Annotated in this window: 48 protein-coding genes, 1 tRNA gene and 2 riboswitches; of the genes, 13 read left to right on the forward strand and 36 right to left on the reverse strand. The window is 36.6% G+C overall.

The window, feature by feature from the left end:
• Positions 1 to 286 precede the first annotated feature (286 nt).
• Positions 287 to 1,543, reverse strand: coding sequence for an MDR family MFS transporter (locus NiCM35_RS25375; RefSeq protein WP_095332998.1), 1,257 nt, complete (start codon positions 1,541 to 1,543; stop codon positions 287 to 289).
• Positions 1,544 to 1,640: 97 nt separating this feature from the next.
• Between NiCM35_RS25375 and NiCM35_RS25380 the strand changes: the two genes are divergently transcribed.
• The 3 genes from NiCM35_RS25380 (at position 1,641) to uvsE (NiCM35_RS25390) (ending at position 5,387) form a co-directional block, all read left to right on the forward strand.
• The gene (locus NiCM35_RS25380) at positions 1,641 to 3,287 is read left to right on the forward strand and encodes an ABC transporter substrate-binding protein (protein ID WP_371472720.1); all 1,647 of its coding nucleotides are present in this window, start codon (positions 1,641 to 1,643) and stop codon (positions 3,285 to 3,287) included.
• Positions 3,288 to 3,426: 139 nt separating this feature from the next.
• Positions 3,427 to 4,380 (forward strand): UV DNA damage repair endonuclease UvsE, encoded by a 954-nt coding sequence (uvsE, locus tag NiCM35_RS25385; RefSeq protein ID WP_095332994.1) that lies wholly within the window; start codon positions 3,427 to 3,429, stop codon positions 4,378 to 4,380.
• Between the two features lie 41 nt (positions 4,381 to 4,421).
• A complete protein-coding gene (gene uvsE, locus NiCM35_RS25390) occupies positions 4,422 to 5,387 on the forward strand; it encodes a UV DNA damage repair endonuclease UvsE (protein ID WP_123258821.1) in 966 nt (321 codons plus the stop codon).
• Positions 5,388 to 5,413: 26 nt separating this feature from the next.
• On the opposite strand, the gene NiCM35_RS25395 is transcribed toward uvsE (NiCM35_RS25390), so the two are convergent.
• Together NiCM35_RS25395 and NiCM35_RS25400 are read right to left on the reverse strand one after the other, a co-directional pair.
• Positions 5,414 to 5,842 (reverse strand): pyridoxamine 5'-phosphate oxidase family protein, encoded by a 429-nt coding sequence (locus tag NiCM35_RS25395; RefSeq protein WP_123258820.1) that lies wholly within the window; start codon positions 5,840 to 5,842, stop codon positions 5,414 to 5,416.
• A 45-nt stretch (positions 5,843 to 5,887) separates the two neighbouring features.
• Positions 5,888 to 6,253: a carboxymuconolactone decarboxylase family protein gene (locus NiCM35_RS25400; RefSeq protein ID WP_275068564.1), complete on the reverse strand. Its 366-nt coding sequence runs from the start codon at positions 6,251 to 6,253 to the stop codon at positions 5,888 to 5,890.
• A 160-nt stretch (positions 6,254 to 6,413) separates the two neighbouring features.
• Here NiCM35_RS25400 and NiCM35_RS25405 point away from each other — a divergent pair, with 160 nt between their 5' ends.
• Both NiCM35_RS25405 and splB read left to right on the forward strand, forming a co-directional pair.
• The gene (locus NiCM35_RS25405) at positions 6,414 to 6,677 is read left to right on the forward strand and encodes a transcriptional regulator SplA domain-containing protein (RefSeq protein ID WP_123258819.1); all 264 of its coding nucleotides are present in this window, start codon (positions 6,414 to 6,416) and stop codon (positions 6,675 to 6,677) included.
• Entirely contained in the window at positions 6,674 to 7,702 is a 1,029-nt protein-coding gene (gene splB, locus NiCM35_RS25410; RefSeq protein ID WP_123258818.1) for a spore photoproduct lyase, read from the forward strand. The genes NiCM35_RS25405 and splB overlap by 4 nt, the downstream gene beginning before the upstream one ends.
• Positions 7,703 to 7,752: 50 nt before the next feature.
• Here the strand turns inward: splB and NiCM35_RS25415 are convergent, their stop codons facing one another.
• The 15 genes from NiCM35_RS25415 to NiCM35_RS25485 form a co-directional block, all read right to left on the reverse strand.
• Positions 7,753 to 8,577 carry a PHP domain-containing protein gene (locus tag NiCM35_RS25415; RefSeq protein WP_123260034.1) on the reverse strand — a complete coding sequence of 275 codons (825 nt, stop codon included), beginning with the start codon at positions 8,575 to 8,577 and terminating at the stop codon, positions 7,753 to 7,755.
• A 16-nt stretch (positions 8,578 to 8,593) separates the two neighbouring features.
• Positions 8,594 to 9,670, reverse strand: a complete 1,077-nt coding sequence (locus tag NiCM35_RS25420) for an ABC transporter ATP-binding protein (protein WP_123258816.1) — start codon at positions 9,668 to 9,670, stop codon at positions 8,594 to 8,596.
• Positions 9,663 to 11,387 carry an ABC transporter permease gene (locus NiCM35_RS25425; protein ID WP_123258815.1) on the reverse strand — a complete coding sequence of 575 codons (1,725 nt, stop codon included), beginning with the start codon at positions 11,385 to 11,387 and terminating at the stop codon, positions 9,663 to 9,665. Before NiCM35_RS25425 ends, NiCM35_RS25420 begins: the two co-directional genes overlap by 8 nt.
• 27 nt (positions 11,388 to 11,414) lie before the next feature.
• Positions 11,415 to 12,455 (reverse strand): ABC transporter substrate-binding protein, encoded by a 1,041-nt coding sequence (locus NiCM35_RS25430; RefSeq protein WP_095332975.1) that lies wholly within the window; start codon positions 12,453 to 12,455, stop codon positions 11,415 to 11,417.
• Positions 12,448 to 13,257 carry a 5'/3'-nucleotidase SurE gene (gene surE, locus NiCM35_RS25435; protein WP_095332973.1) on the reverse strand — a complete coding sequence of 270 codons (810 nt, stop codon included), beginning with the start codon at positions 13,255 to 13,257 and terminating at the stop codon, positions 12,448 to 12,450. Before surE ends, NiCM35_RS25430 begins: the two co-directional genes overlap by 8 nt.
• Positions 13,254 to 14,036, reverse strand: a complete 783-nt coding sequence (locus NiCM35_RS25440) for a sugar phosphate isomerase/epimerase family protein (RefSeq protein WP_123258814.1) — start codon at positions 14,034 to 14,036, stop codon at positions 13,254 to 13,256. The genes surE and NiCM35_RS25440 overlap by 4 nt, the downstream gene beginning before the upstream one ends.
• 841 nt (positions 14,037 to 14,877) lie before the next feature.
• Positions 14,878 to 16,581 carry an NAD-dependent malic enzyme gene (locus NiCM35_RS25445; RefSeq protein ID WP_123258813.1) on the reverse strand — a complete coding sequence of 568 codons (1,704 nt, stop codon included), beginning with the start codon at positions 16,579 to 16,581 and terminating at the stop codon, positions 14,878 to 14,880.
• Positions 16,582 to 16,728: 147 nt separating this feature from the next.
• Positions 16,729 to 17,697 (reverse strand): 2-keto-3-deoxygluconate permease, encoded by a 969-nt coding sequence (locus tag NiCM35_RS25450; RefSeq protein WP_433780869.1) that lies wholly within the window; start codon positions 17,695 to 17,697, stop codon positions 16,729 to 16,731.
• Between the two features lie 193 nt (positions 17,698 to 17,890).
• Positions 17,891 to 18,598, reverse strand: a complete 708-nt coding sequence (locus tag NiCM35_RS25455) for a response regulator (RefSeq protein ID WP_095332964.1) — start codon at positions 18,596 to 18,598, stop codon at positions 17,891 to 17,893.
• A 1-nt stretch (position 18,599) separates the two neighbouring features.
• On the reverse strand, positions 18,600 to 20,195 hold the full coding sequence (gene dcuS / locus NiCM35_RS25460; protein WP_095332962.1) for a DcuS/MalK family sensor histidine kinase: 1,596 nt from the start codon (positions 20,193 to 20,195) through the stop codon (positions 18,600 to 18,602).
• A gap of 292 nt (positions 20,196 to 20,487) precedes the next feature.
• A complete protein-coding gene (locus NiCM35_RS25465) occupies positions 20,488 to 22,137 on the reverse strand; it encodes a pyridoxal phosphate-dependent decarboxylase family protein (RefSeq protein WP_433780870.1) in 1,650 nt (549 codons plus the stop codon).
• A 41-nt stretch (positions 22,138 to 22,178) separates the two neighbouring features.
• Positions 22,179 to 23,546 carry a sodium-dependent transporter gene (locus tag NiCM35_RS25470; protein WP_433780871.1) on the reverse strand — a complete coding sequence of 456 codons (1,368 nt, stop codon included), beginning with the start codon at positions 23,544 to 23,546 and terminating at the stop codon, positions 22,179 to 22,181.
• A 126-nt stretch (positions 23,547 to 23,672) separates the two neighbouring features.
• Positions 23,673 to 23,758, reverse strand: a riboswitch (cyclic di-GMP riboswitch).
• Positions 23,759 to 23,851: 93 nt separating this feature from the next.
• Positions 23,852 to 25,039, reverse strand: coding sequence for a methyl-accepting chemotaxis protein (locus tag NiCM35_RS25475; RefSeq protein WP_095332956.1), 1,188 nt, complete (start codon positions 25,037 to 25,039; stop codon positions 23,852 to 23,854).
• 47 nt (positions 25,040 to 25,086) lie between these two features.
• A complete protein-coding gene (locus NiCM35_RS25480; RefSeq protein WP_235850340.1) occupies positions 25,087 to 25,797 on the reverse strand; it encodes a hypothetical protein in 711 nt (236 codons plus the stop codon).
• A 56-nt stretch (positions 25,798 to 25,853) separates the two neighbouring features.
• The gene (locus NiCM35_RS25485) at positions 25,854 to 26,222 is read right to left on the reverse strand and encodes a hypothetical protein (protein WP_047943348.1); all 369 of its coding nucleotides are present in this window, start codon (positions 26,220 to 26,222) and stop codon (positions 25,854 to 25,856) included.
• 130 nt (positions 26,223 to 26,352) lie between these two features.
• A riboswitch (cyclic di-GMP riboswitch) is annotated at positions 26,353 to 26,439 on the reverse strand.
• Between the two features lie 215 nt (positions 26,440 to 26,654).
• On the opposite strand from NiCM35_RS25485, the gene NiCM35_RS25490 reads away from it, so the two are divergent.
• Positions 26,655 to 27,926, forward strand: coding sequence for an FAD-binding protein (locus tag NiCM35_RS25490; protein ID WP_163187744.1), 1,272 nt, complete (start codon positions 26,655 to 26,657; stop codon positions 27,924 to 27,926).
• Between the two features lie 104 nt (positions 27,927 to 28,030).
• Here NiCM35_RS25490 and NiCM35_RS25495 read toward each other — a convergent pair whose 3' ends face one another.
• From NiCM35_RS25495 to NiCM35_RS25530, 8 genes are all read right to left on the reverse strand, one after another.
• On the reverse strand, positions 28,031 to 29,704 hold the full coding sequence (locus tag NiCM35_RS25495; protein ID WP_095332952.1) for a ribonuclease J: 1,674 nt from the start codon (positions 29,702 to 29,704) through the stop codon (positions 28,031 to 28,033).
• A gap of 159 nt (positions 29,705 to 29,863) precedes the next feature.
• On the reverse strand, positions 29,864 to 30,880 hold the full coding sequence (locus NiCM35_RS25500; protein ID WP_095332950.1) for an oxidoreductase: 1,017 nt from the start codon (positions 30,878 to 30,880) through the stop codon (positions 29,864 to 29,866).
• Positions 30,881 to 31,003: 123 nt separating this feature from the next.
• Positions 31,004 to 31,915 (reverse strand): PTS system mannose/fructose/sorbose family transporter subunit IID, encoded by a 912-nt coding sequence (locus NiCM35_RS25505; RefSeq protein WP_047943344.1) that lies wholly within the window; start codon positions 31,913 to 31,915, stop codon positions 31,004 to 31,006.
• Between the two features lie 17 nt (positions 31,916 to 31,932).
• Positions 31,933 to 32,739, reverse strand: a complete 807-nt coding sequence (locus tag NiCM35_RS25510) for a PTS mannose/fructose/sorbose transporter subunit IIC (RefSeq protein WP_047943343.1) — start codon at positions 32,737 to 32,739, stop codon at positions 31,933 to 31,935.
• A gap of 34 nt (positions 32,740 to 32,773) precedes the next feature.
• The gene (locus NiCM35_RS25515) at positions 32,774 to 33,745 is read right to left on the reverse strand and encodes a mannose/fructose/sorbose PTS transporter subunit IIA (RefSeq protein WP_095332948.1); all 972 of its coding nucleotides are present in this window, start codon (positions 33,743 to 33,745) and stop codon (positions 32,774 to 32,776) included.
• Between the two features lie 451 nt (positions 33,746 to 34,196).
• Positions 34,197 to 34,568, reverse strand: coding sequence for a DUF956 family protein (locus NiCM35_RS25520; RefSeq protein ID WP_095332946.1), 372 nt, complete (start codon positions 34,566 to 34,568; stop codon positions 34,197 to 34,199).
• A 252-nt stretch (positions 34,569 to 34,820) separates the two neighbouring features.
• Complete coding sequence (locus NiCM35_RS25525; RefSeq protein WP_433780874.1) at positions 34,821 to 36,281, reverse strand: glycoside hydrolase family 32 protein; 1,461 nt, start codon at positions 36,279 to 36,281, stop codon at positions 34,821 to 34,823.
• A gap of 21 nt (positions 36,282 to 36,302) precedes the next feature.
• Positions 36,303 to 37,541, reverse strand: a complete 1,239-nt coding sequence (locus tag NiCM35_RS25530) for an MFS transporter (RefSeq protein ID WP_433780872.1) — start codon at positions 37,539 to 37,541, stop codon at positions 36,303 to 36,305.
• Between the two features lie 376 nt (positions 37,542 to 37,917).
• Between NiCM35_RS25530 and NiCM35_RS25535 the strand changes: the two genes are divergently transcribed.
• The 4 genes from NiCM35_RS25535 (at position 37,918) to NiCM35_RS25550 (ending at position 40,838) form a co-directional block, all read left to right on the forward strand.
• Positions 37,918 to 38,514: a winged helix-turn-helix domain-containing protein gene (locus NiCM35_RS25535; RefSeq protein WP_123260039.1), complete on the forward strand. Its 597-nt coding sequence runs from the start codon at positions 37,918 to 37,920 to the stop codon at positions 38,512 to 38,514.
• Between the two features lies 1 nt (position 38,515).
• Positions 38,516 to 39,802: an MFS transporter gene (locus tag NiCM35_RS25540; RefSeq protein WP_433780873.1), complete on the forward strand. Its 1,287-nt coding sequence runs from the start codon at positions 38,516 to 38,518 to the stop codon at positions 39,800 to 39,802.
• 186 nt (positions 39,803 to 39,988) lie between these two features.
• Complete coding sequence (locus tag NiCM35_RS25545) at positions 39,989 to 40,333, forward strand: hypothetical protein (RefSeq protein WP_095332942.1); 345 nt, start codon at positions 39,989 to 39,991, stop codon at positions 40,331 to 40,333.
• Positions 40,334 to 40,697: 364 nt separating this feature from the next.
• On the forward strand, positions 40,698 to 40,838 hold the full coding sequence (locus NiCM35_RS25550; protein WP_156485486.1) for a hypothetical protein: 141 nt from the start codon (positions 40,698 to 40,700) through the stop codon (positions 40,836 to 40,838).
• Positions 40,839 to 41,377: 539 nt separating this feature from the next.
• On the opposite strand, the gene NiCM35_RS25555 is transcribed toward NiCM35_RS25550, so the two are convergent.
• The 3 genes from NiCM35_RS25555 to groES form a co-directional block, all read right to left on the reverse strand.
• Positions 41,378 to 41,773, reverse strand: a complete 396-nt coding sequence (locus tag NiCM35_RS25555; RefSeq protein WP_171509249.1) for a VOC family protein — start codon at positions 41,771 to 41,773, stop codon at positions 41,378 to 41,380.
• A gap of 586 nt (positions 41,774 to 42,359) precedes the next feature.
• Positions 42,360 to 43,994 carry a chaperonin GroEL gene (groL, locus tag NiCM35_RS25560; protein WP_047943331.1) on the reverse strand — a complete coding sequence of 545 codons (1,635 nt, stop codon included), beginning with the start codon at positions 43,992 to 43,994 and terminating at the stop codon, positions 42,360 to 42,362.
• 72 nt (positions 43,995 to 44,066) lie between these two features.
• Complete coding sequence (groES, locus tag NiCM35_RS25565; protein ID WP_047943330.1) at positions 44,067 to 44,351, reverse strand: co-chaperone GroES; 285 nt, start codon at positions 44,349 to 44,351, stop codon at positions 44,067 to 44,069.
• 353 nt (positions 44,352 to 44,704) lie between these two features.
• On the opposite strand from groES, the gene NiCM35_RS25570 reads away from it, so the two are divergent.
• Positions 44,705 to 45,439 (forward strand): CPBP family intramembrane glutamic endopeptidase, encoded by a 735-nt coding sequence (locus NiCM35_RS25570; protein WP_095332938.1) that lies wholly within the window; start codon positions 44,705 to 44,707, stop codon positions 45,437 to 45,439.
• 1 nt (position 45,440) lies between these two features.
• The gene (locus tag NiCM35_RS25575; protein ID WP_095332936.1) at positions 45,441 to 45,662 is read left to right on the forward strand and encodes a YdiK family protein; all 222 of its coding nucleotides are present in this window, start codon (positions 45,441 to 45,443) and stop codon (positions 45,660 to 45,662) included.
• A gap of 168 nt (positions 45,663 to 45,830) precedes the next feature.
• Here the strand turns inward: NiCM35_RS25575 and NiCM35_RS25580 are convergent, their stop codons facing one another.
• Positions 45,831 to 46,511: a redox-sensing transcriptional repressor Rex gene (locus tag NiCM35_RS25580; RefSeq protein ID WP_123260057.1), complete on the reverse strand. Its 681-nt coding sequence runs from the start codon at positions 46,509 to 46,511 to the stop codon at positions 45,831 to 45,833.
• 39 nt (positions 46,512 to 46,550) lie between these two features.
• Positions 46,551 to 47,036, reverse strand: coding sequence for a cyclic pyranopterin monophosphate synthase MoaC (moaC, locus tag NiCM35_RS25585; RefSeq protein WP_095332932.1), 486 nt, complete (start codon positions 47,034 to 47,036; stop codon positions 46,551 to 46,553).
• A 139-nt stretch (positions 47,037 to 47,175) separates the two neighbouring features.
• Here moaC and NiCM35_RS25590 point away from each other — a divergent pair, with 139 nt between their 5' ends.
• Positions 47,176 to 49,104: an ABC-F family ATP-binding cassette domain-containing protein gene (locus tag NiCM35_RS25590; RefSeq protein ID WP_095332930.1), complete on the forward strand. Its 1,929-nt coding sequence runs from the start codon at positions 47,176 to 47,178 to the stop codon at positions 49,102 to 49,104.
• Between the two features lie 206 nt (positions 49,105 to 49,310).
• On the opposite strand, the gene tsaD is transcribed toward NiCM35_RS25590, so the two are convergent.
• From tsaD to NiCM35_RS25615, 5 genes are all read right to left on the reverse strand, one after another.
• Positions 49,311 to 50,339, reverse strand: coding sequence for a tRNA (adenosine(37)-N6)-threonylcarbamoyltransferase complex transferase subunit TsaD (gene tsaD, locus NiCM35_RS25595; protein ID WP_095332928.1), 1,029 nt, complete (start codon positions 50,337 to 50,339; stop codon positions 49,311 to 49,313).
• Positions 50,336 to 50,782: a ribosomal protein S18-alanine N-acetyltransferase gene (gene rimI / locus NiCM35_RS25600; RefSeq protein WP_095332926.1), complete on the reverse strand. Its 447-nt coding sequence runs from the start codon at positions 50,780 to 50,782 to the stop codon at positions 50,336 to 50,338. Before rimI ends, tsaD begins: the two co-directional genes overlap by 4 nt.
• Positions 50,782 to 51,498: a tRNA (adenosine(37)-N6)-threonylcarbamoyltransferase complex dimerization subunit type 1 TsaB gene (gene tsaB / locus NiCM35_RS25605; RefSeq protein WP_047943322.1), complete on the reverse strand. Its 717-nt coding sequence runs from the start codon at positions 51,496 to 51,498 to the stop codon at positions 50,782 to 50,784. The genes rimI and tsaB overlap by 1 nt, the downstream gene beginning before the upstream one ends.
• The gene (tsaE, locus tag NiCM35_RS25610) at positions 51,495 to 51,950 is read right to left on the reverse strand and encodes a tRNA (adenosine(37)-N6)-threonylcarbamoyltransferase complex ATPase subunit type 1 TsaE (RefSeq protein ID WP_095332924.1); all 456 of its coding nucleotides are present in this window, start codon (positions 51,948 to 51,950) and stop codon (positions 51,495 to 51,497) included. Before tsaE ends, tsaB begins: the two co-directional genes overlap by 4 nt.
• 214 nt (positions 51,951 to 52,164) lie before the next feature.
• Positions 52,165 to 52,238, reverse strand: a tRNA-Met gene (locus tag NiCM35_RS25615).
• Between the last annotated feature and the right edge of the window lie 18 nt (positions 52,239 to 52,256).

Here is a 52,256-nt window from a genome sequence, read left to right on the forward strand (position 1 = left end):
TTGTTTGGGTTTTTTATTTATTTTAAGAACGAAGGTTTGTGGTAATCACCCGCAGCCTGAATACACTTCGCTTTCCATGGGGCGAGCGCCAAGCCTCCTCGTTCCTGCGGGGTCTTGGACTTTCTCGCAGCTCCCATAGGAGTCTACGTGTATTCAGTCTGCTCCATTTAGTTTCTTTTGAAAAAAAACTGGAACGAATTGGATTCACCACTAAATTAGAGATTGTTCGTCTTTATCCATTATTTATTTTGTTTTGTCCCACCCTCGATAAATCTAACTTACTGCTCTAGTCGCCGCTAACGCCTTTATTGACTAAGTTGTTTACTTTTATGGTTTTCGCGAATAATCCTGTATAAATAAGAATAGTCCCCACCATTACAATGAAGCCAATGTAGACAGACATCATTGTTGGAATTAAGAATGCCCCGATAATAATACTAGCTCTTGCAATTAAATCTGCTCCACTAAATGATAGGTTGGAAAAAGCAGAGTATGATCCACGTTTATCGCTTGGAATCATATTTGCCTGCTCTGCATTTCGAATCGGTGAATAAATTAATTCGCCCATCGTTGCTATCAAATTAAATAAAACGAGCATATACCACGTATTCGCCGAAGTAACAGTCACATATCCAATTCCATATATAATAAGACCTGTTATTAAAGCATTCTTTTTATTCATCTTATCTGTGAACCGATTAATAATGAAAGTAAAGCAGACTACGAGCAGCATATTTTCTATATTTAATATACTTAGCATTCGTACCCCAACAATTTCAAAACTCCCAATCCTAACTGCTTCAAAAGTTTCAGCAAGGCGAATCCCAATATAACTATTTAATGAAAATTCAGCTGCAAAAATAAAGGTGGAGCCTGTAACCACTTTTACAAAGGCTGTATCTTTAAATGCCACTTTATAATTGCTGATTAAGTCAACCAAGACATTCTTGTGCTTTTTCTGTAACTGATCTGTGAACTTGTCCTGCAGCCAAACCCCGTAAGCAATTGGAATCAATGTAGATGTGCAAGTCAGCATGATGAATAATTCTTTCTGATGATTCAAATATAAAAGTCCTCCAAGTGCTGCCCCAATAGCCATCGATAAATTAACAAGCCAGTAATCGAGTGCATAAATAGCTTTTCGATTTTCTGGTGTTGTGGAATCAATAATAATCGCATGCATTGCTGGTCGCCCTAGACTGCTTGTGATAATAAATCCAACGTATGCCAAAGCAAACAAAACAATTATTTTATTGGTCGGAAATAGACTGATCGTCATGATTAAAAAGAAGAGTGCATTCAGCCAGGATGTTATCATTAAAACCTTTTTTCTGGGAAAGCGGTCAGAAATATATCCTCCCACTAAATTGATCAGAAATCCAATAACCACTGTACTGATCAAAAATAAGCCTGCCCAAATTTTGTTTAATTCCTGTGCAAAGAACAAAGCCATAAATGGCATAACTGCTGATGATACCGCCCGATTAAAGAAAGAGGTAATCATCCTAACTTTGATATTTCTCGGTAATTCCTTCCATTTCATGTTGTCTCCCCCTTGTTATTACTGTATATTAAACTAGACGAATAATTCTAAAAATAGACAATTAATAAAACAATGTCCCCTTTTAGGAGGAAAAAGAATGGATAACAAATTACTTACACTTTGGAGATATTATCCTTCTGGCAGTATTCGAATGGAGGAAATTTCTGAAACCTTGCAATTGAGCTCGAAACAAACAACACGTTATTTAAAAAAATGGATGGAAGAAGGCTGGCTATCGTTTACACCCGGACGAGGACGCGGAAACATCTCAACTTTGTTATGGAAAAAAGAGGTAGAAACTTCTTACGAGGAAGAAGTTTTAAAGCGAATTGATCTTGAACCAGTAGAACAAACAAGCAAATACTTAATGTATGATTGGTCCACAAACAGTAAAATGAGATTAATGAATAAATTTCACACAAAACTTGGCTTTGTCCAAGAGTCAAATGATAAATTAATCGTACCAAAAAGATATCCTTTCCATTCCGTCCATCCGCTTGAGGCTGGAGATGTCTTCAGTGCGCATTTAGTGGCAAATGTGTTTAATCGGCTTGTCACTCATACAGAAGATGGAAAAGTATTACCTGAAATTGCCCATAGTTGGGACAGCACTCCTACTACATTAAGACTCTATTTAAAAAAAGACATTAAATTTCATGACGGTTCTGTTTTGACAGCAAAAGATGTGGCCGAATGCCTTGAAAAACTTCGGACACATGCTTATTACAAAGATTTATGGACACCTGTTGAAAGAATTGAAGTAAAGTCTCCACTTATTCTCGATATTATTCATCCCAATGGATGCAGCTATATCCTTCCTATGCTTAGTATGATGTGTGCAAGCATCTATAGAGAGACGAATGAAAAAATATTGGGTACTGGTTACTTCATCCTGCAACAAAACAGCGATAAGAAGACAACTTTAACTGCTTTTCAAGATCATTTTCGAGAAAGGCCATTAATTGATGTAGTAGAATTCATTCAAGTTCCTGAGGATTTTAAAGGAATCTATCATTCTCCTATGGAAAAGAATACATCTTCCTCCTTCGAAGTAGAAAGTGACTCGGGTTTTGGTATTATCGTAATGAACTCCTGTAGAAATTCTGCTATCAGGCAAAAGGAAGTAAGAGATTACCTTCATTGGATTATCGTTAAAAATCGTCATACTATTGGTGACCTAAGTCCAAGACTAATACCGAATGATAAGAGTATAATAGTCGGCCAAAATCAACAGCTGACTATTTCTGAAGTAGAAAGGCCAATATTTTCTAAACCAATTGTGATAAGAGGTGCCAGACATACTGCTAATACTACACAATGGCTTGCAGAAGTATTTGCAAAAGAAAATATCCCTATAGATATCCAATGGTTTTCCTTTGCTGATATATTAACAAAGCATCCTGAGACATTAGACGCAGATCTTTTTATACATGGAGAAGTTTTTGAATTCAATCAAGATTTTTCCTTTTACCACTTTTTAATGAATGGGTTTTCCCCACTTTCTCAAATGATAGCAAATAATGAAACACTTACAAACTTAATGGATAAATATAAGGAAATACCATTTGAACAATGGACAGCTTTAAATCTAGAAATCGAAAAAGAATTGATTAATCAATCGATTATGATTCCCCTTTATTATCAAAAGCGGTATATTCCATTTTCAACCGATATAAGCAATATTAAAATTAGCCATTTTGGCTATGTGGATTTTTCAAAAGTGTGGGTTCGGCCGAAGGAATGAGTGGTATAGGAAAGAGACATTCTCAGGATTTTTTAATACTTCTCTTTATTAACTAAGTAAAAACAACACATAGAGTTCCAAAAGATAAGGCAATATAAAAAGACGAAACTGCTGGACTCTATGGAAAGGAACTAAACAGATGAAGATTCGCTTTGGCTATGTGGCAAATGCACTAGGATTATGGGATGCAAGTCCTTCAAAGGCTTTAACCTTCTCTCGATATTCAGCACTCCCTAAACAGGAAGCCACAGAAAAGCTACTAGCTGTTACAGCTCAAAATTTAAAAAATACAAAAAGAATTCTCTACTATAATGCTGCCAATGAAATTCCATTGTACCGCTTATCCAGTTCGTTAGTGCCCTTAGCAACGCATCCAGATGTAGACTGGGATTTCATAACTCCTTTTCAAGAACAGTGGAGAGAACTTGGCCAATTAGTTAAACAATTTAAGCTGCGGGTTAGCTTTCACCCCAACCAATTTACGCTTTTTACTAGCCCTAGGGAAGAAGTAACCATAAATGCAATAAAAGATATGACCTTCCATTATAAAATGCTAGAAGCTATGGACGCCCTTGATACCAGTCTTATTAATATTCATATTGGCGGAGCCTATGGTGATAAAGATACTTCTTTGCAGAGATTCCAGCAAAACATCCAGCAACTTCCTATGGTAATTAAGAACCAGATGACCCTTGAAAATGATGATAAAACATATAATGTGAGAGAAACACTGATAACCTGTGAGCAGGAAAACATTCCCATGATTCTTGATTATCATCACCATATGGCCAATAAAGAAGATATTGACTTAGCTCTTTATTTGGAGCGCATTTTTAAAACGTGGAAAAATCATAGAATGGTTCCTAAAGTCCATATTTCCTCCCCGAAATCCACTCTGGCCTTCCGTTCTCATGCTGACTTTGTCTCATTTGATTTTGTACTTCCCTTTTTAAAAATGGCTAAAAATCTTAATCAAGATTTCGACGTTATGATAGAAGCAAAACAAAAAAATCTGGCTATGTTTAAGCTTATCGAGGACATTGCCTCTATTAGAGGAGTAAAGAGGGTTTCTGGTGGAACAATAGAATGGTAAGTGTTTCTCTACATTTTAATACAAACGAGGAGGTGTAATGGATGACGATTGTTCGACTTGGATATGTCGCAATGAGCATGATAGTAAAAAATGCATCTCCTTCAAAGACGATGACATTTAAACAGTTTCAAAAAATAGATGACCGGGATGCAGGTCTTCGTAAGCTGGAACGGATCGCCTTGCAAAATCTCCATAATACGCTTCGGCTACTAAAACATACTGCTGCTTCCGATATCCATTTTTACCGCCTTACCTCCAGGCTAATTCCATTAGCCAATCACGAAGAGCTGCTTGATTGGGATTATATGAAACCTTTAAATGAGCCTTTAAAAGAAATAGGTGAATTTGCCAGAAAGCATCAAATTAGGCTTGATTTTCATCCTGATCACTTCGTTCTCCTTAATTCCAATCAAAAACATATATGGAAAAACTCAATTAAAACTTTAAGATTACACTATTTATTATTAAAAGGAATGGGGATTGATACAACTCATCGTTGTGTTATGCATGTGGGAGGGAATTATAAGGATACCGAAAAATCATTAGAAAGATTTATTGATAATTGGATGCTAGTCCCAAACTCTATTCAAGACATGATCATGCTTGAAAATGATGATACCTCTTTCACATTGGAAGATACTCTTTACTTATGCGAGAAACTAGGGATTCCACTTGTGTTTGATTATCATCACCATCTCTCCCATCATCATAATCCCAATTGGGAGGATAACTGGAGTCGTATTCTTCAAACATGGAGTACATCTCCATTACCAATTAAAATGCATATTTCCAGTCCCAAGGATGAAAAGCACTTCCGTCATCATGCCGATTATATTGATATAGATATGTTTTTCTATTTCCTAAACCGAATAAAAGGAAGCATTCCTGTTATCGATTGCATGATAGAAGCTAAAAAGAAGGATGAGGCCCTTTTTAAGTTAATAGAAGAAGTGAGCATTAGAAACGATGTAGAAATGATTGATGGCTCTTCTTTCCGTCTTAAGTAAAGGAAAGAAGAGCCTAAAACAATTCATTAATTACCTAGTGTTAACTCTTGTACAGGTTCGCCATTCCTATTTAAAATTCGAATAACGTCAGGCTGCACTTGAAGGAACACATAATTTGGATCCATTGGTCCTTCAAACCATTGTTGAAACGACTCGTTCCAAAACTGCTTTTTTAATGTTTCAGAATTATTAATAGAGCAAGTTCCAGCTATTTCCACATAAGAATCGCTTTGTCCCTTTTCTTCATAGCCTAACAATACAGAAACATGAGGATTTTTTTCTATCTCATCTATCTTTTCTGTATCCATTTGAGTGGGCGAGTACAAAGTTAAATTTTCATGATAAAATGTCATATACCGTGAATGAGGTTTATTATTTTCCACAGATGAAAGTACTCCTGTTCGATGACCTGAAATAATGTTAATAACTTGATTCTTTAAATTTTGATTAGTCATATTCTGTTTTACTCCTCTAATTACGGCTATTTTATTTATGTGCTCTTACTGTTCTAAACGATTCAATTCCTGAATGCATTCTTGCACCAGGGTAACTCCTTGGCTCATGGTCGCTCCCCCGCCAAATGCAGCAGTTACGCCTACTGCTTCTAAAATTTCCTGTTCGGAACATCCTTGATCCAAGCATCCCTTTGTATGATAGATGATACAATACTCATCTTGAGCATGAAGACTAATCCCTAAAGCTATTAATTGCTTTTGTTTTTGTGTTAAGGCACCTTCCTCAAAGCAGGCTTCTGTAAAAGCATTATATCTACTTGCAAACTCAGGCATTTTTTGTGTAAAATCCCCTATCCCCTTTTTAAACGATAACAGGGTAGATTCTATTGAATTGCTAGTTTCCATTTCCAAACACTCCTTTTAATTAAGCTGTACAACAAATTTATTATAAGTAAACTTCAATCGAATTAATTATCCCTTATTCATTTCCCATAACTTCCATAAAAAGTGATACATAACTGGTGATTAGGAAGGGAAAAATGGCATTATATTCAATGTAGAAGGTGAGTGAATGGAACTGTATAATGAAAATCATGCCTATCAAGCTGGGGACATCGTTTATGTTTTTTACCGGAACCCGCATACCCAAGATGTAGCGAATATCCAAGCAGCTGCTGTTGTAAAAAATCCAGACAATTCCAATGAATTATCTTTATTTCTATACGAAAATTACTACCCTCTCTCAAATGAAGTTGCTGTATATACTACAGAAGCAGAAGCTCAAGAAGCCTACTATTATTATTATGGAGATGTTTCGGAAGGGAGATTGGAATGATTAAACCCTTCACTCCAAAGCTTGTCTATTTTGAACCGGAAGCATTAGAGTATCCCTTAGGGAAAGAACTGCTGGAGAAATTCAAAAAGATGGATGTAGAGATTCGCTATACCACTTCCCATAATCAAGTTAGAAATCTTCCTGGCGACAATGATTTTCAACGTTACCGAGTGGCAAAGTCAACGCTTGTTGTCGGCATTCGCAAAACACTCAAGTTTGATACATCTAAGCCCTCTGCCGAATATGCCATTCCTTTTGCTACCGGCTGTATGGGACATTGTCATTATTGCTATTTGCAAACAACGATGGGAAGCAAGCCATACATCCGCACCTATGTAAATGTCGAGGAAATTTTAGAAGCCGCCGATAACTATATGAAAGAACGCGCTCCAGAATTTACACGTTTCGAAGCATCCTGTACATCTGATATCGTTGGAATCGATCATTTAACCCACACGCTTAAACATGCAATTGAACACTTCGGGGAATCGGAGTACGGCAAACTGCGATTTGTCACAAAATTCCATCATGTTGACCACTTGCTTGATGCGAAGCACAATGGAAAAACCCGCTTTCGTTTTAGTGTAAATGCAGATTACGTCATCAAAAACTTCGAGCCTGGGACATCTCCTTTGGAAAAGAGAATAGAGGCTGCTGGAAAAGTCGCCAGAGCCGGCTATCCACTAGGATTTATCGTGGCACCCATTTACCTCCATGAAGGATGGGAAGAAGGCTATCTGCATATGTTTGAACGCCTAGAAGCTGAGCTGCCTCCAGAAGCAAAGAAGGATTTAACATTTGAGTTTATCCAGCACCGCTTTACAAAACCTGCTAAAAGGGTAATCCAAAAAAATTATCCAATGACTAAATTAGAGCTGGATGAAGAAAAGCGCAGATATAAATGGGGAAAATACGGAATAGGAAAATATATTTATCAAAAAGAAGAAGAAGCAGACATAAAAGATCACCTACATTCTTATATGAAAAAATTTTTCCCTGATGCTAAACTAGAGTATTTTACGTAAACAAAAAGAAAAAGGTCTTTAATTGTATGAGGCCTTTTTCTCCATTGATATTATTTTTTCGTAAAGACTTTAGCATCGCTAATCCATGTTATTCTTTCAGTATGTGGTAGCTCTACACTCCCAATCGGAAAAGGATTCCGCGATTCTGGACCATGAAAGTCACTACCTCCAGAAACAAGGAGATTAAATGCTTCTGCCATTCTCCCCCAGTAGTTTTGCTCCTTATCGGAATGTTTGGAGTGATATACTTCGATACCATCTAACCCCGAATCAATTAACTGTTGAAGCTGAAATTCATGTTTATAAATGCCTGGATGAGCTAGAAATGCAAGACCGCCAGCTTCGTGGATTAGTTTAATAGCATCCTCTGCGGAAAAACTGCCTCTTTCTTCAAAAGCAGGCTTTCCTTTTTTTAAAAGCTGTTCATATGCATCCTTACTGTTTTGAAAATATCCTGCTGATACTAGTTCATCTGCAATATGGGTTCGAACAAGTACGCCCTTTCCAACACGCGCAAGGCAATTGTTAAAGGAAATGTCGTAGCCAAGATTTCTTAATTTCTCCACTATTCCTTTTCCCCATTGAATTCTGTCCTCCACTCTCCAAGAGACATGATCTTTTAATTTAGGATGATGCGGGTCAAATTGATAGCCTAATATATGCAATTCACCTTGAGGACCATCTGTATTAAGTTCAATCCCAGGGATAACCTTTAATGCATCCTTGCTATAGGATAAAGCTTCTTCATACCCAGTTAATACATCATGATCCGTTATTGCAATAATTTCCAACCCTTTTTTGATACTATCCTCTACAATTTCTTGTGGTGTCCAAAAACCATCAGAGTAGATGGAATGTATATGCAAATCCATCATGCTTTTCCCTCCTAGTCTACCTGCTCCCTGTCAGCACAGCTCTTTCCTCTACTCCACTAAATATCCTCAAGGAAACAGCGTCTCCTGGCAGAAATCGTTTTTCAAAAACAGATCCATACACATTAATTGTCTCTTCCCCCACTTGAACGCTATAATGAATTTCATTCCCTTGAAACTGGGCAAACTGGATAATTCCTGTCATCTCTTCTTGCTCTGCCTCGCCAAGCTTCCATTGCTCAGGACGAACAGGGTAAAGATTTTGGGATTTGATCTCCTTTGAAATTCCGATGTCTTTCCAAGAAACATTAGGAAACTCCGCGGGAATAAACCGATCCTCTCCAATCCACTCTCCTTTGATCAGATTGCTCTTTCCAACAAATGTGGCAACAAATACCGACTGGGGATTATTATAGATACTTTCCGGAGTACCAATCTGCTCGATTCTTCCATTATTCATTACAACAATTCTATCAGCCATCGCCAAAGCTTCCCCTTGATCATGGGTAACATAAATTATGGTAGTTCCCAGCTTCTGGTGAATCCTACTAATCTCTCTTCTCATCTCCATACGAAGCTCCGCATCAAGTGCACTTAATGGTTCATCCATCAAAAGAAGAGATGGCTTTGGAACGATAGCACGAGCAAGTGCAACTCGCTGTTTTTGACCTCCAGAAAGTTCAGCCGGATAGCGTGTTTTCAAATGGGTAAGGCCCACCATTCCTAATGCTTCTCCAATTCTAATCTCCTGCTCCTCTTTGCCATTTGTTCTGCCAAACCGATGATGCTTAAGAGGAAAGCGAATATGGTCTTCTACTGTCATATGCGGCCATAATGCAAAGGATTGAAAGACCATACTTATATTCCTTTTCTCAGGTGGAACGAGTTTACTAGAGCTTGCTGCTAACTCATTATCTATCGTAATCGTTCCTTCTGTCGGTTTCATAAACCCTGCCAAAAGCCTTAATAACGTCGTCTTTCCACATCCAGAAGGACCTAGAATAGCGATAAATTCACCATTTAGCAATTCTAAGTTAATATTATTTAAGGCTGTAAAGCTTCCATAGTTCTTTTTTAACCCATCAATACTAATCACTCTTCATCACCTTCTTCTTCCAGATTTTTTCTAATAAAACAAATAGAATGCCCATGATCAATACAGATCCCACAATTAAAGTGGAAAATGCCGTTGAGTAAGTAGTGTATCCAGCTTGCTCAAAACTAAAGATAACAACACCTATCGTTTCAGAACCGCTAGACCATAATAAACTGGACACAGTCAGCTCTGTAAGAGCAGTCAGAAACACAAGAGCAGCTCCGCTTAATATACCAGGCATTAGCAAGGGAAAAAGGATGCTTCTCCATTTAGCTAATGCTTTTGCCCCTGAAATTCTTGCTGCTTCCTCCACAGAAGAATCAATTTGCGAAAAAGCAGTCAGGCTTCCTCTCATCTGTAGTACCGTAAAGCGAGTGATATAAGCAATAAGCAAAATCCATATCGTGCCGTAAATTCCTGGCTGAAAGCCTGGCACTGGCTGCAGCCACATCAATATAATTGCTAATGCAAATACCGTTCCTGGCAAAGCATAAGGAATGGTTACAATAATTTCTGAGACCTTCACTAAAACAGATGGCTTTTTAAAACGAAGATAAGCAATAACGGTTCCAATTACCATACAAATCAGCATGGTCACCAAGGCAAGCGTTACGCTGTTTCCTATCGCAGCGCCTGTTTTACCATCCTCAAATAATAGATACGAATAGTTTTTTAAAGAAAGATTTTCCCAAGCAAGAGATAATCCATATGCCTTGATAAAGGATGTAGAAGCCATAACGACTAATGGCAAAAGTGTCGTGAGCAACAGGAACATCCAGAGCACTATTTCCACTGCATTTCGCAAGCCCCTTGGGAGAAAATACCTTGGCTCTATATCTCGTGCTGCTGTTTCACTTACATTGCTTTTTCTTATAATTGCCCATTGGAGGACTGTCCCAATTAAAGCAATTACACCAAGAATAACGGAAAGAACAGCAGCTCTTGCAAAGGCAGATGGTCCATATCCAATAATCTGTTCGTAAATATACGTACTCAAAACACGGATATTTGCTGGTATACCAAGAAAAGCCGGAATGCCGAAATTATCAATATTAGATAAGAACGCAAGAATACCACCACTCGCAATTCCCGGAAGCGCCATTGGAAAAATTACTTTTCGAAAGACAACTCCCCCAGATGCCCCAGAAGTATTGGCGGCATATTTCAGTTCCCTTGGTATCCTGCGAAATACTTCCACACTCATCAAATAAACAAGGGGATAATGGGAAAGCCCAAGAACAAAAATGATTCCTCCCATACTGTACAAATTAACTGATTGATGGAAAAGAAATTGGATAGGTCCATTTCCTCCAAAGAACTGTACCCACGCAAGGGTTGAGATATACGATGGTATCAAAAAGGGTAAAAAGATAAGTAATTGCAGCCACTTTTTTGCCCTAATATTCAAATATGCCATAGTAAATGCAAGCCCTACTCCTAAAACAAGGGAAAGCAATGTACTTGAGACCGTAATGATAACAGTATTTTGAATCGTCTTCCACGTAGCCCTTTCTACCAATACTTCCTGATAAAGCTCCAGACTAATTCCTTCTCCAGAGGATATGCTCAGCCAGACAAGACGCCAAACAGGAAGTAAAAAAACAAAGATAAGCAGCAAAAATCCAAGAATCCCCCACCACTTACGGGAAAGATAAGAAAAGGAGAGCGGAAATAATGCTTCCGTCTTCCTTTCAGCGCTCTGAATAGATGAGTTCATTATGTCCACTCCTTCATAAATAGTGTTCTATTCACTGATTACCGTTTCAAATTCCTTCTTATCACCGTCTCTGGCACGATATAATTCTTGCACATCAGTAGAAAGGACTTTCATTTCATCTATCGTTTTAAGTCCCTCAGGAGCTTCAACCCCTTTGCGAATTGGTGTATATCCAAGCTCGGCAGCAAGCTTTTGTCCTTCCTCGGATAGAACGAAATCAACAAAGGCTTGTGCTGCATCTACATTGTCTGCGTCCTTCATAATTCCTATTGGTTCAGTGATAACAGGCACCCCTTCTTCAGGATAAATTAGCTCCACTGGAGATCCTTCTGCTTTCGCGCGTGTAACTAGATAATCTACAACCATCCCATAGTCTTTTTCTCCACCAGCAACACCTTTAAGTACATCGCCATTCCCTTTTGTAACCGTTACATCATTTGCAGCAATATTTTTGTAAAAGTCCCATCCTAATTTATCTTGGCGAGTAAACACTCCTAAATTATAGGCAGCAGCACCGGAATATAATGGACTTGGCATAATAATTTTCCCTTTTGCTTCTTTAGAAGTAAGGACATTCCAGCTTGTTGGCAATTTTTTTACTTTTTGCGTGTTTACAACTAATCCAGTTGCCATGACCTTCGTTCCATAGTAAGTATGATCTGGATCAACAAGCTCAGCAGGAATTTCAGCAGCTTCTTTTGATTCATATGCTTTGAGCATATCCTCTTCTTTTAAACTTTCAAATGTTACTGCATCTGCTACCAATAGAACATCTGCTTGAATCTTGCCAGCCATTTTTTCCGCTTTAATTTTTGAAATGACTTCCTCTGTTCCTGAACGGAATGTTTCTACCTTTACATCAGGATATTTAGCTTGAAATCCTTCTACTAATTTAGCAGCATCTGCATCGGGCTGTGAGGTATAAAAATGAAGGGATCCCTCTAGCTTCGATTCTGATGAACCTGTATCTTTAGAGGCATTACTGGGCTCACTGCTTTCCTTACTGCCACAGCCTGCTGTAAAAACCATCAGTATTCCAAACATTAATACAAGCATCCACTTACGCATAATCTATTTCCTCCTCATCTGTACTAGCAATATTTAAATGAGCAAACCAACGTTCAATTTGTTCTTTTTTTCTTCTATGAAATGTTCTAAACTCGATTGGCGATATGGTCACATAGCCTGTTCTCAACAAAGTGTAATCACTATCTGCTTTAAGGTCCTTCATATTATGAAGCTGATCCTTCAGCCAGTAGTACACTTGTCCATGTGGATCATTCAGTCCAACATATGAATACCTGGCAACATCCATATCTAGAGGAACAATACGAACTCCCTTATAAACTTCCCTCGAGAGGTATGGTAAGTTCACATTCAGAAAGACTCCCTTTGGAATCTTGTTTTGCAGAAGTACTTCCACAATAGGATAAAGCAGCTTTTTCACTTTTTCATAATTGATATCTATATCAGAAAAAGCGTTTAACGATACTGCTACAGCTGGAATGCCATAAAGCAGCCCTTCCACCGCTCCAGCCATGGTGCCTGAGTAATAAAGATCACGCCCTAAATTTGGCCCAAGATTTATCCCTGAAATAACAAAGTCTGGCGGCTCTTTCATCAGCACTTCTATTCCAAGCTTGACGCAATCTGCCGGAGTTCCATTAACAGCCCAGCAGCCTTTTACACCAGGAAAAAGCGGGAGTGGTTTTGCTTTTAAAGGAACTCTTAATGTTATCGAATGACTGACAGCACTTCTTTCCTGATCTGGGCAGGACACATAAACATCTGCAAAATGCTGAAGCACTTCAACTAGTGCCTGGAGACCTGGAGCAAAAATACCATCATCGTTTGTTACGAGCACTTTCATTGTGGTACCTCCTTCATCATTGCCAGGCTTTTTAAATAATGAAGATTATGATTCCACCAGTTCAAGCTTTCTGATGCATCAAAGCCCTCTACTACAACTGGAAGATCATTGATCGATATAAATTCTTTCAGCATATTTCTATCAAGAATACCCGTACCAAGAGGAACATGCAGCTGCCCCCGAGAATTGTCACTAATATGAATTTTGTCCACATTTATTAACTGAGCAAAGGCTTGCTGTGGAGTTCCTTCTGAAATATGAGCAACGTCAAAGGTTGTTTTCAGTTCCGGCAAGAAGCCCGCGATCAGTCGATTCATTGTTTCTGGAGTTGTCACGAATTCCTTTGCCTTTACCTCCATCAATTCTATGCTTAAGGTTTTCTTGTACCGCTTTGCTGTTTCGATTAATGTCAAAATAGATTCCATCATGAAAGATTCATATATTTCCTGTTTTATCTGCGGAAGTGTCAACCTCCCCGGATGAAACGTTATCGAGTCTGCCCCTATCTCATCTGCTAACTTAATAGAATTCTGGATCTGCTTTACAGAGCCTTCTCTTATTTCTTTTTCTAGAGAACTAATATTTAAGTCCCAACTCGCCGCATGCATGGTTAGGTTGATAGACTGATTCCGATTCGCTTCACGAATTTTGTTTGGATCTGTACCATGAAACCATACATGTTCTGCCCAAATTTCTAATCCTGATAACCCGCTCTGCTTAGCAAGCTGGACCACTTGATCTACCGGATAAGCCCAAGCTAGTGTGGACGCAAAATGCATAAAAGTACCTCACTCCTTTTGATTACTTTAATTTCTCTATTAATTTAAATTTTAGAAAATAAATATAAAGCTACATTAGGGAGTAGTGTAAAGAAATCATTAAATAAAATTCTGATTATTTAAGCTGAAGGGATTGATTTTACAGGAAAAAAGCGAGCTTTTGTAAAAGAAGCGTAAATTATTTACATTTGATTAAAATACATGGCGATTTAAAAAGGAGAAAGTTAAGTTAGTTTGAAAAGACCTTGGAAGATTGCTAACAGCTAAGTAAAAGCAAATTATACTAAAGACAAAATGCCTCTCCGAATAGGAGTTGCTCCAGTTTGTTTGTTTTTCTCTATTCCCTTTTTCCTCTGCTTCTCTTCCTTTTGGGCACAGAGGATGACTCTCCATTTCCTTTGCCTTTATTTCTGTTATCTTCCATATTAAAAAGAAATAAAATCAGGGAGTGTGCTTTGTAAATGTGGATTTTGTTCGAGGTTAACAAAACTTATTGATTTCATTATTCGTATAGGAAAGTAAAAATAGCGAATGGTATTGATAACGATGTTTAAATCTGAATTAGTAAATTTAGTTTTGAAATTTGTTTGTTATGTTCTATTTATGCTTTTTATTCTCTTTAGTTTTGTTGATTATTGGTTGAAAATTGCTTTTGTTGTTCTTATTATCCCTCTATGGGTAATTACGGATGTTATACAATATAGGAAAAAGAAAGAAACCCATGAATTTTAAAACGACAAACGGCTTATAATTTGTAAAATAAAAATGCCTACCACCACTGGCTAATCGAACAATCCGATTCTACCAGGAGTAGAGGCATTTTTTCTAATTTATAATTTCATTAAACATTGGCCCACATTCCAACACTTTTAATTTTCTTATATTCAGGCTGCCAAACTGCATCGATCACAGCCTTTGTTACATCCGTAATCTCGGCTCTTGCAATTCCTTCCTCTATAGCCGCTTTTGCGACTTCCACTGCCACATAGATAGAGACATCATGTAATTTCTCAATCGAAGGAAGTAACGATGCCCCTGGTTGGTTCGTTTCACACATTTCGGCGACCGCATTAGCGGCTGCAGCAAACATTCCTTTGGAAATAATTTGCGCTTTTGCAACAATAGCACCAAGTCCCAAACCTGGGAAGACAAATGCATTATTCGACTGCCCAATTTCATAGGAAACACCATTATATTCTACATCAGCAAACGGACTTCCTGTTGCAATTAATGCTTTTCCATCCGTCCATTTAATCAAGTTTTCCGGCATAGCCTCAGCCAGATTAGTAGGATTGGACATCGGCATAATAATAGGACGTTCAACATGCTTTGCCATTTCTTTCACGATTTCTTCCGTAAAAGCACCCGCTTGGCCAGAAGTACCAATTAAGATGGTTGGCTTCACCCTTTTAACTACTTCCATTAAGGAAATGATTCCATCTTCATTTCGATTCCAATGCTTAACTTCTTCTGCTTTTCTTACATAAGGCATTTGAAATTTCAAAACACCTGGTGTTTCATCTGTCAGTAATCCTCGATAGTCAATTGCAAAGAAACGGTCATAGGCTTCTTCTTTAGTAAGTCCCTCTAGAGCCATTGTATCAACCATTTGGTCCGCATTACCGATTCCAGCAGCACCCGGACCAAAGACAACAATGCGCTGATCCTTCAATGCTCCACCTGTGACTTTTAATGCAGACATAATCGCTGCAAGCGTTACAGCACCTGTTCCTTGAATGTCATCATTAAAGGTAAGAATTTTGTCCCCATATTTATCCAAAATATTGCGGGCGTTCACATTGCCAAGATCCTCCCAATGAAGAAGCACTTCTGGGAAAAACCTTCTTGCAGTATCAATGAATAAATCAATGAATTGATCATAACGATCCCCACGAACACGGGCAAACTTGTTACCAATATAAATAGGGTCGTCAATTAAAGACTGATTATTTGTACCAACATCTAGTACAACCGGCAGAACTCGGCTAGGATCAATACCAGCAGCTGCTGTATATACCGCTAGTTTTCCTATTGCAATATTAATACCACCTACTCCTTGATCTCCAATTCCAAGGATACTTTCCGAATCAGTGACAACAATTAAATCTATATCATTTTTGGCTTTTCCTAGATTACGAAACGCCTTTTCCACCCCTTCCAAATGATCAATGGAAAGATATAATCCTTCTGGACGATGATAGCTATGAGAGTAAGACTGGATAGCATCACCGACAGTCGGGGTATAAACGATTGGCAGCATTTCTGCAAGATGTTCTTTTAAAAGTCGGTAATATAGAACGACATTGCGATTATATAAATCATTCAGTAAGCCGTTTTTGAAAAGATTAGTGGTCCTCATCAAATATTGCTCATAGACTCTGTTTACTTGTTCATCAAGCGTAAGTACTTGGGGCGGTAACAGACCGTCTAGACCAAGGTCTTCTCTTTCCTCTTTCGTAAAAGCTACTCCTTTATTTAAAAAGGGATTAGAGAGAATTTCTTTTCCTTTTAACGTTGTGATAATTACATTATCTGACACAGTCATTGTGGGTAATCCTTCTTTCTATTTAAAATATGATTAAAAGATCGCTTTTTTTATTCCTATGTTATTACTGTTTGTACTTTCTCACTAGGTTATTTAACTTAAATTCATTATTTTGTAACTAAATAATGCAGTACTCGTTTTTATCTGTCATGCTGCACTCGCCATCGACTTATTGGTCTTCTTTCTTTGCGACCTTTTAAATACATAGCTAACAATAATCGGACAGATAATGGCAGATACAACACATGCTGCTGCAACTTGAGCAGTAGCTGCTGGGGCTATTGAAGATAAGGTCGGATCTGCGGCTGCAACCACAGCTGGTGTAGCGACAGCATTCCCAGCAGTAGAGCCTGTTGCTAAGCCAACAATTGGATTTTCTTTAAATAATTTCAAAAGAAGATAAGCTCCAATTCCTGTAAACGCAGCTATTAATCCTAGTAATAACCCTGGCCCTCCTGCTTCTACAATGGTTCTAAGATCCATTCCTGCTCCTAATGGGAAAGAAAAGAATGGAATTAATAATAATTTACTGCTACCAAGAAACTTTCTCATGTCTGGATCAATATTTCCCAAGATCATTCCAATCAAAATTGGGATTAAGACACCTACAAGTGCCTGAAAAGGAATGGCTGCAAGACCGGATGCTCCTAGTGCAACTAGCGTGAAAAATGGTCCGTCTTTTAAAGAAAATAATGCATATGCTCCTACATCTGTTTCATCACCATAAGAAGAAGCAAGCGATGCATATAATCCTCCATTCGCATTTAATAAGGCTGCAAGAATTGCCAATGGCGATAACCCTAATATTCCAGCAGGTCCAAATAGCATGGCGACTGCAATCCCTATCCCCGCACCTACTATAAATTTACCTGTTAGTAAGATGGCACCCTTTTTGATTGCCTTTGGGGCAAGTTTGAAATTAATTTGTGAACCAATCAGAAACATAAATAATGCAAGAATGGTGGATGATGCTTCCTTGCTGAATAAAGCTGTTGTAAAATGACCAATTTCTAAAAATTGCGGGAAAAATGTGTTCGTTAATACCCCTAAAAATAACGGTACAACCATCATACCACCTGGAATTTTATCAAGCGTCTTCTTAATTGGAATATGCATTTTAATCCTCCTAACAAAGTTTTTACTCCCTATTGACTTCATTCGAGCCTCTATCAATACGTTTGAGATTGTTAAGCCCAAAACGTTTTGTTTTTTACAAGTTCATCTTACTCTCCAGTTAAACGCTTTCATAGTTTATGAAAGTTTAATAATTCTTTTTGTAAATAAAAAAAGTAAGCAGCTTTCATGCTGCTTACAAAAAGTTTTTTATTCTGTGTTCTTTTAAGCGATTATATTCATGTTGATAAACAGGTCTTCCAATCGTGCCATAGATTACCTTAACTTCCAGTATTCCTAAATCTTTTAAGAAATTTAAATACTTTCTAGCAGATACTCTTGATATACCTACTAAGTTCGCAGCATCATCGGTCGAGAAAGGTTCCTCTTTTAATTTTTGAACTGCTTCCCATACTTGTTTTAACGTATCCTTTGTTAATCCCTTCGGCAATTCTTCCACTGTCACAGATTCTTCCCTATGTAAAAGAAGCGTATCTAACTCTTGTTGACTAATGGAAGCTTGCTTATTGGTAATCCTAGCTTGCTCTAGATAAGTTGTCAGCGCTGTGTTAAATCTTTCAAACTCAAACGGCTTTATTAAATAATCGACTACACCATGTCTTAAAGCTTTCTTAATGCGCTCAAGATCGGAAGCAGCCGAAATCACGATAACATCAATAGCAAGATCATTTTTTCGAAGATAAGCTAATAGCTCCAGCCCAATCTTTCCAGGCATAAAAATATCTAAAAGGATAAGCTCTATTTTTTCTTTTTTTAATAAAGTAATCGCATCATCTACTGAATTGGCGGTTGCAGTTAAATGAAACCCATTGATTTGAGAAAGATATCGTTTATTAATTTCTGCTACCATTGGATCATCTTCTACAATCATCACATTAATCATTTTATTCATCCTCTGCTTTATATGGTATATATACGGCAAAAGTGGTGCCCTTCCCAGGCTTGGACGAAATAATAAGCTCCCCCTCCAACCTTTCAATCGCCATTACTAATAAGTACAATCCAAATCCTCGATTATTTCCTTTAGTAGAGAAGCCTTTATCTAACACTTTATTTTGAAGTGCATTTGTCATTCCTATTCCAGTATCTTTCACTTCGATCGTTAAAATTTCTTCTGCATAATCCAAGGTGAGATCTATCTTTTTGTTTATGCTGTCTACCATTGCCTCTATTGCATTATCAAAGATATTTCCGATAATCGTAATTAGTTCATTTGTAATCTCCGGGTCTGCTGGTTTTGGAAGGATATTTTCACAATCAAAGGAAAGGGAAACGCCTGATTCTCTAGCAAAGCTTAGCTTACCAATCAAAAATCCAGCAAGTACAGGATCTTGAACCTTCTTCGTAACAAAGCCTACCTCTGTTTCCCGATGATTAACCGTTTCACTTACATAATTAGCAAGGGTTTCATATTGTTCCGTACGAACTAAACCAAGGATAACATGGAGTTTATTCATAAACTCATGCGCCTGAGCACGGAGCGCATCTGCATAATTGCGCACCCCTGTCAGCTGCTCAGCTAATTGTTGAACCTCTGTTTTATCACGGAATGTGGCAATAGCCCCAACTACTTGATTTTCTACCACTACAGGAACTCTATTTACCAAAATGGTTACCCCATGCAAGTTCTGCTCTTGATCCAAATCCATTTCACCAGATTTTATGATGCGTGTTAACCGAGTTTCTGGTAAATAATCTTCAATGTTCCTTCCAATAGCATCCTCCCCAATGCCTGCTTTTTGAAAAAGCTTACTAGCTGCTTTGTTCACAAGCGTGATTTTTCCCTCCTGATCAATGGCTATAATTCCTTCACGTACAGACTGCAGCATCGAGCTACGCTCTTCCAAAAGCTTAGCAATAGCAAAGGGTTCAAGCCCTAACAGAATTTTCTTGAAATACCTCGCCAGCACGACAGCCCCTATTATGCCGATGAGAATTCCTATTAAAGTCCCTATTCCAATTCCCATCCGTCCTTTGTGGACAGCTTCTGTTACACTCTTTAAAGAAATTCCTACTGCCACTGCACCAATTTGCTCTTCCTCAGCGTTTTTTATTGGCGTAAATGCCCGCATCGATTTTCCAAGAGTTCCTTTGGAAATAGAAACATATTCCTTTCCATTAAGTACGGGGCCTTCATCTCCTCCGCTAAAATGCTTTCCAACTTTACTAGCTTCCGGATGGGATAGACGGTTTCCGTTCATATCCATCACCACAACAAAGTTCACATTCGTCTGGGTTTTAATTTGATTGGCAAATACTTGGACATCTTCCTCATTCTCTCGACCTTCAAGAACTCCTATTACTTGCGGAGTTATCGCCATCATCCTCGCAACATCCAGTGCCTTCTCTTTCTGTGTTTCTTCCACGCTGGAGGTAATGCTATTACTGATAATCAAATCCGTAATTCCAAGGGAGAAAGCAACAACAATACATACAAAAATAATAATGATAGCTTGTAAACTGAATTTGCCTTTTTTCATATTCTCCTCCAAGGGGTTATAGGGTTAATTGTTATCGTAGTACTTAAATAAAAAACTGCTCATTCTAAAGAGACAAAAACAGACTCCATTCTCTATCATAAATGGCAAAACAGCATTAAGGAGAAATAATCAGCATATAATATAGACTACTATTTAATAAAAGAGTGTCTATCACTTGATATATAAGGTCATGAAAACTAAAAAACCTTCCCTTGTAAAGAGAAAGTTTTTTAAATTCATTATATACTTAAATAAACTATGGGGCTTTTTTGTAATTAAAAAAAGTCCTTCCTTATAGCAGGGAAATGCTGTCATAAGTTGATGTTGTTTTCATAAAAAATGATAAGTGTTCTTTTAAAAATGCCACATAACGGTCAATCTCTTCTACTGTAGAGTATGGCGAAATAGTGAAAAATTTATGCGCATATACAGGGATTTGCTTGTTTGAATTTGCTGCTTTTACTAGGCACTGCTTTTTTGTATTCCCAAAGAAAATCGTATCTCTTTCAGCACCGATTATTTCTGCAAACGCATCATTAAATTGATTAATTTCAATCATTTCCTCAGCAGTTAAAAGACCGTTCCTTTCTTCTTTCCATTTTGGCTCTTCTGGATAAAAACGGAAAGTGGTAATCGGTGAAACCTCATTCGTAATGGCAACATTCGGGATTTCTTTTGTCAGCGTTTCTCTAAATTTACTATTCACACGAATATAGTTAGCTAGCAGCATTTGATATCCCTCCACACCAAATGCTAATAACGATGCATAAATTGCTAACGCACTTCCCATTCGCGAACATTCTAATGTATAGCCTGTATGGTAGCTGCCGTAACCACGATTGCCAACATAAGGAGTTTCCTCTTCGTCTAAATCAACATACTTAAGGCTTTCTCTGTTTTTAATCAAAAATAAACTTGTAATATACGGTGTTTGTCCTAGCTTATGGAAATCAAATACCATACTATCAGCATGCTTGATCTGTTTAAACTTCTGTTGATAGGATTGCAAAACTTCCTTAACATCATCTTCCAATTGAAGGGCATTTCTCTCAAAATCATAGTCATTAAAGAAGGTGTACATTCCTCCCATCGCTGAGTCTGCATGAATATAGAGCGGGCTTAGACAATGCTTGCGTTCTAGCTCCTCCGCTAGCTGCTTAATTCCTGCTATATCATCAATTCCAAAGGTATCCGTTGTGCCCATTGTTGCAAGAATATAAAGAGGCACCCCACCTTTTGCAATAACTTGCTCTATTTTCTCCTTTAAGTCTTCTAGATTCATAGAATGATCTTGGTTCACCTTAACTCTAACCATATTTTCTACTCCAATTCCGGCTGCTTCTACAGATTTATATAAGCTGTAGTGGGATAACTCAGAACAAAAGCAGTAAAGATTTTTCGGAATGCCCATTTGGTTAGAGGAAGGAGCATAACGAGCAATAGCGATGCGTAAAGAATTGAAAACAGCTCCTTGCCCTCCCCATGTTGTATAGCCCGCACTTAAATTTTCGTCATATCCGATTAATTTAGACAGCATACTTGTGATTTCAACTTCAGCTGCAGCTGCGGCCGGGCCTTCTACATCCCAAAGGTTATTCCCATTTACAAGCACCATGACTAAATTACCTATGATACTAGCAATATTCGGCAAAGGTGCTGCATTGGCCACATAATTACGATTGACATAGCGATGACCTTCTACCAATTTTAGAAGCTCTTTGATTACTTCATCGATCGACACCCCTGCTTGAGGAACATTCGCATTTTGAATCACACGATTATAATAATCCTCGGTGTACTCTGGCATTTCTCCAAGTGTTAATTTGTCAGGATCCTTTAATTCATCTATTTTTGTTAAAATTGTCTTAAAGTAGGACAGTAATTCCTCTCGTTGAAAGTCATTTCCGTCCATGCTAGGAAACAATGCTTGTATTTCCTTCATTTTATTTGACCTCCTTGACGTTTTTTTCCTAGAAGTATTTTTTATTTAAACAAAGTAATAATCCAATCTGATAAGCCTGCTGCGTCTAAAAAAACGATAACAATGGCAATAGGAACAACGTATTTCAACAGAACATAACAAATCATAAAAAATACATATCCTACATTTGATCCTCGCTTTAATTCTGCAAATAAATCAGCCTTTGAAACTTTTTGAGAAACAAAAATGGCAATTAGTAATGCACCTAGAGGCATTAAGATGTTACTAACCAGATAATCCATCAAATCAAAAATTGTCTTATTGAATAGATAGATTTCGGAAAGAGCACCATACGATAGGCAAGATGGAATACCAACAATAAAAATAAGGAATCCAATTATCCAAGTAGCTTTCTTCCTTTTAGCTGTATCATTTTTAGTAACGGCTGCAACTATAATTTCAATCATTGAGAATGCGGAAGTGAGAGCTGCAAATAAGAATAATAGTAAAAAGGCCAAGAAAAAAACCATACCAAAGGGCATATGAGCAAACACTGCAGGTAAAACAGAGAATATTAACACAGGTCCTGCATTTGGCTCCATACCAAAGGAGAAAACTCCTGGAAAAATAGCTAATCCCGCCAATAAAGCTATAACGATATTCAAGATAATGATCGAAATGGCCGAACGGGGTAGATTTTGAGACTTAGGTAAATAGGAAGCATATGTAAGCATAACCGAAACACCTAATGACAAGGTAAAAAACGCTTGTCCTAATGCAAATAAAATACTCTCAGATGTCAGCTTCGAAAAATCTGGCACAAGCAGGAACTTTACTCCCTCCATTGCTCCATCCAAACTTAAAGAGCGAATCACTAATATTAAAAATAAAATAACTAATGCAGGCATCATAATTTTACTTGCTAATTCAATTCCTTTTTGCACACCTTGGGCAACAACAAGAATCGTGATTAGCATAAATACAAGCTGTGCCGATATAGTGGAATAAGGGTTGGAAATAATTTCGCCAAACAGCTCTCCGTATTGATCTTGACTCAGTCCAGCTAAACCACCGCTCAAAACCTTTACAATATATAGGATTATCCAGCCGCCTACAACGCTATAAAACGATAGAAGTAAAAAGCTTGTAAACACACCGAGTTTACCAATAAAATTCCACTTAGTATTAGAGGCTAGCTTGCCATATGTTCGAACCGCATTACTTTGCCCCATTCTCCCAATCATAAACTCTCCTAATAATAAGGGCATACCCAACACCAAAGTAAATACTAAAAAAAGTAAGAGAAAGGCTCCTCCTCCCCCTGTTCCAGCGACGTAAGGAAATTTCCAAATAGCCCCCAATCCTATCGCTGATCCGGCTGCTGCTAAAACAAATCCTATTTTTGATCTCCATTGCTCTTGTTGTGACATAATTACTCCCTTTCCTGTTGCAACATACAATCCCTTCTGCTAGAAACTCAAATCCAAATAAAAAAGTCCACACGAAGGAGGACATAAAAAAGCAATCTATTGCTTTATAAGCAAATATCCAACCCTTTTGGCAACCCTGGCTACCATGGAAATACTTCTTTAGGCCCGCAGCTTTGCGTCCTCATTTTTCAATGAGTTTGCTATTTTCGAAGGAATATAACAAAATACTGTTATTTACGTTAAAAGTGGAATTAAAGTAAAAGCTTCTCACAAGTTTGAATACCGATGAGAAGCTTTTTTCTAACTTAAACCGCTACAGTAATATCACCTTCAGCATGTGATTTTTGTTCTGAAGCTTGATTCCACGTGGATAATAGTTTATCTACATCATTTTTCAATTCTAAAAGATTTTCGGCTTCTTGTACTAGACCTTGAATTGTTTGTAATTCATCATCGCTGATTTCGATTAATTCCTCAAACATTTCAACCGATTCTCGTGAGATAGAAGCTATCTGTACAATTGTCGCCATGATTTGTTGAGAAGCAGACGATAGTTCTTCTGTACTTGCAGAGGAATTCTCATTATTTTCCGCAATAACCTTTGTCGTCGACAGAATCTGTTCAAACATTGTTCCAACCTCTAAGATGTTAGTATTTGTCTCTTTAAATTCTTCTGTGCCCTGTTGCATTGATTTAACAACTATATTCGTTTCTTCTTGAATATTTTTCACAATATTCGATACTTCTGAAGAGGACTGACGGGACTGTTCAGCCAATTTTCGTACTTCATCTGCTACAACAGCAAATCCCTTACCGTGTTCACCGGCCCGAGCTGCTTCTATCGCTGCGTTTAAAGCCAATAAATTAATTTGTTCGGAAATACCTGTAATTACTTTTACGATTGTTCCAATTTCTTTAGATTTTTCTCCAAGATTATTGATGGCATGAAAAGTTGTATTAATTGTTTGATTAAATTGCTCCATTTGCACTAAAGAGTCCTTTAACTTTTCGTCTCCCTCTTGCGTTAATTCTAATGTAGTATTGGACTGTTCCGAAATTTGATTGGATCTTATGGATAAATCCTCAATCGCCTGAGCCATTTCTTCCATTGAAAGGGCGCTTTCCTCTGTAGCGACTAATTGTTTCTGTAAGCCTCTGCCAACCTCGTCAATTGCTGCTCTAACAATGTCCGCTTTTTCCATCGCGTATTCACCAATTTCAGTTAAACTTTCTCCCTTTTTATGTACATTTTTGGAAAAAGAAAAGAACTTTCCCCTTACACGCTCTAAAAATTCAATTAATTGATTAAAGGTAGCATGATAAGAACTTGAACCTTCTACTTTGCTGCTCATACTGCCTGCAGCTATTTCTTTCATCCCGTTCATGATCTCTTTATTAATATGAGGATGATGTTTCAATGTAAAATATCGATAAGCAAAATACACGGTGGTAACCAATAAGATAACAATAATACCTAGCAATATAGCCTCCATAATAAATAACTCTCCTATTTATATATTTGTTTAGACATACTGAAATTTTAAAACTCTTTCATAATGATATAAGTGCCGTCAGCGATTGTTGCAGGAATATCTTTTAATCTGCTATTTTCTTGATATTTATGAACAATATAATTTCCTTTAACATCTCTATATTTCTTCATATTATGATATTTTTCCATGACACGCATAGACTTAGGATTTGTTGCTTCTCCTACAACAGCCTTTAATCCCTGTTCAGATGCTTTCGTTATTAATTTATTTCCTAATTGCTTAATAATTTCGTGACGCTCAAGTTCAGCAGTTACTCCTAACATGAATAAATGAAGTATCTCGCCATCCTGCAGTTCTTTTCCAGTGCGCTGCTTATAATCATCCAAAAAGCGTTTATCTACATCCTCAAGAACATGCAGAATAACATTCATATCTAAAAAGGTGCCTTCAAATACATCTTCTCCAATAATCTCTGGAGCATTGGTATCTCCAGCAAGAACACCAACAACCTTTTGATTATTATCTATTGCAACTGCACAATATCCTTGCTCCACAGTAGCATCTATATAATCTTTCGTGAACTGATAGAAATCCTCATAGCCTATATTTAACTGACCAACCATTGGCTCTTGAACCCATTTCCCAGCAATATCCACTCCAATAAATGAGCTTGCAAGACAGTCAGCAGCCTTTTCGATTAGATCCGTTTGTTCCTTTGTTATAATTTCATATTTATACGACATTTCTACCTTTTGCACTTCATAACTCCCTTTCAAATCGGATTAAAAAATAGCTTTTTTATTAAAACCTGGCATTACTTAGAATGAGAGGCACGATCAATAAATGTACCTGCAAAATCAATTCTTTCTAGGGCGTTTCTAATTTGCACTTGGGCAATTTTTGACGAAGGTTTAATTACAAGAACATCCTTAAAACCTAAGCTAGAGTAAAATTGCATTGTTTGTTCTAACTGAGGTACCACCTTTGATGGAACAGGCGTTTGATGAGTACCATCCACGACAAAAGTATAATCCTTTTTAGATACTTTACTTATCGTATCCTGTAAATCAACCATATACCCCTCTGCGTCTTCCTCTCTCATCAATCCATGTACCTGGACACGTACTTCTTTTGAGTTTTCATCTATTTCCATTTTATACTTCTTTTTGTCTACAACAATCATCTCAAATCTCCTTTTCTATTAAGTTTCTATAGTTTATGTTTTTTATTGTTCTCCACAAGTCCAAAGCAAAAATAAATAGCTATCCTAGACATACATAAATAGGGATAGCCAAATAATTGCTTAAAGTATACCTGGCAACCCGACTATCATTATCCAGAAGGATTTTAGACTCGTAGCTTTGCGTCCTTACCTTTCGATAAGTTTGCCTTTTTCAATTTCAGGAAAACAATAGTACTAATAGCATATATACATATTACTATTCCATTATAAGGAACTTGTCATTTTTTGTCGATACCAGTATTTTTTCTTCACATAAAAGAAACAAAAAATAGGTCTAATTACCTTGTTTTTTCCAAATGATAATATTTGAAAATTCTCTCTCTTTACGTATATAGTTAAATTGTATAATAAACTCAATAAAGGAGTGGCGTTATGGGATTGAAAAGGAATTGGGCAGGGAATTTTCAATATAGTGCAACTAACTGGCACGAACCAGAATCAGTGGAGGAAATTCAACAATTAGTTTTAAAATTAAAAAAGCTTCGTGTAATTGGAACTCGTCACTCATTTAATAGCATCGCTGATTCAGAGGAGAATATCGTCTCTTTGCAAAAACTGAATAAAGTTATTGCTATTAATAGCGAAGAAAAAACAGTAACGGTAGAAGCAGGAATGAAGTATGGAGATCTTTGCCACGTGCTTCAGCAGCATGGCTATGCCTTACATAATCTTGCATCCCTTCCACACATTTCGATTGCTGGAGCTTGTGCTACAGCAACTCATGGTTCAGGTAATAGCAATCAAAATTTAGCTGCTGCAGTTTCCGCTATGGAAGTCGTTACAGCGGACGGTTGTATCATAACTTTTTCAAGAGAAAAGTCAGAAGAGGAATTACATGGTGCAGTCGTTGGATTAGGAGGAATTGGTATTGTTACAAAACTCACCTTAGATATTCATCCAAGTCATCTAATGCGGCAAGATGTTTATGAAAATCTTCCATTTGCTCAAACAGCTCATCATTTTGACACCATTTCTTCCAGTGCTTATAGTGTCAGTCTGTTTACAGATTGGCAGGACGAAACATTTAATCAAGTGTGGTTAAAGAGTAAGCTGACAGATGACCAGACTTTTTCATTAGGTGATGACTTTTACGGAGCAAAAGCAGCCAAAGAAAATCTTCATCCAGTACGAGGAGTCGCTGCAACTAATTGCACGGCACAGCTTGGTGTTCCAGGAGATTGGCTTGATCGCATGCCACACTTCCGGATGGACTTCACTCCAAGTAAGGGACAAGAGCTGCAAAGTGAATATATATTCCCGCGAGAGCATGCTTATAACGCTCTTTGTGCCCTTAGTGAAATACGTGAATACATCGCACCCCTTTTATTTATTTCGGAAGTGCGGACAATTGCGAAGGACGAACTGTGGTTAAGCCCATCCTATAAACAGGATTCCATCGCTATTCACTTTACTTGGCAAGATAAGTGGAAGGAAGTTCAGCAAGTACTCCCGTTAATCGAATCCAAGCTCGAGCCTTTTCAGGCAAAGCCACATTGGGGGAAGCTATTTACTACCGCCCCTTCCAAAATACAATCGCTATATGAAAAAATGCCCGCATTCCAGCAATTACTTATTAAGTACGACCCACAAGGTAAGTTTCGCAATACTTTTATGAATAAGTATATTTTTAACGAACATAACTGAATCCGTTTACAATAAAATCCCGCTAGGTTGCTTCTAAACTAAAAAGCAATGGGTGCTTAATCTATTGCTCCCATTGCTTTTTAGAAAATATCAAATTTTTCATGCTAAATCTCAATAATAATCGGAAGAATCATTGGCTTTCTCTTTGTTTGATTAAATAAATACTGGCCAACCGATTTTTTAATATTTTGTTTCATTACATTCCATTTATGAATATTCTCTGATTGCAAGTCATTGACAGTCTTTTTGACCAAACGGTTTACTTCCTTCAGTAATTCATCAGAGTTACGGGCATAAACAAATCCCCTCGTAATCGTATCTGGGCCAGAAATAATCTTCCTGTCGCCCTTGCTGATGGTAATAATAACAACAAGCATCCCATCTTCCGATAGCTGCTTTCGATCTCTTAACACAATATCGCCAACATCCCCAACACCCATCCCATCTACATATGTGTCTCCTGCTGGGACAAAGCGTGTTTGACGGGCTACTCCATTTTTGATATCGACAACTTCTCCATTTTTAATAATAAAAGTATTTTCTTTTTCCACTCCCACTGATTCTGCTAATATTCGATGATGGTAGAGCATACGAGATTCTCCATGAATGGGAATGAAGTAGGTTGGTTTCATTAAGGTTAACATTAACTTTAGATCTTCTTGATAGCCATGACCAGAAACGTGCATACCGGTTGTACTGCCAGAACCATAAATTACTTTTGCCCCAAGTTGAAATAAATTATCTATGATTTTAGAGACGTCTTTTTCATTTCCAGGGATTGGAGATGCTGCTAGAATAACAGTATCCCCCGGATATATTGTAACATCGCGAAAGTTCCCACTTGCTAAACGTGACAAAGCAGCCATTGGTTCTCCTTGACTACCTGTACAGAGAATGGCAACTTTCTCTGCTGGCAGTTGGTCTACTTGACTGACATCAATTAACATTCCCTCCGGCATATGAAGATAGCCACGTTCTATAGCAACGTTCACCACATTTACCATACTGCGGCCAAGCAATGCTAATTTACGATTCGTTTTTATAGCAGACTCTACTACTTGTTGTATTCTATTAACATTCGAAGCAAATGTCGAAATGAAAATTTTCCCATCTGCTTTCATAAAGGCTTCATCTAAATGAGAACCAACCATTTGTTCAGAAGGAGTTAACCCCTTTCGTTCTGCATTTGTGCTCTCTGATATTAATGCTAAAACTCCCTGCTGCCCGATTTCCGCCATTTTATGTATATCAGCATATTGGTTATTCGCCGGGGTTAAATCAAATTTAAAGTCACCTGTGTGAACAATATTTCCTTCTGGGGTGTGGAAAACAACTCCAAGACAGTCTGGGATACTGTGACTTACCTTAAAAAAGGAAACTTGCACTTCTCCAAACTCTAGCTTGGAGCTAGAATCAATAGTTATTAATTTTGTCTCTCCGTTTAGCTTATGCTCATTGATTTTAAGCTCTATTAAACCTAAGGTAAATCTTGTAGCATAAATAGGAATGCTTAATTTCCTTAGAATATAGGGGATTCCACCAATATGGTCTTCATGACCATGGGTAACGATTAAAGCTTTAATTTTATCCTGATTCTCCTCCAAATAGGTTATATCTGGAATTATTAAATCAATACCCAATAAGCTTTCATCAGGAAATTTCCCTCCACAATCAATAACAAAAATTTCATCCTCATATTGAACGACATACATATTTTTTCCGATTTCATTTATTCCGCCTAATGCAAAAAACGACAAAGCATTCTCATCCACTTTCATTATTCTCCTCCTTAGCACACTAAATATTGTTATTATTTCTTTTTTATTTAGCTTTCATGCAAAAAGAAGAGAAACACATCTATTGCTTAAGAAACTTTAAAGAAAAGGCTCCTGCAGAAAAAGAAAAAACCCCAATAAGGGGTCTTAATCCAAAATTCACTATTTTAAGTTTTTTATGCCAGTTTCTAATACTTCCATTTGCCATAACGTTTGTTCGTCTGTTATGGTCTTATCTTCCCCATTTATAATCGCTTTGTATAAATCATCATACACTCTTCCATAATCGCCGTTTACCGATTTCACTGTTTCTTCATGGATTGTCCCTTCATCATCAATGTAGGTTAATACTCCATAATGTTTTATCGTATCTATCCCGAAATCTTTATTATCCGGCATGTAAAATAATTTTAAATGTTCCTCTTGACGATCTTTTGTTTCTTTCACAAAACATCCCTTTTTTCCATGAACGACAAAGCTAGGTCTTTCTTTCAATCTAAAATAACTAGACTTTACAGACACTTTCATCTTCCCATAATATAAATCTAAATCAAAATAATCATTCATTCTTCCTTGTCCTAATAATTGCCTTACATCATAATGAATATGATCAGGTTTGCCAAAATAGCTGATGACTTGATCAAGCGTATGGCAGCCATGTCCATATAAAAATGACTCCGCAGGATTAAAGGTCTGTGCAGATTCTGGCACTTCCGGACGGTAATAATCGTAGTGCATTTCCACTTCCAGCAAATCCCCTAGTTTTCCTTCTTCAATGACCTTTTGCACAGTCAGAAAATCACTGTCAAAACGTCTATTTTGATACGCCTGCACAATTAAATTCTTCTCTTTCGCCAATGCAAATATTTCTCTGGCCTGTTCGGCAGTTTCCATAAAAGGTTTTTCAACTAAACAGTGTTTATTATGTTCTAGTGCTAATTTAGTGTATTCAAAATGACTGTCATGTCTTGTGCAAATAACAATTAATTGAATGTCTTTATCATTTAATAATTCATTTAAATCAGATGTATAATTGACTCCTGCAATTCGATCCCAGCTTTCACGCTTTGGATTTCTTTGGTAAATTGTTTTTACCTTGATATTCTCTCTTTGTAATACAAACGGCAGATGATATCTGTTTGTGCTTTTCCCATTTCCAATATAACCAATAGTAAGCATAGCAGCCTCCTAAAAATTTATTTATTATACTATTTATCCCATTTTTCTTCCTATTTGTCATGTGAAAAGCACCTCCTAAAAAAATCATACTAGGAGGTGCTTTTCTCTTTTATATTGTCTTACTTACATTAAGTGAATTAGGTGGAATACAATACCTACCACGAATAAGCCAAGAATCATAACGATTGGAGAAACTTTCTTTCTAAGCAGCCACATACAAAGAAGTGTTAACAATAATCCAGCTAAACCAGGAATTAAGCTATCTAAGTTGCTTTGTAATGTAGTTACTTTTATTGGATCTAATGAAAGACCAGCAGCTTGCTGTTCCAAGGCGGTCTTAATCCCCTCTGCTCCAGCAGGTAATTTATCCCAATCAATATAAGCACCTTCATCAAGCTCTACTGACGATACAACAGGGGTAAATTTGACCGATACCCACCGGTTTACGAGTGCACCGAGGATAAACATCCCGAGAATCGATGCCCCTTTTGTAATGTTTTGTAGCAACCCACCAGATAAGTCATCCGTAATTTTTGAACCAGCTTTGTAGCCAACTTCTTGTGTATACCAAGTGAATCCCATGCGGATAAGGTTCCAAGCAAAGAAGTAAATAATTGGTCCAAGAATATTACCAGTTAAAGCAAGAGAAGCAGCCAAAGCACCAAGGATTGGCTTCACTGTAAACCAGAAAACTGGATCTCCAATACCAGCTAATGGTCCCATCATTCCGACTTTAACCCCTTGAATTGCTTTATCATCCACTGGTGCTCCATTAGCACGCTCTTCTTCAAGTGCTAATGTTACACCAAGAATAGGTGAAGCCACATAAGGATGTGTATTAAAGAACTCTAAGTGACGTTTTAGTGCTTCCGCACGATCTTCTTTTGATTTATATAATCTTTTTATAGCAGGAATCATGGCAAATGCCCAACCACCGTTTTGCATACGTTCATAGTTCCAAGAACCTTGAATAAACGTGGAACGCCACCAAACCGAAATACGATCTTTTTTTGATAATTTAAATGCTTTTTCCATTTTCTGTCCCCTCCTTCTTAGTAATTATCGATAATATCGCCTAGTGGATCACCAGTGTTCCCATTTCCGCCATTACCAGAACCGCCTTTGTTAGAAAGCGCAAGATAGATAAGAGCAAGAGCCACACCGATAGCCCCAAGACCAATAAGTGTAATTTGTGAAACAGTCGCTAATACGAAACCAATCGCAAAGAATGGCCATACTTCTTTTGTAGCCATCATGTTAATAACCATTGCGTAACCAACAGCTACGACCATTCCCCCACCGATTGCTAAACCGTTTGTCAACCAATCTGGCATTGCTGTAAGTAAGTCACTCACAGGACCTGCTCCAATAGCGATAATTAATGCAGCTGGAATAGCAATACGTAATCCTTGTAAGATAATCGCAAAAATATGCCATAGTTCAACTTTTTTAATGTTTCCTTCTTTCGCCGCCGCATCCATCAAATGCACCAATCCTGTTGCAATTGTACGAACGATGATAGTTAATAATAAACCAGCAACTGCAAGTGGAACTGCAATCGCAATAGCAGAAGATACACCGGCATCTCCTTGACCACTTAAAACTAAAATAATGGCAGATGCAACTGATGCTAGTGCAGCATCCGGTGCTACTGCAGCCCCGATGTTCGCCCAACCTAAAGCGATCATTTGAAGGGTACCACCTAAGATAAGACATGGTACTAATTCTCCTGTAACTAAGCCGATTAACGTACAGGCAATGATTGGTTGGTGAAAGTGGAATTCATCCAGGATTCCTTCAACACCAGCTAAAAACGCTACAATAATGACTAATAATATTTGAATCATATTTAAATCCATGTTTATTAATCCTCCTTTTTCTTTGATATTCGGATTATTTTCGTCTATTTAATTCATCTTGTGCTTTCTTGATTATTTCATCCATATTACCTTTTGAATCATTCGGAACTTTACGTACATCAAAGCTTAAACCAGCTTCTTTTAACTTCGCAAATGCATCAATATCGTCTTGGTTAAAAGCTAACACCTTATTCGGCTGAACTTTACCAGGTGAGTGTGCCATAGAACCTACGTTGATTGTCTTTAATGGAACACCACCCTCAACTGCTCTAAGAGCATCTTGTGGATTTTCAAATAGTAGTAAAGCGCGTTGACCACCAAAATGTTGATCATCTTTTGCAAGTTCGATCATTTTTTTCACTGGAACAACATGTGCTTTTACTCCTGGAGGAGCAGCCTGTTGGATTAATTTCTTCCGAAGTTCATCCTTCGCTACTTCATCAGAGACAACAATAATACGGGTAGGCTGTGTCGTTTTTGTCCAAGCAGTTGCTACTTGTCCATGAAGTAAACGAGAATCAATACGTGCTAACACATATTCAAATTTTCCAGGAGCACCTGCACTTGCTGGCTGAGCAGTCGTATTAGCAGCTGTTTCTGCTGGTTCTAAAGCTTCAGGTCTTACTTTAACTCCTTCTTTAGCTGTTCCTAAAATATGTGCGGCAATTTCATGTGCAGTGTTCATTGTAAAGCGTGATGCATAAGCTTCAATCAACATTGGTAAGTTCATACCAGCAACAATTGCCCATTTTTCATTATGTTCTTCAAACAAGCTATTGGCTTGGTTGAAAGGAGTTCCACCCCAAAGATCAACTAAGAATAGTACTTCGTCTTGGTTATCGAAAGAGGCGATCGCTTCTTGCATTTTTGCCTTTACATCTGCAGGTCCTTCGCTTGGCATCAATGTAACAGCTTTTACATTTTCTTGCTCTCCGAAGATCATTGCTCCAGATTGCAAGATACCACTGGCAAATTCACCATGACTAGCAATGATAATTCCTACCATCTTTTTACCTCCCATTATTATTTTTACAGCTATCAAGCTGCATTTTTCCAACTCATCTAAAGCGATTACATAAAAGCGATTACAGTGTTTGATAAAAATAAAAAAGGCATGAGTAAAAAGTCGATTTAAATGAAGTTATAGGTATAGAATGCCCCTATTCCCTTCATTCAATCATACTTTTTTACTCATGCCTGATCGAATCAGTAACACGTAAAATAATGACGATAGTTATTCAATTTATTCTGTAAACGCTTTAAACGGAGTAATTAATATCCTTCTGCTTCACTTTAGTAAGCTTGCAAAAAAATTATAGCACACTGGATTTTCTCTTTCAATAGGGAAATTATTTTTTTTGATTCCGCTATCATTTTCTGAAACCCTCTCTCCCAAACAATGCTATGATTCTTTAATTGCAATAGTTTTTTCCTCTATCCATTCTACTGCGGATCTATTATTTTTTCGACTTACCCTTTAATCCGCGTTTAATAACATCAAAGAAACTCAACGATTGAACCATACGCTTCGGATCAACGTACTCACGAATTGTCCGTAAAACTTTTTTCGGGTCTTTAGAGGAAAATGTATATGTCCCATTTCGCTTCGTTTGGATAGAATAACGCGGAATCCATTTCCCCTTGAACATGATAGAAGCAATTACATAATCCACCTCTTCCCAAGGAATCTGGATAAACTTGCGAGCATCACGGCTATTAAAGAATTCAAAGCCCTTGTCCCCAATCATAATCTTCCCATATTCTGAGATTCCTGTGTGTGAGGTTGCGTTCATAACTAAATCGACTTTTGTATTAATTGATTGGACCATTTGTTTACTCCATTTCTATCTTTTAATACTAATAATTATACGTCTTTTTTTGCTTTAAGCAAATACTCTGGGAGAGTTCACATTATCTTAAGAATTTGGATTGAGTAATATAGAAGATGTTATATCTATCGGAGATCTCTCGTATTAATAGTCTAGTATTTTATTAGTAAAAACTTGAATAGTCTAAACAGAATTGACTTATTAGGAAATATAAAATAAGGAACAAGTGGATAACACCTGTTCCTTAGCTATTTATCTCCAAATATCTTTTAATACCCAATAAGTAAAATCAATTACTTGTGCTTCGCCATTTTCCAGAAAAAGTTCTACACCTAATCTTTCCTCCTTTGGATATATTCGACTAGTCATTGATACCTCTCCATCATTGGCGAATATCTCTATAGAGGATCGATCAATAAACACCCTGAGAGAAAGTAACTGGTCTGATTTAAGCATTGTACTTCTAATCCCATCTTCCTCCTTACCAGACTTTGAACAATCCAATACTAACTTTTTATTCTCTTTTTGATACATGATGGTTGTCTTTTCTTGATTGATCCCACAAATTTTTAAGCCGACAGCCTCAGCTGATGTTTTTGCCAAGTCAAACTCTACTCTCAATTCAAGTAGATCCTCTTTTATTTCAACGAAATAAACACTGGATAAAATATGATTTTTACATACAGTTCTCTCTGTTTCCCGCAATAAAGTTAACTCTTCAACAGGATTCATTAAAATTTTATTATCTTCCCCTAATTTTAGTTCCCTTGGCAGTGTTAACGCTCCACACCATCCATCTTCCTTCGATGGCATGTTTGACTCCCACATATCCATCCAACCAATGGAGATACGGCGACCTTTATTATCCAGGAATGTTTGAACAGCATAAAAATCATGTCCATTATCCAACTCAATAAAAGCACCGTGTACAAACTCATTTGTTTCGTAATTATATTCACCAACTAAATATCCTGTTTGAAATAAATTATTATATAAATCTCCTTTTGCTTCTATCCCTTGTGGCGAAAATAATAAGACATACTTTCCGTCCAGTTCAAAGAAATCAGGACACTCCCACATATATCCAAGAGTTCCATCGCTTTCAGCCAAAACACCAAGATACTCCCATTTTCTTAAATCTATTGATTTATAAAGAACTGCTTTTCCAATATCCCCTTTTCGAGTACCTAATACCATATACCAATAATCCCCGAGTTTCCACACTTTCGGGTCGCGAAAATGCCCGGACCCTTCCTCTGGATGCCTTGTAATTACTGGATTTGCAATTTCCTTTGTAAAATGAATACCATCATTACTTGTCGCGATACATTGTGATTGATCAAGAATATCTTTTTCTTGATCAATAAAGATATTCCCTGTATAAATTAATGTCAGGATCCCGTTATGATCAACTGCGCTTCCTGAAAAACAACCATCTTTTTCATAATCTTCTGTTGGAGCAAGAGCAATCGGCAAGTGTTCCCAGTGAACCAAGTCTTTACTTTTCACATGCCCCCAATGCATAGGCCCCCAATTTTCATCGTATGGGTGATGTTGATAGAATACATGGTATTCCCCCTTATACTGTACTAATCCATTAGGATCATTTATCCAGTTTGCTGGAGCCATAATATGGTAACCTAAACGATAACGATTGTTGATTTTTTTCTTTGCATTTTGAAGAGCTTCTTCCGCTTGTAACAGTTTATCAATTGTTTTCATCTGAAAAGCCTCCTAACTAATCTCTTTCAAATTTTTTGAAGTTTTATTGACTATGTTTTTATCTGAATTTAATAAAGTAAAAATTGAAATAGTGGAAAATAAAAGTACTGAAATTCCCATAATGATATACGATTGACGGAAGCCAATACTATCATATAAATTACCCGCTACAGGCGACAGAATCGAAGCACCAACTTGTGACGAAAATTGGAAACCAACTAAATATAACACAGATGACAAGCGTGTATCGAAGTTTGCTGCCAAATATTTAAAGATTGCAATTAACATGATTGGCAGTTCAACTGCATGAATCAATTTCATTGCTGATATTCCGATTGGTCCTGCAACTAGCCCCGAACCAATAATTCGGAAAGCCATTAAATAACCCGCTAAGAGTAAACTTTTTTTCGGTCCAAGCTTATTTACAATAAACGGAGCAAGGAACATCATTCCTGCCTCTAAAAAAACTTGGAAGGAATTTAAGTATCCAAATACTTGATTTCCTAATTCCTTTGTTGGGAATAAAGATGAATAATAAATTGGAAACTGCTGATCATAAACACTATAAACACAGGTGACCCCAATTACATACATCATCAATAACCAAAAGTCCTTTAAAAGAAACAATTGTCCAACATCTTTTAATTTTACTGAATCTGCTCTTTCCATCTCCTGATTTGAAATTTCAACTTGTACCGAAATAATGATGGCGACTAAGATTATAGCTGAGACAGAAGCAATCCAAAAGTTGATATTAGGATTAATATTAAATAATTGGCCAGCGAAAAAAGTCGCTGCCGCCCAGCCTAAAGAGCCCCACATTCTTGATTTCCCATATTCAAAGTTGTACTTACGTCCTACTTTTTCAATATACGATTCAATTGCTCCAATTCCTGCTAGAAAGGCAGAACCTAGGTAAAGTCCCCCTACGATTGCACCCACCATTACATTGTATTGTAATAATGGCCCATAAACATAGATATAAAAAGGTCCAACAAATACAAGTAATAAACTAATGAAAAATAAGATGTTTTTCTTTAAGCCAATTTTGTCTGAAATATATCCATATAACGGTTGCATACACAAAGCAAAGATAGCGTTTACAGAAAAGATAATACCTGTTTCCGCCCCATTTAAATTAACCTCTTGCCCTAACCAAATTGAAAATAAGGAATAGCTGGATGACCAAGTGAAAAAGAAAAAGAAAAAATATGCACTTAATTTCCAATAAAGACTTTTTGAACTCTTCATTTTCATATCTCCTTTACAGTAATTTAGAAAAACAAACCCAAACAAATACTGAAAGCACTTTCAATGATCATTCTATGTCAACCGGTTCCATATGTCAACCCGTTGACATAATAAACAGAAAAATAATCTACTAAACAATCTTTTAAGCTATTGTTCCTTTTAGTACTTTTACTGGAAGCTTTATTTGAATAGAGGATCCCTAAATTCGCTTTCATTTTTACCTCTATAAACATTAATACAAGAAATAAAGTTTAATAAATTCCAAATGTATCTTTTAAAAGAAGAAGTTCTCTTTAATCTAAATAAATAAAATAATTGTAAAACTAAAAATTATATGATAACATTCAAATAAATTTGAACGTTAAAGGAGTATTGAATGATGTCCTCTACAAATTTATTATTGATTAAATCTTACGATCAATTAAAAGCGATTAGTGATCCCTTAAGAATAAGAATCTTTTCCGAAATAACAAACCAATCCAAAACGGGGAAACAAATTGGGGATATTTTAAATATCCCTGCCCCTAAGGTGCATTACCATTTAAAGGAACTTGAAAAAGTTAAGATAATATATATTGAAAAAACGGAATTACTAAATGGGATTGCACAGAAATTTTATAAGACTTATGGAACAGATATTGTTATCGACCAAAAGCTTTTTCCTCACCTCAATGAAATGAATGAATCAATTAGAACTTCAATATATTCAATTTTGTCAAATGCAAGAAATGAGGCAATTGTTGCTCCCGAGGAATCATTTTCAATATCTTCAGGAGAATATATGGATTGGCCATTAATTTCTATTCAAACAAAAGTTAATATTAATCGACAACAGTTTATGAAGTGGAAAAAAAAGTATCATAATCTTTTAAATGAATTAGCAAATATGGAAAATACGGACCAAGAAGATATAAGCACTTTTTATATTTCAAGTGTAGGTTTCGAAGTAAAAAAGGAAAAAGGTGAATTTTAAAATGATATCCTTATTTAGAAACTGGAGGTTTACACGATTATTTTCCGGAAGAATTATAACTAATATGGCAGACAGTATCTATTATATTGCAGCAATGTGGTTAGTATATGAATTAGGAGGATCAGCATTTCACACTGGATTAGCAGGCTTTTTAGCCTTGTTACCACAAGCAATACAATTTTTAGCAGGTCCATTGGTTGATCGTTGGTCTTTAAGAAAAACCCTATTTATTACTCAGCTTGTTCAAGGCATACTTATAGCTATTATTCCGATTGCGCATCAATTCAATTATTTAAATGTAACTACAGTACTAATTATAATTCCTTTGATATCTTTGCTAAATCAATTCGCATACCCGGCTCAAACAGCTGCTTTACCTTTGATATTGAAAAAAGATGAATTAGTTAAAGGTAATTCATTATTTAGTTTTGCTTATCAAGGCATTGATATGGCTTTTAATGCAATTGCGGGTATACTAATTTCATTATTAGGAGTAGTAACGTTATTCATTATAGATTCCATAGTATTTTTTATTGCTGCCGTATTATTTGTATCAATTAGAATTTCTGTTAATGAGGATCCAGATGTCTTAATACCAGATAATAAACAAAGAAAACTGAAACAATTACTTAAGAATTATTGGTTAGAATTAACTGATGGATTTAAATTTGTTTTTGGTTCTATCATTGCTAAATTATTTGTATCGATAGTTGTTGCAAACTTTGCAATTGGGGCGACCCTTGCTATTTTACCAGTATACGGTGAATACCTTGGTGGTTCTGAGACATATGGATATTTAATGGCAGCATTATCAGCAGGAACATTAATAGGAGCTCTATTGGGGAGTATTATGGGAAAATTCCCTTTAGGTACTTTGACAATTATAGCATTTATTATAGGATTTTGTTTTTGGATTAGTTCCATCTTTATGCCTTCAAAAACTTTATCTATTATATTGTTTGGTTTTGCTTGGATACCTTTAGGTGTAACCAATGTTGTCATGAATTCAGCTATATTAGGAATGATTCCACAGAAATTGGTTGCGAGAACTATTACGGTGGCAGCTAGTATCGGGACTTTAATGATGCCTATCGGTTCCCTTTTAGGCGGTTACGTTGCTACAATTCTTGATATTACCCTAGTCTTCGGATTATTAAGTTTTGGATTTTTATTCATATCAATTTTTTGGATTTTAAATTCTACATTAAGGAAATTGCCACAGCCAGTTAAAATGAATGCTGAAGATTATGGATTACATGTAAAAAATCAAAAATCCAACTCAGGCTAAATAAACCAACTATAGTCTAGAAGTTCTCATCAACATACTTCTTTATTGATCATCTCTTACTCTCCTTTCTGCGGATAAGCTTTGTACTGTTCATTTAAGTTGATTTTTGTATAAAATTTACTTTCTATTAAAATAATTACAACTTATAATGTATTTAAATCTATACTAAGGAGAAAGAAATGAATTATGAAAACATCTACCCCATGCCCTAACTGTAACAAATCTCTTACAATCGAACATTTTGAAGATTTTCCATCACCATTTAATATGAAATGCCCGCATTGTAAGGCTAAGTTAAAAGAAACAAAGATGACACCAATATTAATTTTAGTAACAATAATCATAATTCCTCTCTTTATTTTACTTGGTGTCACTGTCAAAAACTTTTTAACTAACTTCTTTCCTATTGTGGAAAAAATTCCTACAGCAATAATTTTCCTAGCATTTTGCTATCCCGTTTATGCTTTATATGAAGCTTTCAATGCTGTTATTATCTTTAAAGGGAATCTCCAATTAAAAAAACGTCAGTAATAATAGAAGCGTGAATTCTCTCACGCTTTTTGTATTAAATAAGAGCTTTTCTTTTCCGATTGCACAGCTGTTATCTACTTTCCTTACGTTTAACTATTAGCTTTCGTCCATCACATATTTCCGTATCTAATTCTTGTTAATTTCATGAAAACGATGTCTTCATTTTCTATATCAAACTAAAACACCATACTCCCACGACATCGTCTAAAACCTTAGCCAACTTTACTCCTCCTTGCTTCACTTTAGTTATCTGTTTTCACTTCATGTCGAATCTTTTAGTTTTTTGTGGAATTCTATTCCTTTAATAATTCCAGTATTTGATATACCATAAATATACTTATTACGTTTGAAAGGCGGTGAATTCATGAAAAAAAATCTCTTGAAAATTACAATGGTTTTTGGATTAATTTTCTCTGTGTCATCACCAGTATTTGGTTCAGATGTGAAACCAATGATTTCTGACTGTGGTGGTTCAGAACATCCAGTTCCGTGCTGGGCTTATTAAATTTTGTACAGTAATACATTGGAACCTTTATTGATTTACTTTTATGAAACAATTATGCCTTTCCTTCTCTCCCTCCCGAAGGATTAAAAATGATGATATTCCTTGATGCAGCCAAAAGCTCGAATATCCAAATGACTATGTAATTTTCTTAATTCTTGCCTATACCTAGATTGCGGGCTGGAGGATTATAAGCCTTTAAGTGGAAAGGTATTGACTTTGGAGAACATACCATTAACGCCAGCTATCCACAAACGATTAACCCCTCACTCATTAAGACATACACACTTTTCTTTTAGCAGAAACAGGAAATGAATTACTTCAAATCATGGACCGGTAGGAACATACACATTACTAATGACAGAAAAAAAGAAGCCTCTCAAAAGCTTGGTGAACTGATGAGAAGCCTATAAAGTGATGGAGTTTTTCCATCACTTTTTATTCCTTATAAATATTCTATTCTTTAATGAAATACTATTTTAGCATGTCAAAAATCCAGTTACAAAACTGTTGAGATGTTAAAAGCTCTATAAATATAGTGGTCAAGGTGCTACCAATTCAACCTTAATTCTATCCGGATCTTCAAAATAAACCGCGTAATGTTTTTCCCCTCCTGCATAGGGATGCTTATCGGTATAAAGGATTTTAACACCTTTTTGTTCTAACTTTCTTGTCATATCGTCTATTTGTTGACGAGAACTTGCGTGGAATGCCAAATGGTTTAGACCTACCCGACATCTATGGTAAGGTATGTCCATAAACCGTTCTTCTGCTTGTACGAAAACAATATATGTCTCTCCGAGTTTCCAGCTATGTCCACTTTCCCACGATTGAAAAGACTCATATCCTAATTCCTCTAAAAACCACCCCCAAAAGGTGATTGAACTTTTCAAATTTGAAACATATATTTCAATATGGTGAATAAGACCTTTTGACAATGGATGGCCTCCTTTTCTAATCTATATAGATTATTTTATCAGATAATTTAGAGCTACAATTATAAAGGTATAAAAATCCCACTATCTACACCACTGTAAAAATCCTCCCCATTGAAAAGGAACGAGAGAAAGAACAGAAAGCTGAGGAAGAAGAAAAGTTAAAAAGAAACAAGAGAAACTTGTTTATACAGCGGAAAATGTAAAATATTGATAAGTTACTATTACAACTATGGATTCTAAAAATTATGACTACATTCTGATTTATGTGAATGGACTCTGTAAAGAACCACACTGATTTAAAAAAAGAAAAATTCGCAAATGAGTGGGGAAATAAAATAAAAAATAGTGTAACCGCTAAGCTTTATGGCATTGAATTACTTCAAATCATGGATCGGTTGGGACATACAGAAGATGAAATAACTACACAAGTTTATCTTCACATTACTAAAGACAGAAAAAAGAAGCCTCTCAAAAGTTTGCGGAACTAATGAGAAGCTTCTAATTTCGGAATGTTGGCACCTTTTTGGTGCCTATTAAGACATACTAGCCTGTAAAACCTTGATATAATAAGGTTTTATTAGCTATTCTACATCATGCCGCCCATTCCGCCCATGCCACCCATGTCAGGCATTGCAGCACCTTGACCAGCTGGCTCTGGCTTGTCAGCTACGACAGCTTCAGTAGTTAAGAACATTGCAGCTACTGAACCTGCGTTTTGTAATGCAGAACGAGTAACTTTAGTTGGGTCAACGATACCAGCTTCAATCATGTTTACCCATTCGCCGTTAGCAGCGTTGAATCCTGTTCCTACTGGTTCGTTTTTCAATTTTTCAACGATTACGGATCCTTCTAGACCTGCGTTGAATGCGATTTGACGAACTGGTTCTTCGATCGCGCGTAGAACGATATTGATACCAGTTGCTTCGTCGCCTTCTGCTTGGATAGCAGCTACTTTATTGTATACGTTTAGAAGTGCTGTACCACCACCTGCTACGATACCTTCTTCCACAGCAGCGCGAGTAGAGTTTAGAGCATCTTCGATACGTAGTTTGCGTTCTTTTAATTCTGTTTCTGTTGCAGCACCAACTTTCACTACTGCTACACCACCAGAAAGTTTTGCAAGACGTTCTTGTAATTTTTCACGGTCAAATTCAGAAGTAGTTTCTTCTAATTGAACACGGATTTGATTTACACGTGCTTGGATATCTTCTGTTGAACCAGCACCTTCTACAATTGTTGTAGTTTCTTTTGTGATTACTACTTTTGCAGCGCGACCTAATGATTCAATAGATGTTGTCTTAAGCTCTAAGCCAAGATCTTCTGTAATTACTTGACCGCCTGTTAAAACAGCGATATCTTCTAGCATTGCTTTACGACGATCACCGAATCCAGGAGCTTTAACAGCTACTGCAGTGAACGTACCGCGAAGTTTGTTTAATACTAATGTAGCATTTGCTTCGCCTTCAACGTCTTCGGCAACGATTAATAATGGTTTACCTTGTTGAACAACTTGCTCTAACACTGGTAAAATTTCTTGAATGTTTGTAATCTTTTTATCTGTAATTAAGATATATGGATTTTCAAGAACAGCTTCCATTTTATCTGAGTCAGTTACCATGTAAGGTGATACATATCCACGGTCGAACTGCATACCTTCTACTACGTCTAGCTCAGTAGTGAAACCTTTTGATTCTTCGATTGTGATAACACCATCGTTACCAACGCGTTCCATTGCTTCAGCAATTAATTGTCCTACTTCTTCATCTGCAGAAGAAATAGCAGCAACTTGTGCAATAGAAGCTTTGCCTTCGATTGGTTTAGAGATAGCTTTTAATTCCTCAATCGCAGTTGAGATTGCTCTGTCCATCCCTTTACGGATACCCATTGGGTTAGCTCCAGCAGTAACGTTTTTAAGTCCTTCACGAATCATTGCTTGTGCTAGAACTGTTGCTGTTGTTGTACCGTCTCCAGCAACATCATTTGTTTTGCTTGCTACTTCTGCAACTAGTTTTGCACCCATGTTTTCAAACGCATCTTCTAATTCGATTTCTTTTGCAATTGTTACACCATCATTTGTAATAAGTGGTGAACCATATTTTTTCTCAAGAACCACGTTGCGTCCTTTTGGTCCAAGCGTTACTTTAACAGCGTCTGCTAGAGCGTCTACCCCACGCAGCATTGCACGGCGAGCTTCTTCACTAAATTTAATATCTTTAGCCATTTTGAAAAACCTCCTCAAGTATTGTTATCTCATGTATTTTTATAATCAGTAATCTCTTATGTTAAAATAAAATTAGCCAATAATAGCTAAAATGTCGCTTTCGCGAAGGATTAAGTATTCTTTCCCTTCGTACTTCACTTCAGTACCAGAGTATTTTGAGAAGATAATGCGGTCATCAACAGATACTTCAAGCGCAGCACGTTCTCCGTTGTCTAGTACACGACCAGTTCCTACAGCTACTACTTTACCTTCTTGAGGCTTTTCTTTAGCAGAGTCTGGTAATACGATACCACTTGCAGTTTTTTCTTCTGTTTCAACAAGCTCAATAATAATGCGATCTCCTAATGGCTTTAACAAGTGAAACAACCTCCTCAAATTATATACAAATTTTTATTATTAGCACTCAATCACAATGAGTGCTAACACAATTATTATATTAATTAATCTTTTCTCAGAATGCAAGAGACAAGACTTATTTTTTTGTAAATTTTTTTCTAGTTGCTTTTGCCCTTACAAAGTATATACCTTTACGCCTTAAATATTCATTCTTTCTATTATTTTAGTTGCTACTATTTGAAACAAAGCACTCCTTATTAGTAGAATAGAAAGTATGATTGTCTGTTATCTTCAATATAATAAGACAGATTAGGTTAGATATAATTCCTTTGTCACAAACTTTTAAACCATCATTATTTAAAGGAGCTTTTATTTTGAAAAAAGAATATTGGATTATCATCATAGCTTACATTGCCATGCAGCTCTCTACTTTTGTTGGAGTTCCTGTTATTCTCTTTATCGCTGGTTTGCTTGGATATAACCCAGCATCTAAAGCGATTCAATTTCAATCTAACATTATTTGGTTGATATTTAGTTTTGTCGTTACCCTTATAATCTGTCTTTTTCTGTTAAGAAAAGAAATGAGAAATCCAATGCGCTCCGATATGATGAATATTCCTTCTTCTATCGGCTGGGCAATTGGGGGGATTTTTCTATCTTTATTTGCACAAACCTTTGCAGGCATAATCGAACGACTATTAGGCATAGAAGCTGGATCGGAAAACACAGAGCAAATCATGCAGCTTATTAATGCTGCACCTCTTGTCATTATCGTAGTAAGTGTGATTGGACCCATTCTCGAGGAAATAGTGTTTCGTAAAATTATTTTCGGCTCCCTATATAAGCGGTTCGGATTTTTTATCTCTGCACTAATTAGTTCCCTTATCTTTGCGGTTGCTCATAGAGATTTCACCCATATTCTACTATATGCAAGCATGGGATTTACATTTGCTTTCCTATATGTGAGGACCAAAAGAATCCTTGTGCCGATCTTCGCTCATGTCGCAATGAATTCGTTCGTAGTTATCATGCAATTAAACTATGATAGAATTATCGAATGGCAGGAAAAGTACTCAGGCGTCACACACTTTATTGGAGGATTTTTATAAAATGAGAAGATCACCGCTATTTTCAGGAATTATATATATTATATTTGGAGCTTTCTTTATATACTTTGCAGTACATGATTTACAACGAAACCAAGAATGGGGATTCTATACATATTTACTAGTCATCCTCGCAACCTTTGATATCGGTTCAGGAATTAAGCTAATCAATTTTCACTTTTTCCTGAAAAAAAACCAACGCGATACTAAAAAACCAAAACAATAATCGAAAGGCAATTTACAGGAGATGAGCAAACGAAGATTACCCTTAATAGAGCTGATTAGAGTAGAAGTCCGTTGACTTCTATTGGAAATCAACGAGTACAATTTTCTTTAAAAAAATGCGTGTATAAGAATGTAGTTCCCTATACACTCTTATACACGCATTTCCTTTTTATTCTTCCGTTTCCTCAACCTCTACTTCTACTTCCGCATCCGGAGTAGGATAATGTTTTAAGAAATAAACAAGAGATTGCAGCTCTACTGCTAAGTCAATATGATGAACTCGTACATTTGATGGCACATTTAGACGAGCAGGAGTAAAGTTCAATATTCCTTTAATATTACTTTCCACTAAACGATCAGTAATTACCTGAGCAGCACTTGCAGGAACCGTTAATATCGCCACTTCTACTCCATTTTCTTGTAGAACTTTCTCTAGATCATCCATATGATGAATCGGCACATCGTTCACTAAAGTGCCAATCTTTTCTTCTATCACATCGAATCCCACTTCTATTTTTGTGTTATTATTTTTTAAGAAGTTATATTTTAAAAAGGCAACCCCAAGATTACCAACACCAATTAAAGCAACCTTTGTTAGTTCATCTTGATCTAATGTTTTACGGAAAAATGACAATAAATAGTTTACATTATAACCATATCCCTTTTTTCCAAGAGCACCAAAATAAGAAAAATCCCGTCTTATTGTAGCAGAATCAACCTTTACTGCTTCACTTAATTCAGCGGAAGACACTCTCTGCTTTCCCGATGAATGTAAGTTTTTTAAAAAACGATAATATAATGGTAACCGCTTCGCTGTTGCCTGCGGTATCTTCATTACCTCATTATGCATACTTATCCCCTACCTATATTTAAAAATTAGCAGTTATTTCTACTGCTCTCTTTTGTAATTGCCGCTTTTTCCACCTGATTTCTCAACTAAATAGGTGTGCCCAATTACCATCCCTTTATCCATGCTTTTACACATATCATAAATAGTTAACGCTGTAACAGAAGCAGCAGTTAAGGCTTCCATTTCCACACCCGTACTCCCAACTGTCTTTACCGTTGCTGAAATAATTAGGTGGAAAAATCCTGCCTCTTCTTCCCATCGAAACGATATATCGACACCCTTCAACATAATTGGGTGACACATAGGGATAATATCAGCCGTTTTCTTAGCAGCCATAATTCCTGCCACTTGCCCAACAGCTAAGACATCCCCTTTTTTGATTTCTAAATTTGTGATTTTCTGATAGATTTCTTCCCTTACTTTAATGCTAGATTGAGCAGTAGCTATGCGAACGGTTTCACTTTTTTCTGAGATATCAACCATTTTTGCACGGCCCTCATGATTAAAATGTGTAAACTCCCCCATAATAACACCTCTAAGCAAAATGATACACTATTTTAAAGAGAATGTGTATTTATTATCACTTTTTTCCCATTTCACCTTTATTGCAGTATAACGTATTTTTAGGTTACACTTATGGTACATAATCCCCTGAGGTGAAGAAATGATACTATTACAAGTAAATCAGCTAACCAAACACTTTGGAGCTGAACTTATCTTATCAAATATAAAATTAGAAGTACAAGCAAGAGATAGAATCGCTCTCGTGGGAAGAAATGGTGCCGGGAAGTCTACCTTATTAAAAATAATTGCAGGACAACTGTCTTATGACTCTGGTGAAATCATAAAACCGAAAAATGTCGAAATAGGCTATCTCGCCCAAAATACAGGGCTTGAATCAAATCTTTCCATTTGGGATGAGATGTTAACTGTATTCCACGAACTTCAAATTAAAGAGAAGCATTTAAGAAAACTGGAACAACAGATGTCGGATCCTGGCACTATCGAGAACCCAGATGCTTTTGAGAAAATTTTAAAAGAATATGACAATCTGCAATACGAATTTAAGGAAAGTGGCGGCTATCAATACGAAGCAGATATTCGTTCCGTTTTACACGGACTTAACTTTAATACATTCGATTACAGCACTAAAATTTCCTCTTTAAGTGGTGGGCAGAAAACAAGACTGGCATTAGCTAAACTACTGCTTACGACACCAGATATTTTAATTCTAGATGAGCCGACTAACCATTTAGATATTGAAACACTTTCCTGGTTAGAGCAATACTTGCAAGGCTATAAAGGAGCCGTCTTAATCGTTTCCCATGACCGTTACTTCCTTGACAAAGTAGTAACACAAGTCTATGAAATATCCAGACATCATATTCAAAAGTTTCTCGGTAACTATAGCGGTTATCTTGAGCAAAAAGCAGAAAATTATGAGCGTGAAATGAAACTTTATGAAAAGCAGCAAGATGAAATTGCCAAACTAGAAACATTTATTCAAAAAAACTTAGCACGTGCATCTACTACCAAAAGAGCACAAAGCCGTAGAAAGACATTGGATAAAATGGAACGGATGGATCGTCCAGACGGAAATGAAAAATCAGCTTCTTTTGGGTTTGAAATTACAAAACAAACAGGAAATGATGTTTTAAAAATGGATGATCTTTCTATTGGTTATAAAGATAATACTGTCTCCAAACACATATCCTTCCAAATAAAACGAGGAGATAGCGTGGCATTAGTCGGACCAAATGGTGTTGGTAAATCTACTTTATTAAAGACAATTATTGAAAAGCTGCCAAAGCATGCTGGCTCCATTTCACTTGGATCAAATGTCATGCTCGGCTACTATGATCAAGAACAAGCAGAATTGACATCAAACAAACGCGTATTAAATGAATTATGGGATGACTTCCCACTAACTCCTGAAAAAGATATCCGAACAGTGCTTGGTAACTTCTTATTCTCTGGTGATGATGTTTTAAAAACAGTTAACTCATTAAGCGGCGGGGAAAAAGCGCGTTTAGCATTGTCCAAATTAATGATGGAAAAACCCAATGTATTAATTTTGGACGAGCCAACTAACCATTTAGATTTAGATAGTAAAGAAGTACTGGAGAATGCTCTAATTGATTATCCGGGCACCATTTTATTTGTTTCACATGATCGTTATTTTATAAATAGAATCGCAACAAAAGTGATTGAATTAAGTGCAGAAGGATCTACAGAATTTCTAGGTGACTACGACTATTATGTGGAAAAAAAATTAGAACAAGCAGAGATTAAAGCATTGGAAGCAACGGCTTCTATTCAGGTTGAACGTGACAATGGTACAGAAGAAAAGACATCTTACCAGATGGATAAGGAAGCAAAAAAGCTAGAAAGACAAAGAATAAGAAGAATTGAAGAAATTGAAACAACGATCGAAGAACTAGAATTAAAAGTATCAGAACAGGAAACTCTCCTATGTGAACCTGAAATCTTTCAGAATCATGCTAAGGTTTTAGAGTTAAATAACAGCCTTGAACAGTTAAAAGGTCAAATTGATCGTTTAATGGATGAATGGACCGAATTGTCAGATAAGTAAAAAGTACTGGGTATACCAATACCCAGTACTTTTTTTCCACATTATTATCCACATATTAAAGAGTTATTATATAAGCTTTCCACATATTTACCCACATTATCCACAAAACGATAATAAGTTATACACAATATCCACATAATATGTATATAACATCATATTTATTCACAATTATTCTTTTCTATGCATTTAAGTAAAAAGACTTATTCCTACTCGTTGTGGATAGTTATATCTAATCCTGGATTTCCGTTTAAATCCAGGTGTGCTCGCTGTCCTTTTTCGAAGAAAACTGTGCCAGCTGCTGCTATCATTGCTGCATTATCTGTACATAAAGATAATGGAGGAATGGTTAACTTAACTGAATCTAACTGTTTAAATTTCTCGGCAAGTACTCTTCTTAAACCCTTGTTAGCAGCAACACCGCCCGCTAATACAACTTGTTTTACCTTGTATTCCTTTGCTGCTTCCAAAGTCTTTGAAACTAATACATCCACTACACTTTCCTGAAAACTAGCAGCCAAGTCCTCTGGTCTAATAACTTCACCACGTTGTTCAGCGTTATGCACAGTGTTGATAACTGCTGATTTTAATCCACTGAAACTAAAATCATACGTACCTTCTATCCATGCTCTTGGAAGCTTAACAGCTTTTGGGTTTCCTTCTCCTGCTAATCGATCAATATGAGGTCCACCTGGATAAGGAAGCTGGAGCGTCCTTGCAACTTTATCATATGCTTCGCCAGCCGCATCATCCCTTGTTTCTCCAATAACCTCAAAATGGCCATGCTCTTTCATTAACACTAATTCGGTATGTCCACCAGAAACCACAAGAGCTAATAAAGGAAATTCTAAGTTATCCACAAGTCGATTAGCATATATATGTCCTGCAATATGATGTACACCAACTAAGGGGATATCATGTGCAAAACTTATTGCTTTAGCTGCATTTACCCCTATTAAAAGAGCACCTACTAAACCAGGACCTTCTGTTACAGCAATAGCATCAATATCCTCATAGCTTATCTCTGCTTTTGAGAGGGCCTCTTCAATCACAATCGTAATTTGCTCCACATGATGTCTCGAAGCAATTTCGGGAACTACTCCGCCAAATCGTTTATGACTTTCTATTTGAGAAGAAACAATATTAGAAAGGATTTCTGTTCCGTTTTTTACAATAGAAACAGCCGTTTCATCACAGCTTGTTTCCATGCCCATTATTATTACATTATTATTCTTCATAATTTCACCCACATTACTAAAGCATCTTCTTGATTATCTGTATAATACTTCTTTCTGATTGCTCCATTTTGAAATCCAAGTTTTCTATATAAATTTTGTGCTACTTCATTAGTTACACGAACTTCTAGTGTCATAGTAGTTGCACCAAGCTTTCTTGCTTCTTCCATAATCTTTGTAAGCAGCATTTCACCAAGTTTTTTCCCTCTGAAATCAGGCAGAATAGCGATATTTGTAATATGTGCTTCATCTACAACAATCCATACACCACAATATCCAACAAGACCGTCTTCATATTGGATGACAATATATTTTGCAAACCGATTTTGGGTCAGCTCATTATAAAAAGCCTCTTTGCTCCATGGAGTACTAAAAGAAATCGTTTCGATTTTAAAAACATTATCGATATCCGCGACTGTCATATTGCGAAATTCAAACGTTGACATTATCCCCTGTCTTCCTTTTTCTCTATTTTATTTGCCTTCAACCAATTGGCCTCTGCTTCTGCTAAGCGAATATAATTAGGGGTAAACGTATGTATCGCTTCTCCCTCTCTAGCTTCTCCTAACATTGCAAGGATAGACGGTCTAGGATTAAAGTCCACAGCATCTGTTAACTGAGCAAACTCTCCTAATCCTTCTGTTAAGATATCTTGGTGTATAGGTAAGTCATTTCCTACAAACAATATTCGCTGTTTTAATGGGACAAGTTCCTCTATCCAATCAGTTGAAAGGATTAACTGATCATTTTTTACGATCTCAATATCATTTCTGCTAAATTGATAAAGTCCTGTGTAAATCTGTCCTCTTCTTGCATCAAATAAGGGAGAAACATATCCATCAAAGTATCTTCCCACAGATGCAGCAAGCACTTCTAAACTAGAAACACCCACAAGTGGGATGTTCAATGTCCAAGCCAGTGTTTTCGCAATGGTAACACCAATACGCACTCCTGTATAAGATCCTGGACCTTTTGCTACCACGATTTTAGAAAGATCCTTTGGTTTAATATCACAGTCCTTCATTAACTGTTCAATTGCTGGCATTGCTCTAATCGAATGATTCTTTTTTAGGTTTGTAATATACTCCCCGATTACCTTCCCATTCTCATATAAGGCAACCCCTAAAACAAAATTTGATGTATCTATTGCTAATATCTTCATGAAAATAACTCCTTACATAATTGCATATAACGGGAGCCCTTAGGTGATAAGACAATTTTTCTTCCCGATGTATTATCATAATATAAGTTAATCTGCAGATAATCCACTGGTAGCTGCTCCTCAATCAAATGGGCCCATTCCACTACTGTAACGCCTGCTCCTTCAAAGTACTCATCAAATCCTAAATCCTCATCGCTATCCTTTAAACGATAAACATCCATATGATACAATGGTAATTTCCCTTGATACTCTTTAATTATTGTAAAGGTGGGACTATTAACTGTTTTAGTTATCCCTAATCCTTTCGCTATTCCCTTTGTAAAAGTTGTTTTGCCAGCTCCTAAATCACCTTCTAAAGTGATTACATCTCCTGCTTGTAAAAGCCATGCAATCCGCTCCGCAAAACCAATTGTTTCTTCCGCATTATCTGCCTTCCATTCAAAGTTATTCATAAATTACTCCTAATACAAATTTAATAATGGTATTATCTTTTATTATACTCAATTACCCACTGAGTCTAAAGCTAGTCTTTTGTTTTTTGAGGGAAACCTTCTGATCTTGCTTCTTTATTTTTAATTTAGTTATCCACAGTCTCTCCATTAAAAAAAATCCTAGACGAACAAAAAAATCCTTAGGTTTTATTCCTAAGGATTTTTCATTGTTTGATTGCGGGGACAGGATTTGAACCTGCGACCTTCGGGTTATGAGCCCGACGAGCTACCAGACTGCTCCACCCCGCGACGATATAAAATAATAAA

The sequence above is a fragment of the Niallia sp. M35 genome (genome assembly GCF_050971705.1).
GTDB classification, from domain to species: domain Bacteria; phylum Bacillota; class Bacilli; order Bacillales; family Cytobacillaceae; genus Niallia; species Niallia circulans_A.

Bases quoted from the DNA above. Each gene is read 5' to 3' on its own strand.
- NiCM35_RS25375 (WP_095332998.1), bottom strand. From the start codon at position 1,543: ATGAAATGGAAGGAATTACCGAGAAATATCAAAGTTAGGATGATTACC.
- NiCM35_RS25380 (WP_371472720.1), top strand. From the start codon at position 1,641: ATGGATAACAAATTACTTACACTTTGGAGATATTATCCTTCTGGCAGT.
- uvsE (WP_095332994.1), top strand. From the start codon at position 3,427: ATGAAGATTCGCTTTGGCTATGTGGCAAATGCACTAGGATTATGGGAT.
- uvsE (WP_123258821.1), top strand. From the start codon at position 4,422: ATGACGATTGTTCGACTTGGATATGTCGCAATGAGCATGATAGTAAAA.
- NiCM35_RS25395 (WP_123258820.1), bottom strand. From the start codon at position 5,842: ATGACTAATCAAAATTTAAAGAATCAAGTTATTAACATTATTTCAGGT.
- NiCM35_RS25405 (WP_123258819.1), top strand. From the start codon at position 6,414: ATGGAACTGTATAATGAAAATCATGCCTATCAAGCTGGGGACATCGTT.
- splB (WP_123258818.1), top strand. From the start codon at position 6,674: ATGATTAAACCCTTCACTCCAAAGCTTGTCTATTTTGAACCGGAAGCA.
- NiCM35_RS25415 (WP_123260034.1), bottom strand. From the start codon at position 8,577: ATGATGGATTTGCATATACATTCCATCTACTCTGATGGTTTTTGGACA.
- NiCM35_RS25425 (WP_123258815.1), bottom strand. From the start codon at position 11,387: ATGAACTCATCTATTCAGAGCGCTGAAAGGAAGACGGAAGCATTATTT.
- NiCM35_RS25430 (WP_095332975.1), bottom strand. From the start codon at position 12,455: ATGCGTAAGTGGATGCTTGTATTAATGTTTGGAATACTGATGGTTTTT.
- surE (WP_095332973.1), bottom strand. From the start codon at position 13,257: ATGAAAGTGCTCGTAACAAACGATGATGGTATTTTTGCTCCAGGTCTC.
- NiCM35_RS25440 (WP_123258814.1), bottom strand. From the start codon at position 14,036: ATGCATTTTGCGTCCACACTAGCTTGGGCTTATCCGGTAGATCAAGTG.
- NiCM35_RS25445 (WP_123258813.1), bottom strand. From the start codon at position 16,581: ATGACTGTGTCAGATAATGTAATTATCACAACGTTAAAAGGAAAAGAA.
- NiCM35_RS25450 (WP_433780869.1), bottom strand. From the start codon at position 17,697: ATGCATATTCCAATTAAGAAGACGCTTGATAAAATTCCAGGTGGTATG.
- NiCM35_RS25455 (WP_095332964.1), bottom strand. From the start codon at position 18,598: ATGATTAATGTGATGATTGTAGAAGATGATCCAATGGTAGCAGAAATT.
- dcuS (WP_095332962.1), bottom strand. From the start codon at position 20,195: ATGAAAAAAGGCAAATTCAGTTTACAAGCTATCATTATTATTTTTGTA.
- NiCM35_RS25465 (WP_433780870.1), bottom strand. From the start codon at position 22,137: ATGAAGGAAATACAAGCATTGTTTCCTAGCATGGACGGAAATGACTTT.
- NiCM35_RS25470 (WP_433780871.1), bottom strand. From the start codon at position 23,546: ATGTCACAACAAGAGCAATGGAGATCAAAAATAGGATTTGTTTTAGCA.
- NiCM35_RS25475 (WP_095332956.1), bottom strand. From the start codon at position 25,039: ATGGAGGCTATATTGCTAGGTATTATTGTTATCTTATTGGTTACCACC.
- NiCM35_RS25485 (WP_047943348.1), bottom strand. From the start codon at position 26,222: ATGATTGTTGTAGACAAAAAGAAGTATAAAATGGAAATAGATGAAAAC.
- NiCM35_RS25490 (WP_163187744.1), top strand. From the start codon at position 26,655: ATGGGATTGAAAAGGAATTGGGCAGGGAATTTTCAATATAGTGCAACT.
- NiCM35_RS25495 (WP_095332952.1), bottom strand. From the start codon at position 29,704: ATGAAAGTGGATGAGAATGCTTTGTCGTTTTTTGCATTAGGCGGAATA.
- NiCM35_RS25500 (WP_095332950.1), bottom strand. From the start codon at position 30,880: ATGCTTACTATTGGTTATATTGGAAATGGGAAAAGCACAAACAGATAT.
- NiCM35_RS25505 (WP_047943344.1), bottom strand. From the start codon at position 31,915: ATGGAAAAAGCATTTAAATTATCAAAAAAAGATCGTATTTCGGTTTGG.
- NiCM35_RS25510 (WP_047943343.1), bottom strand. From the start codon at position 32,739: ATGGATTTAAATATGATTCAAATATTATTAGTCATTATTGTAGCGTTT.
- NiCM35_RS25515 (WP_095332948.1), bottom strand. From the start codon at position 33,745: ATGGTAGGAATTATCATTGCTAGTCATGGTGAATTTGCCAGTGGTATC.
- NiCM35_RS25520 (WP_095332946.1), bottom strand. From the start codon at position 34,568: ATGGTCCAATCAATTAATACAAAAGTCGATTTAGTTATGAACGCAACC.
- NiCM35_RS25530 (WP_433780872.1), bottom strand. From the start codon at position 37,541: ATGAAGAGTTCAAAAAGTCTTTATTGGAAATTAAGTGCATATTTTTTC.
- NiCM35_RS25535 (WP_123260039.1), top strand. From the start codon at position 37,918: ATGATGTCCTCTACAAATTTATTATTGATTAAATCTTACGATCAATTA.
- NiCM35_RS25540 (WP_433780873.1), top strand. From the start codon at position 38,516: ATGATATCCTTATTTAGAAACTGGAGGTTTACACGATTATTTTCCGGA.
- NiCM35_RS25545 (WP_095332942.1), top strand. From the start codon at position 39,989: ATGAAAACATCTACCCCATGCCCTAACTGTAACAAATCTCTTACAATC.
- NiCM35_RS25550 (WP_156485486.1), top strand. From the start codon at position 40,698: ATGAAAAAAAATCTCTTGAAAATTACAATGGTTTTTGGATTAATTTTC.
- groL (WP_047943331.1), bottom strand. From the start codon at position 43,994: ATGGCTAAAGATATTAAATTTAGTGAAGAAGCTCGCCGTGCAATGCTG.
- NiCM35_RS25575 (WP_095332936.1), top strand. From the start codon at position 45,441: ATGAGAAGATCACCGCTATTTTCAGGAATTATATATATTATATTTGGA.
- NiCM35_RS25580 (WP_123260057.1), bottom strand. From the start codon at position 46,511: ATGCATAATGAGGTAATGAAGATACCGCAGGCAACAGCGAAGCGGTTA.
- moaC (WP_095332932.1), bottom strand. From the start codon at position 47,036: ATGGGGGAGTTTACACATTTTAATCATGAGGGCCGTGCAAAAATGGTT.
- NiCM35_RS25590 (WP_095332930.1), top strand. From the start codon at position 47,176: ATGATACTATTACAAGTAAATCAGCTAACCAAACACTTTGGAGCTGAA.
- tsaD (WP_095332928.1), bottom strand. From the start codon at position 50,339: ATGAAGAATAATAATGTAATAATAATGGGCATGGAAACAAGCTGTGAT.
- rimI (WP_095332926.1), bottom strand. From the start codon at position 50,782: ATGTCAACGTTTGAATTTCGCAATATGACAGTCGCGGATATCGATAAT.
- tsaB (WP_047943322.1), bottom strand. From the start codon at position 51,498: ATGAAGATATTAGCAATAGATACATCAAATTTTGTTTTAGGGGTTGCC.
- tsaE (WP_095332924.1), bottom strand. From the start codon at position 51,950: ATGAATAACTTTGAATGGAAGGCAGATAATGCGGAAGAAACAATTGGT.